Origin of the sequence: Exiguobacterium sp. MMG028 (assembly GCF_027947425.1) — a bacterium.
GTDB lineage: Bacteria > Bacillota > Bacilli > Exiguobacteriales > Exiguobacteriaceae > Exiguobacterium > Exiguobacterium aestuarii_A.
This window is the reverse complement of record NZ_JAQJIN010000002.1, coordinates 345,754-402,714: the sequence shown is the minus strand read 5'-3', so window position 1 is coordinate 402,714 and position 56,961 is coordinate 345,754. Positions and strand designations below refer to the sequence as shown.

General features: G+C 49.3%; 60 protein-coding genes (2 of these 60 cut by a window edge). 38 read left to right on the top strand and 22 right to left on the bottom strand.

The features are described from left to right. The 6 genes from atpD to PJK55_RS09170 all read left to right on the top strand — a co-directional run. On the top strand, positions 1-1,377 hold the 3' portion of the coding sequence (atpD, locus tag PJK55_RS09195) for a F0F1 ATP synthase subunit beta (protein ID WP_074035892.1). The gene continues 42 nt to the left of window position 1, outside the view; 1,377 of the gene's 1,419 nt are visible here — the last part of the coding sequence; its start codon lies beyond the left edge, outside the window; its stop codon occupies positions 1,375-1,377. A gap of 28 nt (positions 1,378-1,405) precedes the next feature. Then, positions 1,406-1,816 carry a F0F1 ATP synthase subunit epsilon gene (locus PJK55_RS09190; RefSeq protein WP_012727354.1) on the top strand — a complete coding sequence of 137 codons (411 nt, stop codon included), beginning with the start codon at positions 1,406-1,408 and terminating at the stop codon, positions 1,814-1,816. Positions 1,817-1,965: 149 nt separating this feature from the next. Then, the gene (locus PJK55_RS09185; RefSeq protein WP_271305569.1) at positions 1,966-3,156 is read left to right on the top strand and encodes an EAL and HDOD domain-containing protein; all 1,191 of its coding nucleotides are present in this window, start codon (positions 1,966-1,968) and stop codon (positions 3,154-3,156) included. A 200-nt stretch (positions 3,157-3,356) separates the two neighbouring features. Continuing rightward, positions 3,357-3,575: a DUF1146 family protein gene (locus tag PJK55_RS09180; protein WP_271305568.1), complete on the top strand. Its 219-nt coding sequence runs from the start codon at positions 3,357-3,359 to the stop codon at positions 3,573-3,575. A 242-nt stretch (positions 3,576-3,817) separates the two neighbouring features. Beyond that, positions 3,818-5,119, top strand: coding sequence for a UDP-N-acetylglucosamine 1-carboxyvinyltransferase (murA, locus tag PJK55_RS09175; protein WP_271305567.1), 1,302 nt, complete (start codon positions 3,818-3,820; stop codon positions 5,117-5,119). 81 nt (positions 5,120-5,200) lie between these two features. Next, on the top strand, positions 5,201-6,187 hold the full coding sequence (locus tag PJK55_RS09170) for a rod shape-determining protein (RefSeq protein ID WP_074035900.1): 987 nt from the start codon (positions 5,201-5,203) through the stop codon (positions 6,185-6,187). 68 nt (positions 6,188-6,255) lie between these two features. Here PJK55_RS09170 and PJK55_RS09165 read toward each other — a convergent pair whose 3' ends face one another. Further along, positions 6,256-6,762, bottom strand: a complete 507-nt coding sequence (locus PJK55_RS09165) for a hypothetical protein (RefSeq protein WP_271305566.1) — start codon at positions 6,760-6,762, stop codon at positions 6,256-6,258. 187 nt (positions 6,763-6,949) lie between these two features. On the opposite strand from PJK55_RS09165, the gene PJK55_RS09160 reads away from it, so the two are divergent. After that, complete coding sequence (locus PJK55_RS09160) at positions 6,950-7,711, top strand: SDR family oxidoreductase (protein ID WP_271305565.1); 762 nt, start codon at positions 6,950-6,952, stop codon at positions 7,709-7,711. A gap of 40 nt (positions 7,712-7,751) precedes the next feature. Here the strand turns inward: PJK55_RS09160 and PJK55_RS09155 are convergent, their stop codons facing one another. Continuing rightward, on the bottom strand, positions 7,752-8,531 hold the full coding sequence (locus tag PJK55_RS09155) for a response regulator (RefSeq protein ID WP_271305564.1): 780 nt from the start codon (positions 8,529-8,531) through the stop codon (positions 7,752-7,754). Beyond that, complete coding sequence (locus PJK55_RS09150) at positions 8,512-10,293, bottom strand: sensor histidine kinase (RefSeq protein ID WP_271305563.1); 1,782 nt, start codon at positions 10,291-10,293, stop codon at positions 8,512-8,514. The genes PJK55_RS09155 and PJK55_RS09150 overlap by 20 nt, the downstream gene beginning before the upstream one ends. 187 nt (positions 10,294-10,480) lie before the next feature. Here PJK55_RS09150 and PJK55_RS09145 point away from each other — a divergent pair, with 187 nt between their 5' ends. The 4 genes from PJK55_RS09145 to PJK55_RS09130 all read left to right on the top strand — a co-directional run bounded on the left by PJK55_RS09145 (position 10,481) and on the right by PJK55_RS09130 (position 15,264). Further along, complete coding sequence (locus PJK55_RS09145; RefSeq protein ID WP_271305562.1) at positions 10,481-12,436, top strand: HAMP domain-containing sensor histidine kinase; 1,956 nt, start codon at positions 10,481-10,483, stop codon at positions 12,434-12,436. A gap of 98 nt (positions 12,437-12,534) precedes the next feature. Further along, complete coding sequence (locus PJK55_RS09140; RefSeq protein ID WP_214792958.1) at positions 12,535-13,308, top strand: flagellar hook-basal body protein; 774 nt, start codon at positions 12,535-12,537, stop codon at positions 13,306-13,308. An 11-nt stretch (positions 13,309-13,319) separates the two neighbouring features. After that, complete coding sequence (locus tag PJK55_RS09135; RefSeq protein ID WP_271305561.1) at positions 13,320-14,102, top strand: flagellar hook-basal body protein; 783 nt, start codon at positions 13,320-13,322, stop codon at positions 14,100-14,102. A 64-nt stretch (positions 14,103-14,166) separates the two neighbouring features. Continuing rightward, a complete protein-coding gene (locus tag PJK55_RS09130) occupies positions 14,167-15,264 on the top strand; it encodes a glycerate kinase family protein (RefSeq protein ID WP_271305560.1) in 1,098 nt (365 codons plus the stop codon). A gap of 26 nt (positions 15,265-15,290) precedes the next feature. Here the strand turns inward: PJK55_RS09130 and mscL are convergent, their stop codons facing one another. Beyond that, positions 15,291-15,668, bottom strand: coding sequence for a large conductance mechanosensitive channel protein MscL (gene mscL / locus PJK55_RS09125; protein ID WP_214784772.1), 378 nt, complete (start codon positions 15,666-15,668; stop codon positions 15,291-15,293). Between the two features lie 194 nt (positions 15,669-15,862). On the opposite strand from mscL, the gene PJK55_RS09120 reads away from it, so the two are divergent. The 6 genes from PJK55_RS09120 to PJK55_RS09095 all read left to right on the top strand — a co-directional run bounded on the left by PJK55_RS09120 (position 15,863) and on the right by PJK55_RS09095 (position 20,307). Further along, a complete protein-coding gene (locus tag PJK55_RS09120; protein WP_214784769.1) occupies positions 15,863-16,123 on the top strand; it encodes a DNA-directed RNA polymerase subunit beta in 261 nt (86 codons plus the stop codon). Positions 16,124-16,136: 13 nt separating this feature from the next. Beyond that, entirely contained in the window at positions 16,137-16,559 is a 423-nt protein-coding gene (fabZ, locus tag PJK55_RS09115; RefSeq protein WP_271305559.1) for a 3-hydroxyacyl-ACP dehydratase FabZ, read from the top strand. Between the two features lie 11 nt (positions 16,560-16,570). Continuing rightward, complete coding sequence (locus tag PJK55_RS09110; protein ID WP_271305558.1) at positions 16,571-17,026, top strand: hypothetical protein; 456 nt, start codon at positions 16,571-16,573, stop codon at positions 17,024-17,026. Between the two features lie 95 nt (positions 17,027-17,121). Further along, positions 17,122-18,858, top strand: coding sequence for a methyl-accepting chemotaxis protein (locus tag PJK55_RS09105; protein ID WP_271305557.1), 1,737 nt, complete (start codon positions 17,122-17,124; stop codon positions 18,856-18,858). Positions 18,859-18,921: 63 nt separating this feature from the next. Then, the gene (locus PJK55_RS09100) at positions 18,922-19,971 is read left to right on the top strand and encodes a C45 family autoproteolytic acyltransferase/hydolase (RefSeq protein ID WP_214792976.1); all 1,050 of its coding nucleotides are present in this window, start codon (positions 18,922-18,924) and stop codon (positions 19,969-19,971) included. 57 nt (positions 19,972-20,028) lie between these two features. Further along, the gene (locus tag PJK55_RS09095) at positions 20,029-20,307 is read left to right on the top strand and encodes a hypothetical protein (protein WP_012727334.1); all 279 of its coding nucleotides are present in this window, start codon (positions 20,029-20,031) and stop codon (positions 20,305-20,307) included. A gap of 4 nt (positions 20,308-20,311) precedes the next feature. Here PJK55_RS09095 and PJK55_RS09090 read toward each other — a convergent pair whose 3' ends face one another. Further along, the gene (locus PJK55_RS09090; protein WP_271305556.1) at positions 20,312-20,938 is read right to left on the bottom strand and encodes a class I SAM-dependent methyltransferase; all 627 of its coding nucleotides are present in this window, start codon (positions 20,936-20,938) and stop codon (positions 20,312-20,314) included. 64 nt (positions 20,939-21,002) lie between these two features. On the opposite strand from PJK55_RS09090, the gene PJK55_RS09085 reads away from it, so the two are divergent. The 7 genes from PJK55_RS09085 to PJK55_RS09055 all read left to right on the top strand — a co-directional run bounded on the left by PJK55_RS09085 (position 21,003) and on the right by PJK55_RS09055 (position 28,070). After that, entirely contained in the window at positions 21,003-22,484 is a 1,482-nt protein-coding gene (locus PJK55_RS09085) for a cryptochrome/photolyase family protein (RefSeq protein ID WP_271305555.1), read from the top strand. Between the two features lie 201 nt (positions 22,485-22,685). Further along, a complete protein-coding gene (locus tag PJK55_RS09080; protein ID WP_442899501.1) occupies positions 22,686-23,273 on the top strand; it encodes a glycerol-3-phosphate responsive antiterminator in 588 nt (195 codons plus the stop codon). Beyond that, the gene (locus PJK55_RS09075; protein ID WP_271305553.1) at positions 23,270-24,361 is read left to right on the top strand and encodes an ABC transporter ATP-binding protein; all 1,092 of its coding nucleotides are present in this window, start codon (positions 23,270-23,272) and stop codon (positions 24,359-24,361) included. Before PJK55_RS09080 ends, PJK55_RS09075 begins: the two co-directional genes overlap by 4 nt. Then, the gene (locus tag PJK55_RS09070) at positions 24,358-25,263 is read left to right on the top strand and encodes a carbohydrate ABC transporter permease (RefSeq protein ID WP_074035942.1); all 906 of its coding nucleotides are present in this window, start codon (positions 24,358-24,360) and stop codon (positions 25,261-25,263) included. Before PJK55_RS09075 ends, PJK55_RS09070 begins: the two co-directional genes overlap by 4 nt. Next, positions 25,260-26,069 carry a carbohydrate ABC transporter permease gene (locus PJK55_RS09065; protein ID WP_271305552.1) on the top strand — a complete coding sequence of 270 codons (810 nt, stop codon included), beginning with the start codon at positions 25,260-25,262 and terminating at the stop codon, positions 26,067-26,069. The genes PJK55_RS09070 and PJK55_RS09065 overlap by 4 nt, the downstream gene beginning before the upstream one ends. A gap of 17 nt (positions 26,070-26,086) precedes the next feature. Continuing rightward, positions 26,087-27,394 (top strand): ABC transporter substrate-binding protein, encoded by a 1,308-nt coding sequence (locus tag PJK55_RS09060; RefSeq protein ID WP_271305551.1) that lies wholly within the window; start codon positions 26,087-26,089, stop codon positions 27,392-27,394. Between the two features lies 1 nt (position 27,395). Beyond that, on the top strand, positions 27,396-28,070 hold the full coding sequence (locus PJK55_RS09055) for a glycerophosphodiester phosphodiesterase (protein WP_271305550.1): 675 nt from the start codon (positions 27,396-27,398) through the stop codon (positions 28,068-28,070). A gap of 41 nt (positions 28,071-28,111) precedes the next feature. Here the strand turns inward: PJK55_RS09055 and PJK55_RS09050 are convergent, their stop codons facing one another. From PJK55_RS09050 to PJK55_RS09035, 4 genes are all read right to left on the bottom strand, one after another. Beyond that, on the bottom strand, positions 28,112-29,197 hold the full coding sequence (locus PJK55_RS09050; RefSeq protein ID WP_271305549.1) for a GGDEF domain-containing protein: 1,086 nt from the start codon (positions 29,195-29,197) through the stop codon (positions 28,112-28,114). A 90-nt stretch (positions 29,198-29,287) separates the two neighbouring features. Further along, entirely contained in the window at positions 29,288-29,431 is a 144-nt protein-coding gene (locus PJK55_RS09045) for a hypothetical protein (RefSeq protein WP_026825140.1), read from the bottom strand. Positions 29,432-29,519: 88 nt separating this feature from the next. Beyond that, positions 29,520-30,662: a sensor histidine kinase gene (locus PJK55_RS09040; protein WP_271305548.1), complete on the bottom strand. Its 1,143-nt coding sequence runs from the start codon at positions 30,660-30,662 to the stop codon at positions 29,520-29,522. Between the two features lie 168 nt (positions 30,663-30,830). Continuing rightward, the gene (locus PJK55_RS09035; RefSeq protein WP_271305547.1) at positions 30,831-32,360 is read right to left on the bottom strand and encodes a multicopper oxidase family protein; all 1,530 of its coding nucleotides are present in this window, start codon (positions 32,358-32,360) and stop codon (positions 30,831-30,833) included. A 130-nt stretch (positions 32,361-32,490) separates the two neighbouring features. On the opposite strand from PJK55_RS09035, the gene PJK55_RS09030 reads away from it, so the two are divergent. Then, positions 32,491-34,503: a heavy metal translocating P-type ATPase gene (locus PJK55_RS09030; RefSeq protein WP_271305546.1), complete on the top strand. Its 2,013-nt coding sequence runs from the start codon at positions 32,491-32,493 to the stop codon at positions 34,501-34,503. 58 nt (positions 34,504-34,561) lie between these two features. Further along, positions 34,562-35,506 carry a F510_1955 family glycosylhydrolase gene (locus tag PJK55_RS09025; protein WP_271305545.1) on the top strand — a complete coding sequence of 315 codons (945 nt, stop codon included), beginning with the start codon at positions 34,562-34,564 and terminating at the stop codon, positions 35,504-35,506. Between the two features lie 18 nt (positions 35,507-35,524). Here PJK55_RS09025 and PJK55_RS09020 read toward each other — a convergent pair whose 3' ends face one another. From PJK55_RS09020 to PJK55_RS09010, 3 genes are read right to left on the bottom strand one after another with little or no spacing between them, the layout of a single operon-like run. After that, a complete protein-coding gene (locus PJK55_RS09020; RefSeq protein WP_271305544.1) occupies positions 35,525-36,934 on the bottom strand; it encodes a sensor histidine kinase in 1,410 nt (469 codons plus the stop codon). Beyond that, a complete protein-coding gene (locus PJK55_RS09015) occupies positions 36,931-37,605 on the bottom strand; it encodes a response regulator transcription factor (RefSeq protein ID WP_026825147.1) in 675 nt (224 codons plus the stop codon). Before PJK55_RS09015 ends, PJK55_RS09020 begins: the two co-directional genes overlap by 4 nt. Positions 37,606-37,635: 30 nt before the next feature. Further along, on the bottom strand, positions 37,636-37,974 hold the full coding sequence (locus PJK55_RS09010) for a hypothetical protein (protein WP_271305543.1): 339 nt from the start codon (positions 37,972-37,974) through the stop codon (positions 37,636-37,638). Between the two features lie 168 nt (positions 37,975-38,142). Between PJK55_RS09010 and PJK55_RS09005 the strand changes: the two genes are divergently transcribed. Together PJK55_RS09005 and PJK55_RS09000 are read left to right on the top strand one after the other, a co-directional pair. Continuing rightward, positions 38,143-38,619, top strand: a complete 477-nt coding sequence (locus PJK55_RS09005) for a DUF305 domain-containing protein (protein WP_271305542.1) — start codon at positions 38,143-38,145, stop codon at positions 38,617-38,619. Between the two features lie 192 nt (positions 38,620-38,811). Next, a complete protein-coding gene (locus tag PJK55_RS09000; protein WP_271305541.1) occupies positions 38,812-39,528 on the top strand; it encodes a peptidoglycan DD-metalloendopeptidase family protein in 717 nt (238 codons plus the stop codon). A 43-nt stretch (positions 39,529-39,571) separates the two neighbouring features. Here PJK55_RS09000 and PJK55_RS08995 read toward each other — a convergent pair whose 3' ends face one another. Beyond that, positions 39,572-39,733, bottom strand: coding sequence for a hypothetical protein (locus PJK55_RS08995; protein WP_271305540.1), 162 nt, complete (start codon positions 39,731-39,733; stop codon positions 39,572-39,574). 87 nt (positions 39,734-39,820) lie between these two features. Then, entirely contained in the window at positions 39,821-40,738 is a 918-nt protein-coding gene (locus PJK55_RS08990) for a TerC family protein (protein ID WP_271305539.1), read from the bottom strand. 129 nt (positions 40,739-40,867) lie between these two features. Here PJK55_RS08990 and PJK55_RS08985 point away from each other — a divergent pair, with 129 nt between their 5' ends. Continuing rightward, positions 40,868-41,725, top strand: a complete 858-nt coding sequence (locus tag PJK55_RS08985; RefSeq protein ID WP_271305538.1) for an SDR family oxidoreductase — start codon at positions 40,868-40,870, stop codon at positions 41,723-41,725. Between the two features lie 38 nt (positions 41,726-41,763). Here the strand turns inward: PJK55_RS08985 and PJK55_RS08980 are convergent, their stop codons facing one another. The 6 genes from PJK55_RS08980 to PJK55_RS08955 all read right to left on the bottom strand — a co-directional run bounded on the left by PJK55_RS08980 (position 41,764) and on the right by PJK55_RS08955 (position 46,484). Beyond that, positions 41,764-43,296 (bottom strand): methyl-accepting chemotaxis protein, encoded by a 1,533-nt coding sequence (locus PJK55_RS08980; protein ID WP_271305537.1) that lies wholly within the window; start codon positions 43,294-43,296, stop codon positions 41,764-41,766. Between the two features lie 125 nt (positions 43,297-43,421). Beyond that, positions 43,422-44,147, bottom strand: a complete 726-nt coding sequence (locus tag PJK55_RS08975) for a polysaccharide deacetylase family protein (RefSeq protein ID WP_271305536.1) — start codon at positions 44,145-44,147, stop codon at positions 43,422-43,424. 108 nt (positions 44,148-44,255) lie between these two features. After that, positions 44,256-44,897, bottom strand: coding sequence for a TVP38/TMEM64 family protein (locus PJK55_RS08970; protein ID WP_214744494.1), 642 nt, complete (start codon positions 44,895-44,897; stop codon positions 44,256-44,258). A 78-nt stretch (positions 44,898-44,975) separates the two neighbouring features. Further along, complete coding sequence (locus PJK55_RS08965) at positions 44,976-45,407, bottom strand: DUF1801 domain-containing protein (protein ID WP_271305535.1); 432 nt, start codon at positions 45,405-45,407, stop codon at positions 44,976-44,978. After that, positions 45,404-45,760 carry a DUF2200 domain-containing protein gene (locus PJK55_RS08960; protein WP_271305534.1) on the bottom strand — a complete coding sequence of 119 codons (357 nt, stop codon included), beginning with the start codon at positions 45,758-45,760 and terminating at the stop codon, positions 45,404-45,406. Before PJK55_RS08960 ends, PJK55_RS08965 begins: the two co-directional genes overlap by 4 nt. A gap of 58 nt (positions 45,761-45,818) precedes the next feature. Beyond that, a complete protein-coding gene (locus PJK55_RS08955) occupies positions 45,819-46,484 on the bottom strand; it encodes a haloacid dehalogenase type II (RefSeq protein ID WP_271305533.1) in 666 nt (221 codons plus the stop codon). Positions 46,485-46,554: 70 nt separating this feature from the next. Here PJK55_RS08955 and PJK55_RS08950 point away from each other — a divergent pair, with 70 nt between their 5' ends. The 6 genes from PJK55_RS08950 (at position 46,555) to PJK55_RS08925 (ending at position 51,798) form a co-directional block, all read left to right on the top strand. Beyond that, positions 46,555-47,148: an FMN-binding negative transcriptional regulator gene (locus PJK55_RS08950; protein ID WP_271305532.1), complete on the top strand. Its 594-nt coding sequence runs from the start codon at positions 46,555-46,557 to the stop codon at positions 47,146-47,148. A gap of 143 nt (positions 47,149-47,291) precedes the next feature. After that, entirely contained in the window at positions 47,292-48,335 is a 1,044-nt protein-coding gene (locus PJK55_RS08945) for an iron-siderophore ABC transporter substrate-binding protein (RefSeq protein ID WP_271305531.1), read from the top strand. Between the two features lie 20 nt (positions 48,336-48,355). After that, positions 48,356-49,357 (top strand): FecCD family ABC transporter permease, encoded by a 1,002-nt coding sequence (locus PJK55_RS08940; RefSeq protein ID WP_371743019.1) that lies wholly within the window; start codon positions 48,356-48,358, stop codon positions 49,355-49,357. After that, the gene (locus PJK55_RS08935) at positions 49,354-50,385 is read left to right on the top strand and encodes a FecCD family ABC transporter permease (protein WP_271305529.1); all 1,032 of its coding nucleotides are present in this window, start codon (positions 49,354-49,356) and stop codon (positions 50,383-50,385) included. The genes PJK55_RS08940 and PJK55_RS08935 overlap by 4 nt, the downstream gene beginning before the upstream one ends. Then, the gene (locus PJK55_RS08930) at positions 50,386-51,222 is read left to right on the top strand and encodes an ABC transporter ATP-binding protein (protein ID WP_271305528.1); all 837 of its coding nucleotides are present in this window, start codon (positions 50,386-50,388) and stop codon (positions 51,220-51,222) included. 177 nt (positions 51,223-51,399) lie between these two features. Next, complete coding sequence (locus PJK55_RS08925) at positions 51,400-51,798, top strand: cytidine deaminase (protein ID WP_026825163.1); 399 nt, start codon at positions 51,400-51,402, stop codon at positions 51,796-51,798. Positions 51,799-51,830: 32 nt separating this feature from the next. Here PJK55_RS08925 and PJK55_RS08920 read toward each other — a convergent pair whose 3' ends face one another. Beyond that, complete coding sequence (locus tag PJK55_RS08920) at positions 51,831-52,775, bottom strand: M23 family metallopeptidase (protein WP_271305527.1); 945 nt, start codon at positions 52,773-52,775, stop codon at positions 51,831-51,833. A 111-nt stretch (positions 52,776-52,886) separates the two neighbouring features. Here PJK55_RS08920 and PJK55_RS08915 point away from each other — a divergent pair, with 111 nt between their 5' ends. Then, positions 52,887-53,105, top strand: a complete 219-nt coding sequence (locus PJK55_RS08915) for a type II toxin-antitoxin system Phd/YefM family antitoxin (protein WP_271305526.1) — start codon at positions 52,887-52,889, stop codon at positions 53,103-53,105. A gap of 61 nt (positions 53,106-53,166) precedes the next feature. On the opposite strand, the gene PJK55_RS08910 is transcribed toward PJK55_RS08915, so the two are convergent. Further along, positions 53,167-53,904: a GntR family transcriptional regulator gene (locus PJK55_RS08910; RefSeq protein WP_214779670.1), complete on the bottom strand. Its 738-nt coding sequence runs from the start codon at positions 53,902-53,904 to the stop codon at positions 53,167-53,169. A 143-nt stretch (positions 53,905-54,047) separates the two neighbouring features. Between PJK55_RS08910 and PJK55_RS08905 the strand changes: the two genes are divergently transcribed. After that, positions 54,048-55,400, top strand: coding sequence for a 6-phospho-alpha-glucosidase (locus tag PJK55_RS08905; protein WP_271305525.1), 1,353 nt, complete (start codon positions 54,048-54,050; stop codon positions 55,398-55,400). 71 nt (positions 55,401-55,471) lie between these two features. Beyond that, on the top strand, positions 55,472-56,961 hold the 5' portion of the coding sequence (locus PJK55_RS08900; RefSeq protein ID WP_271305524.1) for a PTS transporter subunit EIIC. 64 nt of this gene lie beyond the right edge of the window; the window shows 1,490 of its 1,554 coding nt (coding positions 1-1,490); the start codon lies at positions 55,472-55,474; the stop codon falls past the right edge of the window.

The following is a 56,961-nucleotide window of genomic DNA, read 5'->3' as shown; positions in this document are numbered from 1 at the left end:
GGCCCAGTTATCGACGTTAAGTTCGACAACCACTTACCGAACATCTACAACGCTCTCAAAGTCACTCACGTGGCAGCGACAGCAGACGATGTTAGTGTCGACTTGACGCTCGAAGTAGCTGTTCACCTTGGTGACGACACGGTCCGTACGATTGCGATGGACTCAACTGACGGCGTTCGCCGCGGTATGGAAGTACTTGACTTAGGATCACCGATTTCGGTACCAGTTGGAGAAATGACACTTGGACGTGTCTTCAACGTTCTCGGTAACCCGATCGATGATAAAGAAGTGGCAGCTGACGTGCTTCGTGCACCGATTCACCGTCAAGCGCCAACATTTGACGAATTGTCAACGAAAGTTGAAATCCTTGAAACAGGGATCAAAGTCGTCGACCTTCTCGCACCATACATTAAAGGTGGTAAAATCGGCCTCTTCGGTGGTGCCGGTGTAGGGAAGACCGTCCTCATCCAGGAACTCATCAACAACATCGCGCAAGAGCACAGCGGGATTTCTGTATTCGCAGGAGTCGGTGAGCGTACGCGTGAAGGAAATGACTTGTTCCACGAGATGACGGACTCAGGCGTTATCAAGCAAACAGCGATGGTCTTCGGTCAGATGAACGAACCACCTGGTGCACGTCTCCGTGTTGCCTTGACTGGTTTGACAATGGCAGAATACTTCCGTGACGAGCAAGGACAAGACGTTCTTCTCTTCGTTGATAACATCTTCCGTTTCACACAAGCAGGTTCTGAGGTATCGGCCCTTCTCGGACGTATGCCATCGGCGGTAGGTTACCAGCCGACACTTGCTACTGAAATGGGTATGCTTCAAGAGCGGATCACATCGACTGCAAAAGGATCGGTAACTTCGATTCAAGCGGTTTATGTACCAGCCGATGACTATACGGACCCGGCTCCAGCAACAACGTTCGCTCACCTTGATGCAACAACCAACCTCGAGCGTCGTCTTTCGGAGATGGGGATTTACCCAGCCGTTGACCCACTCGCATCGACTTCACGTGCCCTCTCTCCTGAAATCGTAGGGAAAGAGCACTATGAAGTCGCGCGTAACGTTCAACAGACGCTTCAGCGTTATAAAGAACTTCAAGACATCATCGCAATCCTCGGGATGGACGAGTTGTCTGAAGACGACAAACTCACGGTTCACCGTGCACGTCGTATTCAGTTCTTCTTATCACAAAACTTCCACGTGGCTGAGCAGTTCACGGGCCAAAAAGGTTCGTACGTACCAGTCAAAGAGACAGTACGCGGCTTCAAAGAGATCCTCGAAGGTAAACACGACGATCTTCCTGAAGATGCATTCCGTCTCGTTGGTCCAATCGAAGACGTCATCGAAAAAGCGAAGACGTTGGTCTAAGACCTACGCGGAAGGGGGAAACTAGACGATGAATACTGTTCACGTCAACGTCGTCACCCCGGATGGTGCAGCCTTTGAAGGGGACGCACGAATGGTCATCGCCAAATCGGTCACTGGTGAGCTCGGTATCTTACCGAAGCACATCCCGATGGTGACACCACTCGACGTCTCAGTCCTCAAACTGCGCCACGAAGATGGTGGACGCACGCTGATCGCAATCAGCGGCGGTTTCATGGAAGTTCGTCCCGATACGGTGACGATCTTAGCTGAAACAGCCGAAATGGCGGATAAGATCGACTATGACCGCGCTTCTGCGGCGAAGGTTCGGGCCGAGCGTCGTCTTCAAGACACGAAGCTCTCAGAACTCGAATTCCGTCGTGCGGAACTTGCGCTCAAAAAAGCGATCAACCGCTTGAGCATTCGCGATATGAAAGAATAACAACGACTCTCACACGAAAGTGTGGGAGTTTTTTTGTGTTTCGAAGGTCAGATAGGTCTTTCGTATGAACCTAAATCATGGAAATAGTAAAAAATATAGAGAAGATGACCGATAATAAAAGAGGGAATGATCGTAAAGGAGAGTAGGGAATGAAAGTTTACGTTGCGCGACAACCGATTTTTGACCAACAATTACGCGTTTGCGGCTACGAACTGTTGTATCGCCGCAGCGAAAATAACATTTTCGAGAATGTCGATGATTCGTTAGCAACGGCTGACGTGATTCATAACGCCTATCTCGTCTTTAATTTTCGAGAATTAACAGAAGGGACGAGGGCTTTCATCAACTTTCCACAGACGTTGATTGAAGGAGAGGTGCCATCATTATTACCTCGTCAATCTCTCGTCGTTGAAGTACTCGAGCACGTCGAACCGACCGAGAAAGTGTTGCAGTCTCTTCGATCGCTCAGACGCCAAGGGTATACGATTGCACTTGATGACTTCGTGTTTGAAGAGAAGTATCGACCTTTTATCGGTTTGGCTGACATCATCAAGATTGATTACCAAGCTACGCCGGTAGAACAACAACAGAAGCTGATCGACGCGCTCGGTCACCGCGTTGAGTTTTTGGCAGAAAAAATTGAGACGCCGGCCGAGTACGAGATTGCGAAACGATTAGGATATAAGATGTTCCAAGGTTATTTCTTTAGTCGACCAATCGTCATACACGGGGCAGAAGTCCATCCTCTCCGTCATACGCTCATTGAGGTATTGAAAGAACTGGATCGCCCCGAACCTAGTTTCCGTCGCATTTCAGCACAAATCGAACGGAGTGTCGACTTATCGTATAAAATGCTTCGTTCCGTCAATACGGTGTATCAAAAAGGTCGTCGCACGATTCAGTCAATCGAACAAGCCGTCGCCCGAATCGGGTTAGATGAATTGAAACGCTGGTCGTATCTCATGTTACTTCGCGAGATGCAGACGTCTGAATCAAAGGAATTGATTAAACAGAGCGTCATTCGAGGGAAGATGATGGAGTTGATTGCGGAGGATACAAATAGTGGCGTCAATTCATTTGATGCCTTTATTACGGGAATCTTTTCATCGCTCGATGTCATTCTTGATGAGGCGATGCAGACATTGATTGCAGAGCTGCCTGTAGCCCCTGCCGTGAAAGCGGCACTGCTCGGAGAACCGAACGGGTTGCGGGTGTTACTTGAGGATGTCATCGCTTATGAGCAGTTGACAATCCCTATCCATAACACAGATTCCGATTGGACTCAATACTACCTTGAAGCGATTCGGTGGTCCCGTAACCTTGACGAATCGAGTGAATAATGTTTGAAATATGTGAGGGGCGTCAATTACTGTAGTAAGACCTTACTGCGGATGACGTCCCTTTTGGTGTGTTTGTGGAGAAAGTGAGTTGATCGAATGGGTTAAACCGCTCGAATCTTAAGACACTGTGTCTTTTTTTCTCTAACATGACATGATATGATTAAAAATGGTACGAATTTTAGAAAAGAGGGGAATCGTCGATGATCAACACCGTATTTTCGCTAGCGGTTTACGTCATAGCGATTTACGTCGCTTGGTGGGCACTCTTACCCGTCAAATGGGACAAATTGCTCAATCAAGTGAGGAGCCCGCAAGCAGCCGTCTTGCGTGTTCTCGTAGCTGTCGTCTTCGGTTCGCTGATTGCTCAGTTCTTTTTGGAGTATATCCGACTAGCGCAAGAGCTCGCACCTATACAGTAGCCACAGAATATTTAACAAACTGTAATCCTGCTGTAACGACTCCTATATGTTTATCATGTAGGATAAATTCGTCTGACATGATGTTTTTTCATTCGGTCTGAACTTATTTATTACGATTTTATTTGCGAATGAAGAATCGATCACGTTTTACAAACCATTCTAATAATCGACATCATCACATCCGAAATCGGATATCGACGCACTATATAAAAAAACAATGAAGTTGGAGGACAAAGAGAGATATGAAGGATTTGATTGTAGTCCGTGGAGGACGTAAACTGTCAGGTACTGTGCGCGTTGAGGGAGCAAAGAACGCTGTACTCAAAACATTGGTTGCCACTCTGTTAGCTAGCGAAGGAAAGTCAATCTTACAAAACGTACCACGTCTTGCGGACGTGTACACGATTAATAAAGTACTTCGTCACCTCGGTGCAGAGGTGTCGTTCAATGAAGAGAAGAATGAAGTAACTGTCGATGCGTCGGGCGACATCAAAGATGAAGCACCACTCGAATACGTTCGGAAGATGCGTGCTTCAATCCTCGTCATGGGACCTCTTTTGGCTCGTCTCGGTCACGCGCGTGTCGCGATGCCGGGCGGATGCTCAATTGGATCACGTCCAATCGACCTCCACTTAAAAGGATTCGAAGCGATGGGTGCGAAGACAGTCATCGGAAACGGATTCGTGGAAGCTTCTGTAGACGGTCGTCTCCAAGGCGCGAAAATCTACTTGGACTTCCCATCTGTTGGTGCGACGGAGAACATCATGATGGCAGCTGTGCTTGCAGAAGGCACAACAATCATCGAGAACGTCGCGAAAGAGCCTGAAATCGTAGACCTTGCGAACTTCTTGAACGGAATGGGCGCACACGTACGTGGTGCAGGTACAGAGACGATTCGCATCGAAGGTGTAGAAACACTCCGCGGCGCAGAACACTCAATCATTCCTGACCGCATCGAAGCGGGGACATTCCTCGTCGCGGGTGCGATCACAGGAAGTGACATTGAAGTCATCGGTGCAGAACGTGAACACCTTCGTCCACTTATTTCAAAAATGGAAGAGATGGGTGTACACTTCGAAGATACAGCGGAAGGCATGCGCGTCTCAGCGCCGGATGAATTGAAGCCGGTCGATGTGAAGACGATGCCACATCCTGGATTCCCGACAGATATGCAATCACAAATGATGGCTCTCGTCTTGAAAGCAGGCGGCACATCAGTGATTACAGAAACAGTATTTGAGAATCGCTTCATGCACGTGGAAGAATTCCGTCGCATGAATGCGGACATTAAAATTGAAGGACGTTCAGCAATCGTCAAAGGTGGCGTTCACCTTCAAGGAGCGGAGGTCGTCGCAACGGACCTTCGTGCTGGAGCAGCACTTATTCTAGCGGGTCTCATCGCAGAAGAAGAGACACGCGTTGGTGATTTATATCATATCGACCGTGGATATGTAGACTTCCACAAGAAACTTCAAGCACTCGGTGCCGACATCGAGCGCATCCAAGGAACTGTCGAAGTTGCGAGTGAAATGGTTCAGAACTAAGTAACGAGCACGAATTCGAGAGCGAGGAGAGACTCTTCTCGCTCTTTTCAATGAAGAAATGAACGGAGGAACCTATACATCATGTTTTCAAAAGATATCGGGATTGATTTAGGGACAGCAAACGTTGTCATTCACGTAAAAGGGAAAGGAATCGTCTTAGACGAACCTTCAGTCGTTGCGATGAAACGCTCTACAGGGAAAGTGCTAGCAGTCGGTTCAGAAGCGTATGAGATGGTTGGTCGTACACCTGGTGATATCGTGGCGATCCGTCCTCTTCGTGATGGAGTCATCGCCGATTTCGCCACCACAGAAGAAATGCTCCGTCACTTCATCGAGAAAATTCAAGTCCGTGGCTTCTTCGGAGGCATTCGCATGTTGATTTGTACACCTGCGAACGTGACGCCAGTCGAAGCAAAAGCAATTCGTGAGGCTGCTGAAAAAGCCGGGGCGAAAGAAGTCTTCCTCGCCGTAGAACCAAAAGCAGCAGCTGTTGGTTCGGGCATGGACATCTGGAAGCCAGTCGGTCACATGATCATCGATATCGGTGGGGGGACGACAGATGTCGCCATCCTCTCGATGGGCGATATCGTCTGCGGTGAAACAATCAAGATTGCAGGGGACCGTTTCGACACGGACATTCTCCGTGCGATCAAAGAGAAGCATAAACTCATCATCGGGGAACGGACAGCCGAGCAAATCAAGAAAGAAATTGCGACGGTATTCCCAGGCGGACGTAACGAATCGATGGACATTCGCGGGCGTGACATGGTACGTGGATTGCCACGTACAGTGACAATCACGTCGGAAGAACTTCGTGAAGCGATGGCCGAGTCAGCGAACGAGATCGTCGAAGCGACGAAGCGTGTCCTTGAACAGACACCACCGGAGCTCGCAGCTGACATCATCGACCGTGGGATCATCATGACAGGTGGGGGGTCACTCCTTCACGGTCTCGACCAACTCGTCGCAGAGCGTGTCATGCTCCCAGTCATGATGGCTGAAGAGCCGACGCTCAGTGTCGCGCACGGTACAGGGATCATGCTCGAAAACTTAGATCGATTGAAATAAACGAACAGGCGACCGTGCGCGGTCGCCTGTTTTTGTGTGGGTTAGATTGAGACTTATGAGTTTCAACCTCAGTATTCATTCGATACAGGAAGGGGTAAATCTGTTTCAAGTTGATGTTGTAGACGGTTGGTAAGTTCGATTGGATAATACATAATGCCGATAGAAATACGTAACGGGAATAAGGTGTGTAAATCGCTAGGGTAATAGGAACCGTCGCGTGGTAACGTATGATCGACTATTCGTGAGCCCCCTGTGGATTGGTCGATGCGTAAGACGATTGGGACAGACATCCCTGTCCCTCGTTCGAGTTGTTGATGATTTGGGTAATACTCTTGAAGAAGCGCCCATACATACACTTCCTGTCGAGTCGTACTCGTCCCGAGAATATGATAACTCGCGTAAACGTCCCCACCGAAATTAGGGGACATGACTTCAGACGTCAAGTAACGCTCTAATTCGTTTTGATCTACGTCGACGGATTGGGTAAGGGTGACAAACGATTCATCTGACCAAGCGGCATAGAAGACAGCAGTGATGGTCAGTGTACAGAATGTCGTCATGATTAACTTTTTCATATAAGCGCCTCCAAATACCGATGTGATGAATCATATACATTCATCATATCTGAAGGGACTACAAATATATAGGTTATATATGGGTGAAAATGTATATAATGAAATCATTAAGTAATGAGAGGGGAATCATGATGGCACCGATTCACTAAATGACTGAACAACATAAAAAATCGAATCGGAGGACATGATGAACAAACCACTTACACTCATTACCGGAGTCAGTCGCAATCAAGGCATTGGGGCTGCCATCGCACGAAAACTCGCACATGAGGGGCACGACCTCTATTTGACGCACTGGAGTCCGTTTGACGCGACCGACGGGGTCGGGGAAGAGAGAGGCTTTATCAATCGATTCGTTCAGGAGTTGACCGAACAGGGTGCCCGTGTGGAGCATGAGGCGTATGACTTAGCCTCGGGTGATGAAGTTGCACTACTTGATCGGATTGAAGCCAAACTTGGCATACCAAGCAGACTGATTCATAACGCGACCTATGAGCGACATGTCAACGCCGAGAACTTTACGACCGACGTATTGAGGCAGCATTATATGGTGAACAACGAAGGAGCACTCGGACTCACTTTTGCGTTTGTCGAACGTTATCAGCAAGCGGGATATCAAGACGGTCGCATTTTGTTTTTAGTATCGGGTGGGGCTGATGCGAATAACCTAGCGTATATTGCGACAAAAGGGGCATTGATTGCGATCACGCCTGCACTCGCAAACGGAGTAGGGAAGTACGGGATTTCCGTGAATGCACTCGATCCAGGCCCGACAGACACGGGGTGGATTGATGATGAGCTTCGTCAGCACCTGCTCCCATTGTTCCCATATAATCGAGTGGGAACACCTGAAGATACGGCGCGTTTCGTGGCTTTCTTGATGGGAAGAGACGGGGTATGGGTGAATGGGCAACATCTTCATGTGGATGGTGGATTCACGGGGCGTTAATATACAAAAGCATCTCGCTTTTTGCGCGAGATGCTTTTTCTTAGTGCCATTTATAGTCTTTATCGACAAACAATCGATTCTTCAGTTCTGTCTTAGAAATAGAAGGTCGTGTCGAATCTAAATACTCATAGTAATCACACATACAGGACTCACCGAGTTCGATGGAGTAACCATTATTGATTGTCTTCACCGTAATATCTAGTTCGTGCTCTGCTAGCGTCTTCTTCAAGCGATAGATGGCGTTGTACACATTGTGTAGGGCACGTTGTGGTTCATCGATGTCCGGATAGAGTGTTTCCGCGAGCACCCATTTGTTGATGACCTGTTTGCGATGATAGACCAGGTAGGCGAATAACTCCTCGGTTTTTTGAGTGGGCCATTTCACAAGATTTCCATCCTGCGTTCGAACCGAAAAACGATCAAGGAATTGAATACGACAAGATTGATGCGGATTTTTTTGTTGGATTGCCTCATAGCGCTGAACGATACGTGGAATGACGCTGTGAATCATTTGCTCCGTGATCGGTTTCAACAAGTAATGCGTCGCATGCAGATTAAACGCTTCGACGGCATATTGTTGATGTGCGGTCGTAAAGACGACTTGCGTCCGTTCGGGCAAATAGGTCGCGAGTTCGAGGCCAGTCATTTCAGGCATCTCGATATCTAAGAAGACGAGGTCGACCGGATGTTCTTGAATAAACGTGAGAGCTTGAGTCGGACTTTGGAATGAACCGACCCATTCAAGAGATGGCTCTTCTTTCACAATTCGCTCCATCATCCCTAAAATATGATGTTCATCTTCAATTAAAATCGTACGCATTTACGTGATTCGTCCTTTCTTGTTTGGGTAATCGTAAGTGAATGGCAGTACCTCTATTTAGAGTAGAGGTTAAATCAAATGTTGCACCAGGAAGATGTTCAATTCGGCGTTTTATATTACAGATTCCGATACCGGATGATTCGTTCGACTGATCAGTGTCAAATCCGCTCCCTGTATCACGAACACGAATATCAATCGCCCCATCCTGTTCTTGGATGGAAAGCGTGATCCGCTTTTGTCCTGGATGCCGATAAAGCCCATGACGAACTGCATTTTCAACGAGTGGCTGAATCAGCAGTGGTGGAATCGAGCAGTTTAAAAGGGAGTCATCGATTTCTTTCACGACCTCAAATGAATCCCGGAACCGAGTCTGTTCGATGGCGAGATAGGAGTCAATCATATCGACTTCTTGTCGAATGGAAATATCATGATCCGTTCGACCATTTTCGAAAATAAAACGGACGTACGTACTTAAATGACTAAGCAGACGAGCGGCGTCGGGCGGTGACGTATAGCATAGCGCAATCACGTTCCCGAACGTATTGTAGAGGAAGTGTGGTTTGATTTGAGCGTTAAAGAATGACATCTCATGTTGTGAGGCCAAAGCTTCGACTTGTTGCTTTTTCTTTTTGTCCGTAGACAAGTGAATCGGCAACAATAAAAACATTAACAAGAAGTAAATGATGGTGAACGTGTTGGCATAGAGTTGTTGGTTGGGCGACACGATGAATGTCGACATCATGATGCCGATATATCCGACAAGCTGGGCGAGTGTGAATGTCAACAATTCGAGTGTATTCATGGTCTTGTACTTCTCAAGAAGCCAACCGATGTTCAAGCCGACCCAAAAGAACGTAATGAACAAGACGATCATCCATACGAAGTATTCGAACACACTGTAAATGGAGTGTGGCAGGATGATGGCTAGAGTGGTCAATATATAAAGCGGATATCTCGCAAGCGTTAAAAACCGATCGAACGAGACACGCTCCAAACATCTCGCGAATTCGATCAACATGATAATGCTTAACAGTGCCAAACTTAACGTCAACTTGTCACTTCCCGTGATCCACATCCCGTCCCGAGACATAAGAGAAAGGCTTGTCAACAAGAAGAACGCTGTCCCATAGCCATACAGTCGTTCATTTCGATGGAACAAGTAGACGATGGCATAGAACATGGCAATCAGCAGAGAAATGAGCAACATGAAAAATTCGTAGCCCGAGTAAGCATTTTGAGCCGTCATAATCTGGTGTAACGGGCCGACCAATATACTTTCTTCGATAGGCACTGAATTCCCTGCTTGTTGTGTCTGTTGAACCGTCAATCGAAATTCTTTCATTTCATCGTCAAGTAATAGAAGTGATGGTTGTTCACCTGAACGATTATTTCCGATACGTGTTGTGTCAACAGATGCTCCATCAATCAAAATCGTAGAGGAGGATAGTGATGAAGGAATGAGTAACGCATACGTTCCTTTTGGAAGCGAGAGGTCGATTTCATATGTGGATTCCTTGTATGGTGTCGTAAATGGGATGGTTCGATAGGAACGTCGATCGACTTCCGAGACGATTCCGGATTCGTAACGCCACGATCCATCGAGGCGCAGAATCTCTTCGTCAACCGAAGAAGAAAGAAGCGAGGCTTCACCTTGTTTTACGGTGACGGTTGGATTGATTGACTGATGTCGAATCAATAAAGTGAGGCTGACGCCAATCAACATCACAAGGATGAAGATAAACGTCATTCGATTACGAGTCATGCGCACATTCCCTTCATTTTTTGTGAGTTTCTTGTGAGGACACTACGTTATTCTTCCTAATAGGTGAATGGATTTTTTGCAGTGACTCTCCGTCTCATCATCGTACCCGAACTTTTTTTGTTTGAACAGAAAAAGTCATTCACCGTACGAAATGAGGCATTCCAGGAGTAAAGGAAGAAGGCATTCCATGAAACGTTGGATTGAACAACGCATTAGTCGACAAGTGATGACCATTTTTTATATATTGATTGCCTTAGTGACGCTTACATCGGTTGGGACCTATTTTTATACGCAACAATCGATTCAACAAACGACCGTTCAATTGGAGCGAATCAGTGAGCAACGTGCACGGGCGACAGATTTATTTGAAACGTGGCAATCGATGCAGTATGAGTTACGCGGTCACGTCCTCCTTGGGGAAAACGCCCTGTTAGAGGAAGTACGTAAGGCTCAAACGAATATCGATGAACAAACGACCTGGTTTGAAACACAGGCCAGTAATGAGGAAGAAATGCAGTTCGCGGAAGATGCGCGACTCCTTTTTTCCATTTATACGACACGCGTCATGCCCGCGCTTGAACAATATGTGATTGCGAAGCAGGCAGGGGAAGTGGATGAAGAGTTCCTACAGATGCGTACGGTCGGGCAATTCATGCCGAAAAATGAGACGTCTACTCAGACGCGATTTAAGCTCAACTCAAGTAACGCTGCGGACATGAGTGCAAGTATCGTCGATATGGAGTCGGTCTTTACCGACTATCGGGCAGATCTCGACTTTCAAGAAAGTGAATTACGCGATGCACTCTCGAAACAGTTGGTGCAAGCCCAATGGATGTGGCTCTTGATTTTACTCGGTGCACTCTTCTTGTTGTTCGTTGGCTTACAACCGTATATTTTACGACTGACGAATCAGTTGCAGACGCTCATGACGAACAGTGAGCGACTCGCGACGAATCCGAGCGCGACTCTCATCCCCATCAAGCCGCTACAAAATGAGGTCGGTCAATTGTCTAAGGCATTTAATGAGATGGCGACATCGCTTCGGACGCAACAAGATCAAGTCGACCTAGAGCGTGAAAAGACCGCCCGAATCTTACACACGATGCGCGACTCAATCGTCTACACGGAACTCAAGACGAATGAACGATTCGGAAACAGCGCGCTCTTTGATTTATATGAACATCCGATCCCGACAACTGAACGAGGGAGTTTATATCCGATTACGATGTATTACCCGATGTTCATGAATCAGATTGATGACAAAGAAGGACTGAACCGTTTCACGAAGCGGGCGAAAGAAGAAGGGATGTTCGATGAGACGTTCACGTACACGATGCAAGACGGTCAGAAGACGATTCGGATGTATGCCGAACCGATCGACCTGCAGAATGAACGTGTGGGTGTCATCTTCGTCTCGCGAGATATTACCCAGGAAACAGAGATCAATCGAGTGAAGACGGAACTCGTCGCAACCGTATCGCATGAGTTGCGGACACCGCTCACATCGATTCTCGGCTTTTCCGAGCTCTTGAAGAGTCGTCAATTAGATGAGACGAAACGAGAGCGCTACTTGGAGATGATTGCGAGTGAGACGAAACGTCTTGAGCGTCTCGTAAGCGATCTGTTAGACGTTCAAAAAATGGAGGCGGGTATGGGAACGCCTGAGTTTAAAGTCGAGAGTCTAAATGACTTACTATCTGACTTACTCGAGATTCACGCAGGATCGACGGAGAACCATCTTTTCCACTTCGACTGTGATGAAACGCTCTTTGTGGCAGGAGACCCGGCTCAGTTACGACAGGTGTTCTCGAACATCCTGAACAATGCCATCAAGTATTCCCCGGACGGTGGAAATGTGAGTGTCGATGTGACGTGTGAAGAAGACACGATTCAAATCGCCATCACGGATGAAGGTTTGGGGCTTTCCGAGGAAGACGCAAGTCGAATCTTCGATAAATTTTATCGGTCACAATCCGAAGCAAGTCGTCGCATTGGTGGCACCGGATTAGGATTATCCATCTGTAAAGAAATCGTCCAACTACACGGTGGCACGATTGACGTCCGCTCTCAAATCGGAGAAGGGACGACGATGATTGTTGAGTTGCCGATGGTCGATCATGTAAGCGAAGAACGTTCATCCTAAATCATAGGATGAACTTTTTTTGAAAAAACGGTGAATGCATCGCTCATTTGGTACGATATAAAGAGTGAATCATGTTACAGGACGAAAGGAAGACGACAATGCTACGCGGATTATATACAGCGGCAGGCGCGATGAATGCCCTTCAGCGCCAACAAGAAATTTTAAGCAATAACCTTGGCAATGTGAGAACACCGGGCTTCAAGGCGTCTGACGGCGTGGTCCGCTCGTTTCCAGAGATGTTGCTCGCGCAAGTGAGCAATCCCGATAATGGGAAGTCACGTGTGAACGGGGAAGTCGGCACCCTTTCAATGGGTGTCTACCTTCAAGAGACGATGCCACGCTTCTCAGCAGGGAGTATCACGGAATCAGGAAGTCCAACCGATCTTTATTTGAAGGCTCCTGCTGATTTTACGGGTGCACCGATGTTTGCGGTTGAACAGGCAGGCGAGACGTTATACTCGACGAATGGCCGCTTCTCGATTGATGAGGCGTTATTCCTTCGTTCAGCAGACGGTGGATACGTACTTTCCGATGAAGGGGAACGCATCCAGCTCCCATCGAGCGAATTTCAAGTAGGGAAAGACGGGGTCATCACGTCGCTCGGTCAAAACGTGGCGACACTCGGTGCCTATCAGATTGATGATTTGACGACACTTGAACAAGTCGGAAATGATTGGCGCGTGACAGGCGACGCGCCTGCACCGGCACAAGTTGACGTGTTACAGGGCTTCATCGAGGAAGCAAACGTCAACCTCGACCAGACGATGGCCGATCTCATGATGACGTATCGTCAATTTGAAGCGAACCAAAAAGTCGTCCAAGCGTATGATAAAAGTGCCGAGCGAGCCATCGAAATCGCTCGCGTTCGTTAAGGAGGAACACCATGCAGTCCATTTATAATTCGGTCAACTCCCTGTCTCAACTTCAGCGTCAACTGGATGTGACAGGTCATAACATCGCGAACGTCGATACAGTTGGCTTCAAACGCCAACAAGGGCACTTCGCGTCACTCTTATCGCAAGCGTATGATAACCAACCACGTCCAGAATTCGAAGTCGGTCGGGATACGCCGAACGGCATTCGCATCGGGGTAGGCGGCCACGTCGCTGATATCACCCAACAATTCAATATCGGGCAGGTACGCATGACAGATCGTGGTCTCGATGTTTTCTTGAAGGCGAGCCGTCAATTTTTCGTCGTGGACACGCCGAACGGTGTCGGTGTGACACGTAGCGGAAACATGCAGCTGTCTGTCGGTGATCAGACGACACTCGTCGATGTGAACGGAAACCCACTTCTTGGAGATGACGGTAATGCAATCACGATGCCGAACGAGGCGACGAATCATCGGATTCGTCAGGATGGTGTGGTCGTGGCGAGCGTGAACGGTGTCGAACAGGAATTTGGACGACTCGATATCGTAGAAGTCCGGAATACGTCTGAACTGCGCCCACTCGGTGATAACGTGTTCGCAGCCGACCTCGAGACCGAAGTCGATCGTCCGTTAGGGAATTTGTTGATGGAAGGGACACTCGAGTCGTCAAACGTGGATTTGACGAAAGAGATGACCGACATGACCATCACACAACGTGCCTACCAAATGAACTCGCGCGCCCTTTCGATGAGTGATCAAATGATGGGACTTGTCACGGCATTACGTCCGTAAAATATGACCGCTTCTCCGTGAGAGAGGCGGTTTTTATATAAGTATGGGGAGGGAGATCAACGAGATGCGAATCGTGGTCGCCATGGATTCATTCAAAGGTTCATTGTCGAGTATGGAAGCGAATCAAGCTGTTCATCGTGCCTTGCCGGGGCATGACGTCATCGCTATTCCAATTTCAGATGGAGGAGAAGGATTTCTTGATGCGTGGCTCGCAACGCATGAGGATGCGGTCGTGGTGGAAGAGGTCGTTACGTGCTTGGATGGGACGAAGCGTCCCGCACGATTTGGTTTTGAACCATTAACGAAACACGCCGTGATTGAAGTGGCGGAAACGACAGGGTTAACGCTCCTCACCCACGTCGACCCATGGCGCTATAGTTCAGTCGGCGTCGGTCATCAAATTGTTCATGCGCTAGACCGGGGAGCGGGCGTTATCACCATCGGGCTTGGCGGGAGCGGGACGATTGATGGTGGGAAAGGGATGCTTGAGGCGCTAGGTGTTCGTTTTCTAGATGCGAATGGTGCAGATTTATCCTCGATTCCGCATCAACTTGCAGACGTCGCTTCCATCGATTGGTCAGGACTCGACCCGAGAGTAAAAGACGTTGAGTGGCGAATGGCTTCTGATGTACATAATCCGTTGACGGGAAAACGAGGTGCTGCGCACGTGTTCGGTCCCCAGAAAGGGTTGGCGGCGGACGACGTGGTTCGCTACGATCAGTTACTCGACGACTATGCGAGTCACTTCGATCAGGATATGAAGTCACTCGACGGAGCTGGTGCGGCAGGTGGCATCGGATTCGCGCTTCTTCAACTTGGGGCGACCTATATGAGTGGCATCGAAGAAGTCGTCCGTTGGTCAAGGTTCGAAGAGCATGTGAAAAGTGCAGATTGGCTCATCACGGGAGAGGGAAAGTTTGATGCGCAAAGTTTAGAGGGAAAAGCGCCTTACGGGTTGGCGCGTCTTGCCCACACGTATGGGGTTCCGACACTCGTGTTCGCCGGGCAATCTGACTTAACCGCTCATGAGGAATCTGGGATTGTCGCCGTCTTTCCCATCGTGTCCCGCATCATGACACTAGAAGAAGCGATATGGGAAGCCGCCCCGTTACTGACGAATGCTGTCCAAAGGGTTCGCCATGTCCTCGAAAAAACGCTTTGACGATTCGTCAAAGCGTTTTTTGCTTGTTACGGACGTTCCTTCAATAGGTCACGAATCTCAGTCAACAATTGTTCTTCTTTTGTAGGAGTTGGCGCAACAGCCTCTTCGACTTCCTTCTCACGTTGTAGACGATTGATGATCTTGACGATCAGGAAGAGGGCAAAAGCAATCAAGATAAATGATACAATTTGTTGAATAAAGTTCCCGTATAAGACGTCCACTCCGAGTACGCTCGCTTTTAAGTTAGAAAAATCAATTCCTCCGATAATGATTCCGAGAAGCGGCATAAAGATATCGTTGACGAGCGAGTTGACGATGGCCGTGAACGCCGCACCGAGTACGACAGCGATGGCAAGATCGATGACATTCCCGCGCATTGCGAATTTTTTAAACTCTTTTAACATAAACAAACCTCCTGACATGGAATAGCATAAGCGTAGCATATTTATGATGAAAGGAAAAAATCGTTCAGCTTCTGTCAGGGAAGGATGCTTGTTCGACATTTGTGCATAGGGTACACTAAAAAGGTAGCAATTTACGCATTTTAATACCAGGTACTAATATGATATAATCATTTTAGCTGAAAGGATGGTTGGACGTGGCGAACGATGAACAAACGAGTTCGGAAGAACAAAAAGGTTCACCAGAACAAGAGACGAAGCAGAAGCAGCGATCACGATTGTCGAATCATCGTCGATTCCCGATCTTACTGCGTGTACTCGTCGTTTTAGTGTTGGCAATCGCGATGCTCGCCCTTGGAGCAATCATTGGATATAGCGTCATTGGCGGAGGCGACTGGAAAGATGTGTTTGACATCGAGACGTGGCGCCATATCACCGATTTTTGGCTAACCTCTTAAAGGCGGTGGATGGATGTATACAATTGAGCAAATTAAAGAAGTAATCCCACACAGATACCCGTTTCTGTTAATTGATCGAATTATCGAAGTCGAAGAAAAGAAGCGTGCTGTCGGATTAAAAAATGTCACGGCGAACGAAGAGTTCTTTAACGGGCATTTCCCAGACTATAACGTCATGCCAGGCGTCTTGATTGTCGAGGCACTCGCACAAGTCGGTGCTTTCGCAATATTGAAAGACGAATCGAATCGAGGCAAGCTTGCCTTTTTCGCAGGGATTGACAACTGTCGTTTCAAACGTCAAGTCGTCCCGGGTGATCAGCTTCGCCTTGAAGTAGAAATCATGAAAATTCGTGGACCAATCGGTAAAGGACGTGCCGTGGCCACAGTCGATGGAGAAGTTGCTTGTGAAGCAGAACTCACTTTCGCCTTGAAGTAAGGAGAAATGGGATGCGTGCTTTAGTAATTGTTTTACTAGTTGGCTTAATGACGATTGTGGGCTGTCAGCAACTACAGACGGAAGAGTCGAACGAAGAGAACATTGTCTATGAACAGAACGTGGATGAGGCGATGATTGAAAAGCGGGCGGGACAATCCGATGCGATTGCCGTTTCGCTCGAACGGACGAACAATACAACGATGCTCTTCACGATTCGCATGCTAGAAAATCGCCGCCTCGACCCGACGACGGTCATGAGTTATGAGGTCGATGGAGAACGGATTGCGATTCCGTTCGGCGAACTGATTGCAGAGCGGGAAGAAGACATTCGAACGTATGAATATCAGACTGACGTCGACCCCGATCTTTTCGTAGCGGATACACTTCCACTCTTCCATCTCGTGGAGGAAGGCGATACAGAAGTGACGATTCCACTCGAAGTCATCGATTCGACAAACATTGAATAGAAACAGACGATTTTGTCGAAAATCGTCTGTTTTTTTGTGGAGATTGATGAATTTTGTCCGATACAAAGAGTAAGGATAGAATGGAGGAAATCGAGATGGAACAGAAATCACAGTCGTTACAAACACGCATCTTAGCAGCGATGTTAGCCTTCGTCACATTGCTCATCGTCTTGTTCGGGGTCGTGCAATATGTTAGTACGAAGCATTCCGTACTCAGCACATTGCATGCGACGATGATTGAAGATGGAGAACGGATTAGCGAGACATTAGATGCGGATGCATATGCGTCATTCATGAAAAATCCGTCAAAAAATGAGCAGTATGAACAGTTGCGAGAATATCTCGATACATATCGTCAACAAATCGGGGCCATGTATGTGTATACGATTGCCACCGAGGGCGAAGAAGTCCAAATCATCATCGATGGATTGAGTCAAGCGGATGCAGCAGACATCGGTACACCTACTACGGCGATGACGGTTGAAGGAGCGATGAATGCATTCAATGGTGACACGGTCACAACGGACGTCATTGATGATCCAGAATACGGAAAGTATGTGACAGTGCTCGTCCCAATCAAACGTGGTAGCGAGGTCATCGGGGTCCTCGGAATTGATAAGGCAGCTACAGAAGTCGCGGCAATTACGGGTGATGTGTTAGCCGAGAGTTTGCCACCAATCCTTATTGGTCTTCTCGTCTTACTTGTCGTCGCAGCCGTCATCATCTGGCAGTACCTTGGCTGGAAGTTACGTCCTCTTCAAGCGTTAGAACGTGTCGCGACCTCGATTGCCGAAGGCGATTTGGCGACGGCATCGAAAAATGTAGAGAAGATTCAATTGAAATCGAATGATGAAATCAAGCGTCTGACGGTATCAATGGATAAGATGACCCATATGTTGAAAGACCTCATCTCTGGGATCCAAACGTCGGCGCAGACGGTCAAGGACGAGAGTGGAAACGTCTCGAGCATCTCGGAAGAAGTGAATGATGCGTCTCGTCAAATCGCTTATACGATGGAAGAGATTGCGAGCGGTGTTGAAAATCAAAGTGTATTGACGATGCGCTTATATGGACATATGAACGAATTCTCGACGCTCGTCGAGCAAACCACGTCAGACGGAGACCAAGTGAGCGAACAGGCAGAAGTCGTCAGTCGGGTGACGATGGATGGGCTTCGCTACATGGAGAGTGCCGTCGACCAGATGACACATATCCATGAACAGGTGAAGTCGTCACAAGGACAAGTCCGTGATTTCGAGCAACAGGCGGACGAGGTGACGGAGCTCGTCACGATGATTCGCCAAATCTCACAACAGACGAACCTGCTCGCATTGAACGCAGCGATCGAGGCGGCTCGTGCGGGTGAACACGGGAAAGGGTTTGCGGTCGTCGCTTCGGAGATTCGGAAGCTATCTGACAGTGTCGCCGAGTCTGTCAGTGAGATCTCAGAGATTGTCGGAAGCGTCAAACAAAATTCGATCGCCCTCGGCCAGACGTTCACAGAAAGTATGACGGCGGCAGAGGAAGGGAAGAAAACGCTCGAGTCGACGAAGCACGCCTTCACGGAAATTGAACGAAGTGTCCGCCATATGCAACAGCTGACGGGCTCGATGCGTAGTCAGCTCGATCGGGTGAAGACGAACCAAGACCATATCCAGCACGGCTTGTCAGAGATTGCTTCCATCTCAGAAGAGAGCACGGCCGGGAACGAGGAAGTGGCCGCTTCGACGGAGCAGATGTCGGCGACAAGTGAGACGATGAACCGTCTCGTCAAAGATTTGTCGACGACAGCGGAATCGATGCAACAGATGAGTCGCCAGTTCAAGTTGTAAGCAGTCTCACTTCAGACAGACCTCTCCTGTGTCCGCTATAATGGGCGCAAGGGAGGTTTTTTCATGCAACAATTCTCTAGTGAACTGACACAATTTCGTGGAAGTCATTACGACTTCGGTCGATTTCAAGGAAAATATATAAAACGCAGTCAACTGCTCGAAAACCGGACGGACCAATGGAAACTACGTGTGCCCCGTTTCGAGATTGACGCGACGGAGGCAAAGGCTGCTTTTGATGCAGTGGCTCCGAAGATTTGGGAAGAGTTGATTGGGCTTCAAGACGAGCTCAAACTGTCTCTCAATGATACGTTGCTCCATTTCGGACATTTCCGCGTCAATAATCCAATCAGTGGGTGTTCGATTCTGACAGGGGACAACTTCCTCGTCCGAAACTATGACTATCATCCGATGACGTACGACGGGCGCTACAATGTCTTTCAACCCGACGATGGTTACGCTGTCATCGGACCGGTCTCTCGTGTCACGGGCCGCATGGACGGGATGAATGAAAAAGGTCTTGCGATGGGGTACAACTTTATTAACCGACGTCGACCGGGAGACGGATTCGTCTGCCAGATGATCGGACGCATCATTCTCGAGACGTGCGCGACCGTGGAAGAAGCAGTCGACTTATTAAAAGAGATTCCGCATCGTGGTTCCTTCACGTACGTTGTCCATGACAAGTCGTCGAAGACACGCGTGATTGAGGCGACACCTCGGGATATTCAAGTGCGGGAATCCAATATATGTACGAACCATTTCGAGTTACTACAACACGAGAATCGCTACCACCTGGACGATTCCACGCGTCGCATGATGGAAATCAAAGTGGTACAACATTTGATTCAAGACGCGGAGAGTGCGTTCCGCCTCATGAACGACACTGACAAGGGAGTTTTCTCGGAACTGTACAAGAGCTGGGCAGGTACGATTCATACAGCAGCCTATTTCCCAGAAACGCTCGAGACGTGGTTTGCTCTCGGCGGAGACCGGGACCCGGTCATCTTCGATTTTCAAAAATGGCTCGACGGAGAAGACTTCGACCTTCATGCGCTTGACGGGGAACTCGCGACCGATATCGAGTTTGCGAATACGGTCCAACTTTGGCGCTGACGTTTGTCAGTGCTTTTTTTGTAGAAACGGGAATACACATAACAGGAGGGATGAAAGATGAAACGATTTGGTATCATACTCATTATGCTGACGCTTGTGACGCTACTCGGTGGATGTGTGCCCGGCGACGGGACGTACACGACGGACCCGGCAGGTTTTTTCTGGGGAATCTGGCACGGGTGGATTGCACCGATCTCACTCATTTTAGGGTTGTTCAATGACACGTATCGGGTGTATGAAGTGAACAATACCGGCTGGTTTTACGATTTAGGGTTTTACATCGCCGTGATTAGTGGATTCGGTGGATTGACGTTAACACGGAAGAGTCGGGGATAAGTGATTACCCCGACTTTCTACCGATTACTGCGACCGTACGATAGTCACGCGAGTCGGGACCGCGACGTATCGATACACCCTGAAATCCGAGATTCGTCGCTTTAGGGATGAACTCCTCATGAATCATCTTGGCAATCCCGTCCCATTGCACATCGCCTTTTCCATCACAGTACGTGATGATGAATGTACCGTTCGGTTTCAAGACGCGTTCGATTTCAGACAGGATGGTCGTGACATCTTCCCAAAAATAAAGCGTGTGAATGCTGAACACGTGATCGATGGATGCGTCGGTCATCGCTAACTGATGAAAATCTCCTTCCATCAAGCGAGCTCGTCTCCTTTGAATGGAGACAGCATTACGTTTCTTGGCCGAAGCGATGAGTGTCTTCGAGCGATCGAGACCGATCACGTTCACATCCTCCCGCTTTTGAAGAATCGTCGATAACGCATCACCGGCTCCACACCCGAGTTCGAGTACGGTGGCGTTTGCATGCATATGTAACTGTTCGATCGTCCACTCGACTTCGATACGGTGTTGGCGCACCATCTTTTCCCCGATATATTTTCCGACGGGACCACGTGGGTTTTCGTACTGACTGTCCACCCAGTTTTTGAACACTTGTGGGAGCATACTGTCACCTCATTTCAAGAGTAGCTCGATTGTAGCATATCGATGAAACAAAGGAGTCAACAACATGCGTTCATTTTGGATACTTGGCAACCAACTCTCACACGAACTCGAGATGTTGAAGCATATAAAAGAAGATGACGTCATCGTCATGATTGAGGCGACGTCTCGCGCGACGTGGCGTCCGTACCATAAGCAAAAACTCGTCCTCATTTTCTCGGCGATGCGTCACTTTGCGGAAGAGTTGCGCGACAAAGGGTACACCGTCGATTACCATGAAGCGGATTCGTTTCAGGAGGCATGGGACAATCACCTAAAACAGTACGAGCCGGACGAGATTCATGTCACCGCCGTCACGGACGAACCGATGACTAAAAAGCTCAAGCAATTCGGTAAGAAACATAAGATTATCGAACATACGGATGTCCCGCTCTTCTATTTATCGAAAGAAGAAGCGACCGATACGCTCGGAAACGAACCGTGGCGGATGGATCGTTTTTATCGTCAGATGCGCAAACGGTTCGATGTTTTAATTGAAGAAGGGAAGCCGCGTGGCGGGAAGTGGTCGTTTGACGCGGAAAATCGAAAGCCGCCGAAAGAAGGACTGTCGTTTCCGTCCGCTATCCATTTCCGCCCCGACGTGATCACAAAAGACGTCATCGAAAAAGTCGAGTCGACATTCTCGGATCATCCGGGCGAGGTGACCCCGTTTCACTGGCCGGTCACACACATTGAGGCGAGACGGGCACTGAATCGATTCGTGAACGAGCGGCTCGAGACGTTCGGTCCGTATCAGGATGCGATGATGACGGATGAACCAGAGATGTCACACAGCCTGTTGTCGGCTGCCATCAACATCGGTCTGTTGACGCCACATGAAGTCGTCGAGGCTGCTTGTCAGGCCGACGCCCCTTTGTCATCGGTCGAAGGATTCGTCCGCCAAATCCTCGGTTGGCGGGAGTATATGCGCGCCGTCTACCTCGCCGTCATGCCAGGCTATGAAGAGGTGAACACGTTCAAGCATGAACGCGACTTACCGTCCTTCTTTTGGGACGCAAAGACGGACTTGAACTGTCTGCATCAAAGTCTAAAACCGGTCGTGGCATATGCCCACAACCATCACATCCAGAGGCTGATGGTGCTCGGAAACTACGCGACGTTGTTTGAAATCTCACCGAAGCAGACGAGCGACTGGTTCAATGAGATGTATATCGATGCCTATGACTGGGTCGTCTTACCGAACGTGCTCGGGATGGCACTCCATGCGGACGGCGGGAAACTCGCCACGAAGCCATATGTCGCCTCTGGGAAGTATATCGACCGGATGAGTGATTACTGTGGAGATTGCCCATATAATCCGAAACATACGACCGAAGAGGATGCTTGTCCGTTCAACGCCCTCTACTGGCGCTTCATCGATCGGCACGAGGAGCGTTTCTCAAAAAACCAGCGGATGAAGATGATGGTCCGCAATTGGCAAGGGCGAGACGATGATGTCAAAGCAGATATATTAGAGAAAGCCGAACAGACATTGGCCGATTCCCCGTGAATCGGTTTTTTTACGTTTCCTTCATGAAACTTAGCGATTCCTTCATCGTAGCTTTACAATCATCCGCTACGATAAGAGCTGTGAGACCCCCTCACTCCAAGTGAATAGTAACCGGTAGAACCTTTGAGAGACCAACAGAAGCCCGTACGTCTAAGACGTGTCGTTTCTGTTGGTCCTTTTTTTTAAGAAAGGATGATCCAAGTGAATGAAGCGATTGCACGAATGGGACAGGAACAGATGATTGCCTCAATCAAGAGTCCGAAACAAATCGAAGCGTTTTTAAAGACGGATGTGACAACGACTTTCCTCATGATGGGAACGCTCAGCACACTCGACCGCTATGTAACGCATTTAAAGCGAGAGAACCGAACAGTCTTCCTCCATGCCGAGCGAATCAATGGCATCAGCCTCGACCGGGATGGCATCGATTATCTCGCCAAACGCGTCGGCGCCGACGGGATTGTCACAACGAAAGCATCGGTGCTCCAGCATGCGAAGCGGGCAGGGATGTTGACAGTTCAGCGACTGTTTCTCGTCGATTCGGACGCGGTCACGAGCGGGCTCAAACTCGCTGAAGCGCAGCAACCGGACGCGATCGAACTCATGCCCGGTCTGATTCCGAGTGTCGTCGAGAAGATTTCCCAGGAAGTCTCTTTCCCGATTGTGACGGGTGGCATGATTCGTCAACCAATCGATGTGCATCGCGCCCTTGATCATGGGGCATTCGCGGTTTCGACCGGGGACGAACGACTTTGGCAGGTCCAAAGTCAGAAGGAGGAATTGGTATGAAAACGATCCAACTACAACAACTGACAAAATCATTCGGGGAGACGGAAGTCATTCGGGGTATCGACGTGACGATCGAAGCAGGAGAATTCTTTGCGCTCGTCGGACCATCCGGCTGCGGCAAGAGTACGATGCTTCGCATGATTGCAGGGCTCGAATCCATCACCGGTGGAACGCTTCGCATCGACGGAGTAGCAGCAAACGGGATGAAACCGAGCGAACGTCACTTGTCGATGGTCTTCCAAAACTACGCCCTTTATCCGCATATGACGGTCGAGAAAAATATCACGTTCGGGCTACATACGAAAGGGCTGACGAAACTAGAGCAACGAGAGCGTTGCCTCCAGGCGGCCGAGACGCTCGGGCTCACTGATTATTTGAAGAGGAAGCCGCGTGAACTCTCAGGTGGTCAGAGACAACGGGTCGCGTTGGCGCGAGCCATCGTGACGGAGGCGCCGATTTGCCTGATGGATGAGCCACTCTCGAGCTTGGACGCGAAACTGCGTGCGAAGATGCGCTCGGAGATTCGCCAGTTGCAGCGAAAACTTGGACTGACGATGATTTACGTCACTCACGACCAAGTCGAGGCGATGACGATGGCGGACCGGATCATGCTTCTCAATGAAGGGGAAGTGCAACAAGTCGGGAAACCGCTCGACCTGTATAACAAACCGGCGAACACGTTCGTCGCCTCGTTCATCGGGTCACCCCCGATGAACCTAGTCGAAGTCACCCGACAAGAGAGAGGGTGGATGGCAGCGGACGGCCGCCTGTTCCATCCGAACGCATTGACAGAAGTGTCAGAAGCGACGCTCGGCGTACGTCCAGAACAGATCAAACCGGCAGACGAAGATGTGACATTTTATGCGGAGCTGAAAAACATCGAAGTACTCGGAACCGAGACGATCCTTGCGTTCGATGTCGGTGGCAATGAATGGCTAGCGAAATGGCCAGGACAATGGCCACTCACCGTCGGAGAAAAAGTGGCGTGTTACGTGGAACCGAAACAGATGTCGCTCTTTGACGCGACCGGGCAGCGCATCGAGCCACGACAGCCGAAGCTGTTTGAGGCGTTGGAGGTGTTCCAATGACGGTCGCCTTACCGAGAGAAAAAGTCCGCACGAGACTGTCGGACGCGGCGAGTGGGCTGTTGTACTTGTCCCCGTCCATCATCTTGTTTGGTGTCTTTCTCGTCTATCCGCTCCTCCGGACGATGTACTTGAGCTTCTTTCGGACGGACACGCAAGGGACGCCACTCGAATTTGTCGGCGTCGGTCACTACAGCAACTTGTTCACGAGCGCGGCGTTTTGGCAAAGCATTCAAGCGACGGTCGGATTCGTCCTCTTGACGGTCCCACTGACGATTCTCATCGCACTCGGGCTCGCGCTACTTGCCAATGAGAAATTGAAGGGCATCGGCATCTTTCGAACAGCCTTCTCGGCGACGATGGGAATGAGTGTCGCCGCCTCGTCGGTCATTTGGATGTTCATGTACAACCCGTCAATCGGCATTTTCAACCGGTTCCTCGAGGCAATCGGTGCCAGCGGCGTACAGTGGCTCCTCGATCCGCAATATGCGCTTCTTTCCGTGTCACTCGCGACCGTCTGGATGAATATCGGCTTCACGTTTTTGATTCTCCTCGGCGGTCTGCAGAACATCGACCGGACGCTATACGAGAGTGCGGATATTGCCGGAACGAGCTATTGGACACAGTTACGCGCAATCACGATCCCGATGTTGTCCCCGACGCTCTTCTTCGTCGGCATCATCTCGCTCATCAACGCCTTCCAGACGTTCGGACAGATTGACTTGTTGACGAAAGGCGGACCGACGAATGCGACGAACGTCATCGTCTATGCCATCTATAAAGATGCGTTCATCAACTACAACGTCGGGAGTGCCAGTGCACAAGCCGTGCTCTTATTTATCGCCGTCCTTCTATTGACATGGCTCCAATTCAAACTTGTCGAAAGGAAGGTGCATTACCAATGAGACTACGGAATATAGGCGTATATGTCTTACTCGTCTTGAGCGCCATCGTCATGCTGTTCCCGATCGCCTATGCGTTCTCAATCAGTCTGATGGACGGGAAGGAAGTACTTCAGGGGCATCTGCTCCCACGCGACCCGTCATTTGAAAACTATATCGCCGCGTTCGAACGAATCCCGATGATGACCTACTTGGTGAACAGTCTGGTTGTCGCGCTCCTCGTGATGATGGGGCAGGTCGTCTTGTCGAGTCTTGCGGCATTCGCATTCGTCTTCATCGACTTTAAAGGAAAAGGGCTCATCTTCATGCTCTTCCTCGCGACGATGATGGTCCCATGGGAAGCAACGATGGTGCCGAACTTTTTAACGATCCAGTCACTCGGATGGCTTAACACCGTCTGGGGTCTATCGGTGCCGTTCTTCGCACTCGCATTCGGAACGTTTCTACTCCGGCAACAGTTCAAGACGATTCCATATGAGATGTATGAGGCGTCTCAAATCGCTGGGATCAGTCGGTTCCGCTTCTTCTGGAACGTTGTCTTGCCCGTATCGAAGACACCGCTCGTCACATTGTCGGTATATAGCTTTTTGACAACTTGGAATATGTACTTATGGCCGCTTCTCGTTACGAACACGGAACAGGCGCGGACGGTCCAAATCGGAATCAAACAGATGCAGTCGAACGAGGTCGCCTCGGATTGGGGCGTTGTCATGGCAGCGGTCGTCTTAATCATCATTCCGACACTTTTATTGTTATTCGCAGGACAAAAACATCTACAAGAAGGATTGACGCAAGGCGCAATCAAATAATAGGGGGACATGACAAAATGAAAAAGTTTGGATTATTCGCAGGGTTGGCAAGTTCAGTGTTATTACTCGGGGCATGTGGCAGTGAAGAAGCGGCGCCGGTCGCGGCGACAACGGAAGACGGGAAGACAGAAGTCGTCTTTTGGCACGCCATGAGCGGGGACTTGGAGACAGCGCTCAATACGCAGGTCGACGCATTCAACGCGTCGCAAGACGACTATGAAGTGAAACCAATCTTCCAAGGAACGTATGAGGAAGCACTCACGAAGTTCAATGCCGTCGCCGGTTCGGAAGACGCGCCGGCCATCATGCAGACGTTCGAAGTCGGGACGAAATACATGATTGATTCGAACAAGATCACACCCGTGCAAGAGTTCATCGACAAAGAGGGCTTTGACACGAGCGTGTGGGAAGAGAACATCTTGAGCTATTACCAAGTGGACGGCAAGCAATACTCGATGCCGTTCAACTCTTCAACACCTGTCCTTATCTATAATAAGGATGCATTTAAAGAGGCAGGACTTGACCCGGAGAAGGCGCCGCGCACGTATGACGAGTTGAAAGCGGCAGCGAAGAAGTTGACGACGGACGATCAGACCGGCTTCACGATGCTCAACTATGGTTGGTTCTTCGAACAGCTTGTCGCCGCGCAAGGTGGACTTTACGTCGATAACGAAAACGGGCGCAGTGGAGATCCGACGAAAGCCGTGTTCGATGGGGAAGAAGGGCAGAATGCGTTCAACTTAATCAAAGAGATGTACGATGAGAAGACGTTCCTAAACGTCGGTCAAAACTGGGACGATATGCGTGCAGCGTTCCAATCGGGTAAAGTCGCCATGTATCTCGACTCGTCAGCCGGTATCCGTACCGTAGCGGACAGCGCAGACTTTGAGATCGGTGCCTCTTACTTACCAGTACCGAACGAAGCTGACCGTCAAGGCGTCGTCATCGGTGGCGCATCACTCTGGATGGGTGACGGCATCGCCGAAGAAACGAAAGAAGGTGCATGGGAGTTCATGAAGTACGTGTCCTCAACGGAAGCACAAGCCCAGTGGCATGTCGACACAGGTTACTTTGCTATCAATCCTGACGCTTACAACGAGCCCGTTGTCGAAGAGATGTGGGCGAAATATCCACAGCTCAAAGTGACGGTCGATCAACTGAGTGAGACGAAAGCGTCACCGGCGACACAAGGCGCACTCATCTCGACGTTCCCACAATCGCGTCAGAGCGTCGTCAATGCGATGGAGAGTTTGTATCAAGGCGTATCGGTTGAAGACGCATTGAAGCGTGCGGCCGAAGAGACGACTTCCACCTTGGGGCAGTGAGATGTTGATTTACGCACATCGTGGGTATAGCGCCAATTACCCGGAAAATACGTTGTCGGCGTTCGAGGCGGCCCTCCCATATGTGGACGGGATTGAGCTCGACGTGCAACTGTCGAAAGACGGTCGGCTTATCGTCATCCATGACGAGACGGTCGATCGGACGACAGATGGGACGGGGTGGGTGAAAGACATGACACTTCAGGAGCTACGTCAATTGAAGATTGACGGGTATGAACGAATCCCGACGTTAGAAGAAGTGCTCGGCTTGATCGAACGGAGTGACATCACGCTGAACATCGAATTGAAGACAGATCAATACGCGTATCCGGGAATCGAACGACTCGCCTGGCTCGCCGTCGACGAGTTTCACATGACGGGGCGCGTCGTCTTCTCCTCGTTCAATCGGGAGACGCTCGTCCGGATGCGGGATGTGGCACCGCACGCACGCCTTGCCGTGTTGACGCTAACAGGAGAGTCGGACACCGTCTCGTTCGCTGAAACGATTCGAGCCGAGGCGATTCACGCACAGACCGAGTTTATCGGCTCAAAAGCATGGGAAGAGATGCGACGGACGCCGCTCGAGACACGTCTTTACACGATCAACGACGTGAAAGATCTTCCTTTGATACCGGTGGCAGCCATCATGACGGATGAAGTTGAACGGTTCGCAAAGTAAACAGACAAAAACCCCGCTTCCAATGAAGGAGCGGGGTTCGTTCATGTCATGATCGGTTCTGGTGATGCAACCGTCGAGACGACGACTTGGTTGCGCCCTTCATTTTTTGCTTGATAGAGCGCCGAGTCTGCGAGGTCGACCATCCGTTTGATAGGAAGCGAGGTACCGTGGGCGACCCCGACGGACGTCGTGATTTGAATCGGTGGAAAGTCGTTCAAGTAGAACGTTTCAGCGGCAATCCGTTCCCGAATCCGGTTGGCCACTTTATCCACTTTCTCTGGCGTCAAATCGTACATCAGGATGACAAACTCTTCGCCGCCAATCCGAGCGACCGTGTCGTGTGCGCGAGTCTCCACCTTTAAGATATCAGCGAACTGTTGCAAGACGAGGTCACCGTTTCCGTGACCGTATGTATCGTTCACGTGCTTGAAATGATCGATATCGAGCGCAAGGATGTTGTACGTGCGGTCGTCCTCACCGAGTGAGGCGGTGTAGCGGTCCCAGACGCGACGATTGAACAGACCTGTCAGATGATCTCGTTCAGCAGAGCGTTTATATTCGAGCGCACGTCGAGTCGTCTTCTCTAAGTCGATCGTGAGTATACTCGACAGCAGACCGACGAGCATCCCGACCATCCAAATGGTCAAGACGAGGGACACGTATGCTGTATTCCATCCCATGTTGATGTAGACGGCAATCGAGATGACGAATAGCGCCCATACGTTTAAGAAGATACTTTGCATGAAAAGTCGTTCGCGAAGGAGACGATGAATCCATAGCATCCCGATACTGACGATGAACGTCGCGATAAAGGCGATGAACGCTTGTTCCGTCATCCCGAACAGGAAGCGCGTGCTCGCAATGACGAGTGTCGCAATAAACAATGGCATCCGAGCGCCGTAAAATGCGAGTAAGACGAGCGGTAGATGGCGTAAATCCACACGCACCGTATCGTTGGCCTCGACGGCGTTGTACATTAAAAAGAGACCGAGCGCCCCGGCCAATAATCCAATCACGAAACTGCGAAGACGTTGCGAATTGAATAGTGAAGAGTGATAAATCTTCGAGATGATATAAAATCCGGTGAACGCAACACAGGCGTTCAGTAACAAGACAGTGAGCGTCATTTCTTCACGACCTTTGCGATAGTCTATACATTAACCGTAGCAGTCTTCAAAATAATGTCAATCAGAGATGTGCAAAAATTCACTTCGTCTTCACGCTTTTTTCTTCGTGCCTCGAAACGCAAAGAACATAGCGATGCCGATACCAATCCCGAGCCACCAGTTATCGAGGGTGAGACCAAACACGACGGCGAACACGACGGCGACCGGGATGGATAAGTATCCACGTTGTTTCATCTTGAGTTCCTCCTCTCTTCATCACTTCTCTATTCCCGAAATTGAATCGCTTTACATCACGAAATGAAAAAACGTCCGACTAAACGAATCAGTCGGACGTGATTTGTAAAGATGTTCGTGGCAAGGGACATGTGTGTCGGGTATGAAGCTCGATGGTGAAGGTCGTTCCCTCGCCGTAAACGGAATCCGCATGGATGACCCAACCATGGGCTTCAACGATTCGTTTGCAGATTCGTAGACCGAGTCCTGTACCTTTAATCGATTGATGGGCAATCGAGTCGACGCGATAGTACTCATCAAACACATACGGAAGCGCATCTTCCGGAATGCCGATGCCGGTATCAGATACAGACAATACCACCGTACCGTCACATTCCTCGACTTGTGTATGAACCGTCCCACCGTCTGGAGAATATTTGATGGCATTGCCGATCAAGTTATGGAGCAATTGCCGCAATTTTTCTGCATCTGCTTGAATCCATACGTCATTCGCCTCAAACGTCACCGTATGAAGCGGCGAAGTCGATTGATAACTCTCCATAACTTCCTCTAACAGAGGACGAAACGCAAACGTTGATACATTCAATTGTTCGGCCGAATAGTTTTCTTTTTGGTAGTCCAAAAAATTATCGACGAGTCGCTCGAGCCGCTCCGACTCTTGTTTCACTTGTTCCAACATGTGATACGACTTCTCGGAACCTTCATGACGCGCCATCAACAATTCGGTATAGCCATGAATTGCGGTCAACGGGGTACGGAAGTCATGGGACAACTCAGCGAGAAATGCATCTTTTCGTTCTTCAAAGCGAACGGCTTCCGTCTGATCACGCCACATGATGAAGACGCCCCGCGGTGTCCGGGTGAAATTGAAAATCAGGTGTAGCGTTCGGTCATCGAATTGAATTCGACGTGACGTCATGCTTGGCCATTTCTCTGTCTCGCACTCAAGCAATTCTTGGATCAAATAGGTGACTTGCGCCATGTCGGCACCATGCTCTTCGAACGTCGTATAGAGAAATCGAGTCAATGCTTCCATCGAGGTGAACGATTGGGTCGTCATCGAAGGGCACCAGTGATGAAGGAGATCATTCGTATAGAGACGGTGTTTCGAGAAATCGATATAACACATCGCATCCTGCACTTCTTCTACAATCGAAGCGATGGAGAACGTATGGCGTTCCTGTTTTTGACGAGCGGAGCGTTTTTGCCTTACCCTTCGAAATCGGTGCATCCAATTACCTCCTCGCAAACATTTGTACATTCATTCACAACAAGTATACGACATCGGAGCAAGAATCCCTATACAGCCAATAGTCCTAACAGAAACGGACTGGAATTGGGACGAATTATACGAATCACAACAAAAAAACTCCCCGCGTAGTAAGCGGAGAGATTCGATTCATTTAGTGACTTTCAGTTGCCCCATCATTCCATTTTCTTCGTGTTCGAGGATGTGGCAATGATACATGAACGTGCCGGTTTCGGTGAAGGTAAGTTCAATTTTTACCCGTTCATCAGGAGAAACAGCGACCGTGTCTTTCCAACCTTTCTCATGTTCGGCTGGTGGATTGCCGTCCCGACTGATGATTCGGAACTGGACGCCATGAATGTGGAAAGGATGCGTCATCCCACCCATCATGTCAGGTTTGTTCTCGATTTCCCATATCTCTGTATCCCCTTGTTTCACTTTTATGTCGATTCGGTCTGGATCATACGTATCGCCGTTGATGGACACCATATTCCCCATTCCAAACAGCGTGAGCCGGCGATCTGCTTTCTCATCTGTCGAACGCTCCATTGTTTTGGTCGTTGGAATATCGATGGACGTTTTGTCGAGTTCACCGACACGAAACGTGGTGAACGTCACCCCGTCCGCTTCTAAGGCCACGTCATCTTCTACTTGTGAAAAATCAATCAACACCTCGGCCCGTTCTCCTGGTGTCAATGAGATGGTCTTCATCTCGACCGGACGTTCTAGCGGACCGCCGTCTCCTGCGATTTGCGTCATAACCTCCCCGTTCGATAGCGTGAAGTCAAAATCACGTGCGTTTGAACCGTTGACGAGCCGAACACGGAGCGTCTCGGTCTGAACATCAAACGTAGTGTTGATGGCTCCGTTCGCAAGAATCGTATCGCCCGTCGTCCCGTCGACATTCATATGGGCATCGTAGTCAAGTTCACCATCTTTTGTGAAGAGTCGATCCTGTACGATAAGCGGGATGTCGTCGACACCGTAGTCATTCGGGAGACCAGTCTGAGCATCGTCGGTCACATAAAGAAGACCGGCGAGCCCTTTGTAAACTTGTTCAGCTGTCAATCCCATCGGATGGGGGTGGAACCATAGCGTACTCGGCTCTTGGTCGATATCGAGTCGAACTTGAGCACGGTCACCCGCTGCTACAGCTTGATGCGGCCCTCCGTCCATGTCGGCAGGAATAACAAGACCGTGCCAGTGGAACGTCGTCGGTTCATCCAATCGGTTGATTGTATCAATCACGACCGTCTTTCCTTTCGGCAGCTCGAGCATCGGTCCGAGTAAGTTCCCGTTATATCCGAGCGTCTCCGTTTTCTTCCCGTCTTGGAAAAATTGAGACACGCCTTCAGTCGCTTCCACCGTGTAATAGACAGTGTCCTCCGTGACTCGATCTGGTTGTAAGGCTTTCGGAATCGGGAGCGGGTGTTCCGGTTCGTCAGATGCCTCGAGTGCTTGCGTCGTTCCGTGTCCCATCGGTCCGCCATTTCCTGTCATTCCATCTTTGCCCATCATGTGGTCACCCATCTGCCCGGTTGACGAATCATTGCCCATCATATGATCTTGATCCATATTGTTATTATGGTTCCACGTCCCGTTGAAGAGGACGACTAACAGGACGAGGATGACCCCAATCAAAATCCCCGTCAATAGGAACCATATTCCTTTCGATTTCATCTTATAACACTCCTTCACTGTTCAGTCCTCACTTTGTTGTACCACCTAATTGTGAAAGAAACATGAAAGTCCAAATCCGTTTATCAGCATACCGCATAGGGGTATACAATTCGTGTAAAGGAGTGGATAAATGATGGAACATGAACACGATCAACATCATGAACATCATGAGGAGAGTCACGATTCTCATCATGGCGGACATGGACATGAACATATGATTGAAGACTTTAAACGGCGCTTTTTTGTTTCGCTCGGTCTAATGATTCCGATTTTGTTGTTGTCGGATATGATTCAAGAATGGCTTCGATTTGAACTTGATTTTCCATTTGAAAAAACAATCTTATTTGTCTTAGCAACGATTGTGTATGTATACGGAGGATGGCCATTCTTAAAAGGGAGTGTGGAGGAGCTGCGGGATCGTAGCCCGGGTATGATGATGCTCATTGGCTTGGCGATCAGCGTCGCTTACTTTTATAGCGCAGCTGTCGTCTTTGGATACGGAAGTGGGCATGACTTCTTTTGGGAACTCGCTTCACTGATTGTGATCATGCTACTCGGTCACTGGATTGAAATGCGTTCGGTCATGGGGGCGTCAAATGCGTTGGAGCAACTCGTCCAACTGTTACCGAACGAGGCGCATCGCATCAACGGGGAAGAGACGGAAGATGTCCCAATCTCTGAGCTGAAGGAAGGAGATCGGATTCTCGTCAAACCAGGGGAACAGGTCCCGGTAGACGGGAAGATTATCAAAGGACAGACGACAATCGATGAGTCGATGTTGACCGGTGAATCGGTCCCCGTCGAAAAGTCAGAAGGTGAGGACGTCATCGCAGGTTCCATCAACCAAGAAGGTAGTTTGACGATTGAAACAATCGGTACGGGAGAAACTACGTATTTGTCAAAAGTCATCGAGTTGGTGAGCGAAGCACAAAAATCGAAGTCACGTGCTCAAAACCTAGCGAATCGTGCAGCAAAATACTTGTTTTACATCGCGATTGCTGCTGGAGTCATCACGTTCACCATCTGGTTCATGCTCGGCTACTCGGTCGGGACGGCGGTCGAACGGATGGTAACGGTCATGGTCATCTCATGTCCCCATGCACTCGGACTGGCGACACCGCTCGTCGTTGCCGTCTCGACAGCGCTATCGGCGAAACAAGGCCTTCTCATCCGGAATCGGACCCAATTTGAAGAAGCACGTCGCCTCGATGCCGTCATCTTTGATAAGACCGGTACGTTGACGGAAGGGAACTTCGGCGTCACGGACGTACAGGCGAGCTCATCTTTCACAGAAGAAGATGTATTGCGATTAGCGGGTGCCGTCGAACGGGAGTCGCAACATCCGCTCGCTCAAGGAGTTTTGAGAGAAGTCGAGAAACGGGAGTTGAAATTGTCGGCTGTCGACAACTTTGGGTCGATGACAGGTGTCGGGTTAGAAGGGACGGTCGACGATGCGCATATACAAGTCGTCAGTCCACGTCATATCCGTGATCAACATATTCAAATCGATGAAGAGACGTTCGCACGACTTTCGGAAGAAGGGAAGACCGTCGTCTTTGTTTTGAAGGACGGAGAATGGGTCGGAATGGTTGCGATGGCCGATCTAGTACGGGAAGAGGCGAAGGAGACCGTCGAGGCCCTTCGTGAAAAAGGCATCCGCTCCATCATGTTGACGGGTGACAACGAGAAGGTCGCGCATTGGGTCGCGGGTCAGCTCGGTATCGATGACGTGTATGCCGAAGTATTACCAGACGACAAGGCGAACCAAGTGAAAGACGTCCAAAAAGATGGAAGCAAAGTAGCGATGGTCGGAGATGGGATCAATGATGCCCCGGCCTTAGCGCAAGCGGATGTCGGCATCGCGATCGGGAGCGGGACAGACGTTGCTGTCGAGACGGCAGACATCGTCCTCGTCCGCAGTAATCCGAAAGATGTCCTATCGATTTTGGAACTTTCACAAAACACGTATCGGAAAATGATTCAAAACTTGTGGTGGGCCGCTGGGTACAACATCGTCGCCATCCCACTCGCTGCGGGCGTGTTGGCGCCAATTGGCATCATCCTATCACCAGCCATCGGTGCGGTCTTGATGAGCTTGAGTACGGTCATTGTCGCTATCAACGCCCGACTTTTGAAGATTTAACAAGTTTTTCATCTTTAGCACATATGCTAGATGGGATGCTAATGATGGAGGGATCGAGATGAAACGAACGTTAATGTTATCACTATTACTGACTCCCCTGCTCTTGTCGGCGTGTGGAGCAGAAGAGTCGCCATCGGATACAAACCAATCAGAAAACGAAACGACAGCGACACAAGACGCATGGCAACGGGTAGGAGCGGATGAAACGGTCTCCCACATCCACGGGGCTGGATTTTGGCAAGATGACGAACGTCCTGTCATCGCGACGCATGCCGGATTGATGGAATATCGAGAAGACGGTTGGTATACGCTTCCGACAAATCGCCATGACTACATGGGATTTGAAGTCGTCGAAGATGGATTTTATGCGAGTGGTCACCCCGATCGTCGGACAGATTTCAAAAACCCACTTGGGGTCATGCATGGAAAAAATCATGGGGCGGTACTCGAAAGTCGGTCGCTTGAAGGCGAGGCAGATTTTCACTATATGAGCGCCGGTTATGCCACGGGTACACTCTACGTTTATTTGGAAGAAGCGACCTCGGAGCTAGAGCCGGGATTTTATCGTTCCATCGATGGTGGGAGCTCATTTGAACCGATGCAGGTACAAGGAATAGAGGAGACGCAAGTGGCAGGAATCGTCGCCGATGCGACGGATGCGGAGCGCGTCTTCTTGTACGGCCCGTCAGGCATCCTCGTTTCGAATGACTCTGGAGATTCGTTCGAGCCACTCATCGAGTCGGAACAAGTTGTCACGGTCGGTGCGGACGATGGGCAGTTGGCCTACATTCGACAGACAGATGGTTCATTCGAAGGGGTTCTTTTCAACTTAGACAATGAATCGACAGAGACGTTCAATCTTCCAGAGCTTCAAGCGGACGCTGTGCCAATCGAATTGGCCATCAAAGAGGAGCGCATGTTGCTTGTCACATCGGATAACAGTGTATATGAGTTTACAGACGGGGAATGGGAGATGCGCCTCGACAAAGGTGAGCTCAACTGATCAAAAGACGCCTTTCCATTAAAGGATAGGCGTCTTTTTGTCGAGTGGAAGCGTGACTGTGAAAGAGGTGCCCGATGCGTCAGAGGTGACTGTCAATTCTCCGCCGTGACGGTTGACGATTTGGTCGGCGATGGCGAGTCCGAGTCCACTGCCACCGGTCTGTCGGGACCGTGATTTTTCCACACGATACAGGCGGTCAAAAATGTGCGGTAAATCTTCTTCAGGAATGCCTTTCCCATTGTCTGTAATGGTCAGGATCAGGTGAGTGTCCGTGACGTTTGAACGCAGGGAGACATGAGAGGCCTCACTATGCTCAATCGCATTATGGGCGATGGAGCGGAAGACTTGGAGCATCCGGTGCCGATCTAGTGTAAGAGCGATGTCTTGTTGTCCCGCGTTCGGTGCAGCATCGAAGCGAATCGTTGTCATCCGGAACATCGTATCGAGCATTCGACGTAAGTCCGCACAAAACGTCGTGACGGTCACTTCTTCTCGGTGCAACAAGAACGTGTTTTCATCGAGCTGTGCCAATTGAAACGCATTTTCGACGAGTTCCGTGAGCGACCGGCTTTCATCTAAAATCGTTTGAATCGACTGTTTGCGTAATGATTCGGGTGTGCTTTCTTTCGAAGCGATTTCGGCGTAACCCCTCAAGTACGTGAGAGGGGTCTTGATTTCATGCGATAGGTCGGATAAAAACTGGCGACGTTCCCGCCGTAGTCTTGATAGTTCCACTGACATCGATTCGATGGCACGCGCTAATTCACCGATTTCGTCGACACGATTCGTCGGTAACTGTAAATCGTCTGGGTTTGTCAATACGTTCTCCGTTGCTTGTTTCAATGATTGGATCGGTTTTGAAATCAGTCGGCTCAAGAGGATGAACGTCAAAACGGTCGTCACGAGTGCAATCGCCGTGATATATAGGAATCGCCACTGGAGCCGATGGCTAATTCCATGAATGATTTCGGTCGGTAAAAACATATAGACGTATCCATAACGGGTGTCGGTATCATCTGTGATTGGTGTACGAACGCTCAAATACGGTTCGTGTTCCCAGTCGTCCTCGAGGATAGTCGTGTCGTTGAAGGGACCAGTGCGTTTTTTCGCATCGACGGTGTCGACTAAAACTTGAGGAAAAGAGCGTGAAGTTTGTAGCGCCTCATGAGTCGGATCGGTAATGGCGACTTTCGTGTCGGTCTCACTCTCCATGGTGGCCACGTGACTGATTGTTTCTTCCGAAAAGTTCATGGCCAAAACGCTCGCATGGCTCTCGGCCCGAGATTCGAGTCGATTGATTTCTTCTACAACGCGTTCGCCGAGAAGCGTATGATAGAGGAGAAGGAACAACACACCTTCAATCAATAGGGTGGATAGGAGAAAGACGAGGCTGATGCGAAACGGTAGACTGTTACGACTCCGCTTCATCCGGAACGCTCCTCTGTCCATCGATAACCACGTCCCCATACCGTTTTTAAATAATCATCAATCGGAAATCCTGCATCCCCTAACTTTTCTCGAATCATACGAATATGCGCATCAACGGTGCGTGGGTCGGATTCTGCAGAATAGGGCCAGACGAGGTCAAACAAATCTAGGCGATTGAAGAGGCGATTCGGGTGCTGAAGGAACAGTTTCAAGATGGCCGTCGCTTTTGGTGTGAGGACAATCTCTTGTTCTTCATACAAAACGCGTCCGCTCTCTTCATCGTAACGTAGTGGTCCGTATTGGATGTTGACGACACGGGTTCGGCGCAAGACAGCGCGAATACGGGCGAGGAGCACATTCCCATCGAACGGTTTGGTGACGTAATCATCCGCTCCGGCATCTAATCCTTGGATCGTTGTTTCATTGTCTGAACGTGCCGTCAACAAGACGACAGGTAATGCCGGGTCCATCGTCTTTAACTGACGACAAAGTGAGATCCCATCTACTTCTGGCATCATAATATCTAAAAGGACAAGATCCGGTCGCTCTTCGATTTTGTCGAGTGCGGAACGAGCATCGCTCGCCTCTATGCAAGAGTACCCATCACCCTCAAGAAACAGACGAATCAAATGTCTCATCTTTTCTTCGTCGTCTACAATGAGAATCTTCACCTTGTACTCCTCCTTTCTATGTTCCTATTATTATCGTTCCGCGTGCTTCGCGTGATTTCCTTCCGTGGCGAAAAGAGTCTGGAGTTGTTCGCGTGCGCGTGCGACGTCTCGACAGTAAATGACAGGCACTCTCGCGTCAATCGGGCGATCCGTGACAATGGCGACTGCCCCGTTCCGGATGGCCGCCTTCACTAAATCAACACCCCGTTCATTAATCGGACGCTCGCATACATATAAAAAAGTTTTTTTTATTTTTTCTGGTGTCGTTCCGATGCCGTGAATCGCCATCTCTTCAGGACGGTCGAGATACGACCAAGATAAGACAGAATCCAGTGTTGCCAATACATCATGTAACGTCAGCTCTTGCATTGTCGTTCCCCTTCCTTGCGTCAACTCAATTTCACTAGTGTACCCGACGTTTGTGAAAAAGAAGTGAAAAGCTATGAGAATACGCCGTAACTAAAAAGTAGGTAGGTTTGAGTGTAGAGCAACTAGGTAAAAGATTTTCTACATGCATAACAAGAAAGGGTGAATGAGATGAAATCGTACGGTAAATTTGGAATTATGATCGCGGTCTCTACATTTATTATGTATTGGCTCATGTATTTAAACGTGTTTCAGTTCAATCATATCTTCTATAGTCAGACGAGGTTGTATATGGCACTCATCATGGGATCGGTCATGGCATTCGTCATGCTTCTCTTCATGTGGGGGATGTATAAGAATAAAACCCTCAACTTTATCATCCTAGGGGTCAGCGCCCTTGTCTTCAGTGCCTCGCTCTGGCTCGTACGTAGTCAGACGACGGTCGATGACGTCAGTTGGATGAAGGCGATGATTCCTCACCACTCGATCGCGATCTTGACGAGTGAGCGCGCTGAAATCGAAGATCCGCGCGTCAAAGAACTGTCGGAAGAAATCATCAAGGCGCAGCGTCGTGAAATCGAAGAGATGAAGCAATTGATTAAAGATTTAGAAGAGGAAGAAGAGAACGCAGAAGAGAATCAAGAGTAAGAGATATACACAGCCGAGCGGCTGTGTATTTTTTGCCTTAAGGAAAAATAAGGGAAGTAAGTTATATTTTGTTTTCCTTTATTTGAAATATAAATGACATATTTGTCGGTTCATTTTGGTGGTAAAATTTTTTCATCAAGATAATATAAAAAATAAAAATTTAAATACATAATTGAAAGGATTTACCATAATATGAAACGAAAGATGCTCTCCCTCCTCTGTGCTGCGTTGCTCATTGTCGGAATCTTCACCCCAGCCGGTACGCCTGCTGAAGCGGCGACCACCTATTATGTCAAAGTCACGACCAACAGTTTAAACGTCCGTTCGGGCCCAGGCACGACGTATGCAATCGTCGGCAGTGCCAAGTTAGGACAATCGTTCAAATACCTTGGCGTGAGCGGGGGATGGACGAAAATCAACTTTAATGGCACAGCCCGTTACGTATCAAGTACATATGTGAAGAAGTATAGTGTGACGACACTCTCAACGACGTCGACAGCGAAGATGGTCATCCCGACAAAAGGGACGTTGACGCAAAAATATGGTCCGGCGAGCGGGCAATACGGCTACACGTTCCATAACGGTATCGACTTGGCGGCACCGAGAGGGACATCGGTCGTGGCAGCCGCGTCTGGACAAGTCATCGTCTCCCGAAATTACGGGGCGTATGGGAACCACATCATGATGACCCATCAGTTGAACGGACAAACATACATCACGGTGTACGCGCACCTCGACCGCCTCAATGTCGTGAAAGGACAGACGGTCGCAAAAGGTGCGACAATCGGAGCCGTCGGGAATACCGGCAACTCGTTCGGAAACCACCTCCATTTCGAAGTACACCGGAACAGCTACGTGTATAGCAGTTCATCCCCAGCAAACAGCATCAATCCGTATACGATGTTTTAACGCAACAGCACGCGCCCCATATTTGGGAGCGCGTGCTTTTTGGTTAGTGGATGGTCGTTCGCTTGTTTCGTCCGATTTGGTTGGCGACGATCAGGCTCGCGCCAAGGACGACACCGAACACCAATCCGAATAAGTTATTAAAGAGTAACATGAGGATGATCCCGAAGACGAGACCGATACTCATGAGGCCAATCCGATCAATCATAGTGAATCCCCTTTTCTATAGTTGTGCACCTCAATGATTACCCGCTTTTCAAAGAAAGAACACCGACGAAATGGACCGATTGATTCATTATACGTGTTTGGACGAACGAGGTTTCGTTTTGTAGAAACTATAGAGGACGCTGATCAAGATGACGAGAACAATCGTCCCGAGTGACATCCAAATCGGCATCTTGTATACATCGCCTAAAATCATTTTCGCCCCGATAAAGACGAGCATGAAACTGAGGCCGTGTTTCAAGTAATAGAAGCGGTCAATCAAGTTGGCGAGGACGAAGTAGAGACTACGGAGTCCGAGAATCGCCATGATGTTCGCATAGAAGATGATATACGGGTCACGCGAATACGCAAAGCTCGCGGCGACCGAATCGACGGCGAAGACGATATCCGACAATTCGATAAAGATGAGCGCGATGAAGAGCGGTGTGAAGAACAACTTCCCGTTGATCCGTTTCGTGAACTTCCCAGATGAAATATCTTGCGTGATCGGAAGACGTTGCTCGAGCCAACGAATCGTCTTGTTCTCTTCAAGTGACTCGTCTTTTCCGATATTCTTGTACATCATCCAACCTGTATAGACGAGGAATGCCCCGAACACGTAATACACCCAACCGAAGTTTTCTAACAGCGATACCCCAGCGACGATGAAGACGGCGCGGAAGAAAATGGCTCCGAGAATCCCCCAGAACAACACTTTGTGCTGATACTTGAGCGGGATGGCGAAATAAGCGAAGACAAGGGAGAAGACGAAGACGTTATCGATGGCGAGTGCCTTCTCGATGAAGTATACGCTCGCATATTCCGTTGCCGCCGTACTACCTTGCGTATAGAACAACCATCCCCCGAATACGATGGCAACCCCGATCCAGACGAACGTCCATGTCCATGCCTCGCGGAGCGAGACTTCGTGTGCCTTGCGGTGGAACACCCCGAGGTCAAGCGCAAGCATGAAGATGATGATGAGTAAAAACCCGATGAGTAGGGTCAATAACAATTCCTATTTTTTAAGTTCATATGAACTTAAAGTCAAATGTTATTTTTGTTGGCAGGTGCCGTTACGTTAATTGCATGAACAGAACGGGAATATGGTCTGAAGCATGAGAAAGGGGATGACCGCATGAAATATTTAGTCACCGGGGCAACCGGTAAATTAGGATCAAAAATTGTAGAGGAGTTACTCAAATCCATTGATGCGAGTGACCTCGCGGTTAGTGTACGAAATCCGGAGAAAGCAACATCGCTGAAAGAACGTGGGGTTGATGTACGCCACGGAGATTTTGATCAGCCGAACACACTCGATGAAGCGTTCAAAGGTGTCGAGCGTCTGTTGATCATCTCGGCAGATGGCGACAACGACACGCGGATTCGTCAACATACGAACGCGGTCGAGGCGGCAAAACGGGCTGGTGTCTCCTTCATCGCCTATACAAGTCTCGCCGATGCGACAGACAGTGAGAACTTGATGGCACCCCCACACGTCGTCACAGAAGAAGCAATCGTGGAATCGGGGATTCCGTATGCGTTCTTGCGGAACAACTGGTACTTAGAGAACGAATTGCCGAGCATGCAGGCAGTCGTTGACGGGGCACCGTGGATTACGGCGGCTCGGGACGGGAAGGTCGGCTGGGCGCTTCAACAAGACTATGCGGAAGCGGCGGCGAATGTCCTGTTGAAAGAACAGCAAGAGAGTGCGGTGTATGAATTGTCAGGACCGCTCCATACGCAAAAAGATTTAGTCGATGCACTCAGTGAAGTGTTAGGACGTGACGTCATGATGCAGGAGCTGAACCTTGAGGCATATGAAGAGACGATGCGCGGGGCAGGGATGCCTGATGACGTGGTCGCACTTCTCGCCGGCATCCAGCGAAGCATCCGTCAAGGAACGCTCGAGATTCACGAGAGCGACTTTGAACCGGTTCTCGGACGTCCGGTCACACCATTACAAGAAGGAATTCGTCAATTGCTCGACCGATAAACAACATGCCCCCGACCGGTTGGTCGGGGGCATTTGTGTTAGGCGCGGGATGCGTGATCTTCGAGTTGAGTCGTCACATCTTCAAGTGCGTTCGCCGTGACGGCGAGGCGGTCCGACATAGAACTGAGTTCTTTTTGGACAGCGACCTGTTCTTCCGTTGCGGCGGCCACGTGGTGAATCTGTTGTTGCAGTTCACTTGAAGCATGTTTCGTCGATTCGAGGCGTGTCTCGAGCGTCTCCATCTGCGTTGTCACGAGTTGTCGTGTCTCTTGAATCGAGGCAATTTGTGCATCGATTTCCGATACGTCTTCCGTAAGACGCCCGAAGACAGCCGTCACGTCGTTCGTGACCGTTTGGCAGTTTTCAGTCGCTTGTTTGAAGAGGTGAGCCGACTTCGAGACGACCGTCGTATCTTCCATCAATCCACCGAGGACGCGTGTCATTTCCGATGCGTATTCCCGAGACTGGACGGCAAGCTTCCCGACTTCAGAGGCGACGACGGCGAATCCACGACCAGCTTCTCCGGCACGGGCCGCTTCAATCGATGCGTTCAAGGCGAGCATATTCGTCTGTTCACTGATCGAACCGACTTGCTGCAAGATACCTTGGATTTCAGAGGAACGATTCGTCATCGTTGCGACAATCTGCTCGAGTTGCTCGGATTCCGTAATGATTTCATGTACTTTTTCTTCCATGAGACGCATATCCGTATTCCCGGAGAGGGCGTCTTTGGCGATGCGGGATGAGGCTGCTGCCGTTTGCGCCATCCGTTCCTGGATGAGTGCGGTCAGCGAACGGATGGATTGAATCTCATCCGCACCTTGTACCATGGAAGCTTGTTGAGACGAAGCGTGGGCGACGATCGGATCGACTGTGATGGCGATCTGTTCTCCCGATTCGAGCGACTGATTCGCAGCCGATTCGAGTTCTTCCGCATGACTATTCAAGGATTGAACGAGGGAACTGACGTCTTGAATCGCTTGTCGCAACAACTGTCGCGTCTCTTGTTCGTGCGCCTCGACACGTTCCGTCTCCTTGTTGCGGAAATGGATCTGGGCGACGAGTACGGCACTGAGCAAAATTAAGTATACCGCGTGGACGAGCAACAAGCTGAACGGATAATCACTCGTTCCGCAAATGAGCGCAGGGAATAAAAAATACCCTGCTAAATGCTGTACCGTAAAGATGGCGGCACTATACAAAATCAAGTCGATGCGGCGCATGAACGACAGGATGGCCAAGACGACAAAGATGGAGAAGTGATACTCAACAAGCCCTTGTCCGCCGGCGACCGTCGAGATGCTCGCAAAGGTGAGCGTCAGCATCATCCAATATGAGAACATCTTGCTTTCTCGCTTCAGGCTGACGAGCATCATCCCGAGGAAGACGAGTGGGAGTGCGAAGAGCACCCATGTCACATTCGAGTACACATAACCATCCGCACCGTTTCGTAAAATCGTATACGTATAGGCAAATTCCGTGAAACGGTGAAGCAAATGGACGACAACCGACGTCACCACAATCAATAACGTCGTCAACAACATCAACTGATTTCTTTTCATCAAACTCATGTTTCTTTCCTCACATTCTGGTGTTCATTAGTTGTAGCTCTATACATATCGGACGAAGTTCATAGAAGTTTATAGAAATTGCATGTTCGACACAAAAAAAGGAGCGCGGGCTCCTTTTAATCTGATCAATGTGATTTGCCATACCATTTATTGTAGAAATGATACGATTCCTTTGCCTGATCTGTTGTCAAAAATACAAACTTCTCACGTGTCAAATGTCTCAACATATAGGAGAGAGATTCTGGAGAAGTGGCGTGATCGTGCATTAAGACGATAGACGCCTGATAGTAAGAACGATGGGCCCGGACTTGTTTAATCGTTTGGTAGCGCATCGTCTTCTGGTCCTTTTTGTATTTCCAGTCGAGCGTATCAACGTTCCAGTCCCACATGTGGAAGCCGGCCTTCTCCATCGCCTGGCGATGTGCTTTTGTCATATGGGGCACACTTCCGTATGGGACGCGAATCGTCGTCGACTTCACACCGGTAATATCAAAAATCAACTGTTGAACCTGTTTCATCTCGTTGACCGCCGTTTTCGGTGAACGATAAAAGGACTTTTTGTCGTGGGTCATGCTATGTAGCCCGATGGTATGTCCTTCGTCAACAATCCGTTGAAGAATAGCTTCATTTCCTTTGATTTTCTTTCCAAGAATAAAGAATGTCGCCTTCACGTTGTAGCGTTTCAGGACGTCGAGCAATTTAGGTGTGTACTGATTCGGTCCATCATCGAACGTCAGATAGACCATCTCACCTTTGTTATAACGAGGGTGGAACTCGTTTGCGGAAGCCGGGACAGAGGAAATGACCAAGAGGAACACAGTGAATAGACAGATGATTGATTTTTTTAGCACGAATCGATTCTCCTTCAATTACAAAGTGGATATTATTCCCACATATAATTTACAGGATTAGGGTTTATGGATTCAAACGCCTTTTTGCGAGGAAGGAAAATCGGTTTCTCAATTTAAGCCAAGCCACTTCTTGACGGGCTCACGGAAGATGTATGTGATGACAATCAATCCGACGAAGACGAGTGCGGCGATGAAGATCGTCGTGACGCTACCTGATGCGAGGCTCGCCCCGAGGAAGCTGTAGGCGAACGTCCCTGGAATCATGCCGAGCACGGTCGCCGGGACGAACGCGCGGAAACGGACGCGCGAGATGCCTCCGGCGTAACTGAGCAAGTCGAAACTGACGAGCGGGATGAGTCGTAAGACGAACACGTATAAGAAACCGCGGCGCTCCATCTGGGTGAATAGCTTTTCCGACCACGGATAGCGATCGACGTTGACGACCGAACGTCCAAAGAAGCGTCCCATGACGTAACCGGTTGTCGCAGCAGCGGTCGCCCCGATGATGATATAGAGGACCCCTGGCCAGACGCCGAACGCGAGACCGGCTCCAAGTGACAGCACGGACGTCGGTAAAAATGCGACCGGACCGATGGCGTAAAGGAATATAAAGAATAGAGGACCCCAAAACCCAAACGACAAGACGATGTCCCGAATGTCAGACGGACGCAACTCATAGTGGAAATGGGTGATATAGAACAACGTGCCAAACACGAGTAAGAACAAAGTGATTTTCAGCCAGCGTGGCATGAGGCGTCCCTCCTTTTTTCTAAGCATACCGTATACTCGGTTCACAAAATAAAACGAATGTGCGAAAAAACCGAAGCGTTAGCCTCGGTTTCCTTCATAGCGCTGAATCCATTCATCGACAGTCATCTTCTCGACGAGTTCCCCGACCAAATCAAACGGGATCCGTTTCACGTTATTGAAGCGAATACAGCTTTTCCCCATATCGAGTTTCGTCGGGACGCGACTCGCATACTCCTGTTCGAACCAGTCGAGCAATTCAGGGTCGGCGTAAATCCCCATATGATAAAGTCCGACATGGCGCTTTTGCGCAATCACGCTGACAAAGGGAAGCGGTGTACCCGGAGTGACATGATAACCAGACGGATATCGCTCGAGCGGGACGACGTAATGGACGCCGTGTCCGTCCGTCGTCTTTTCAAAGCCTTCTGGTAAATGATCATCGATGACCTCGATTAAATGAATGAAGGAATCGAGCCGTGCCTCGTCCACAAGTGTCGTCACGTCCATCATAATTCGCCTCCCCGTAGAATCTTCTCCATTTTCTTCCCCTTCGCCAACTCATCGATGAGTTTATCCAAGTAGCGAATCTCGCGCATGAGCGGCTCCTCGACGTTCTCGACACGGACCCCACAGACGACGCCTTTGATGAGGGCGCGATCTTCATTCAGGCGAGGTGCTGAAGCGAAGAATGTGTCAAAATCAACTTGATCCTCAATTTGACGTTCGAGTCCGGTCTCATCATAACCCGTCAACCACTCAATGATCGTGTCGACCTCTTGTTTCGTCCGTCCTTTTCGTTCGGCTTTCGAAACGTAATGTGGATAGACGCTCGCAAAGCTCGTCGTGTAAATACGATGTGCCATCTTTCTCCCTCGTTTCGGTCCTATTTTCTCTATTTTCTCATATTTCGACCGAAGCAGGTTAGACCCATTCCAAAATCCCGTTCAAACCTTCATAAATCGTATCCGGTTCCACATCGAACGCTTCAAACGGCAAGTCGTTCCGATTGATCCAGGTCGCATGGAAGCCGAAGTTTTTCGCCCCGGCGATGTCCCATCCGTTCGACGATAAGAAGAGCACCTCGTCACGACGGAGACCGGACGTCTTGAACCAATGCATATAGGCGGCTGGCGTTGGTTTCGGTTGTTTGATTCCGTCGACGCTGACGACCTCATCGAAATAATCGGCAAGACCGGCGTTGTGAAGCAGTGCCTCAAGCATCTCGTCCGTCCCGTTCGAGAGGATGACGGTCTTCACGTCATGCAACTCTTTCAGGACTGATTCGACCTCCTCATATGGGGTCAGGTGCGCATACGATTCAATCAGTCGTTGTTCGATGTCCTTCGTTGATGTTGCGTCGTGGACGGCGAGCGCGTAACGGAGTGCGTCCCGGGTAACCGTATCGAAATCTTCGTAGCGCCCCATCATGTGGCGCCAAAAGAAATACTCGAGTTGTTTCGTCCGCCATACTTGGCTGATGGCTGCTCCTTTTTCAGGGAACTCTTGTTCACAGGCGTCCTTCACCGAATGGACGTCGAATAAAGTGCCGTATACGTCAAAGACGATGGCTTTGATAGTTGGTTTCATAAAAACATTCCTCCTTCTGTGTCGTTATACCCGTCTTGTTCAGAATATAATAGGAGAAAGGGGGTCCGACATGTATATTCCAAATCAATATTCCGTCAAAGAACGAGCTGAGATTCATGCATTTCGCCATGCCCATCCGTTCGGCACGATTGTGACGCATGACGGGGACAAACCGATTGCGACACACGTCCCGTTACGATTCGATGAGGCAAATGGACAACTGACGACACATATTGCGAAAGCGAATCCGCAGTGGCGAACGATTGAAGATCAGACCGTTCTCGTCATCTTTCAAGGACCAGACGCCTACGTCTCGGCGTCGTGGTACGGTCATGAAGACGTCTCGACATGGAACTATCAAGCCGTACACGTGTATGGACGTGCGACGATTCTCAATGAGAACGAATTGATTGAAGAACTCGCAGGATTGCTCCATGAGCACGAAGGGGAGCGTGAGCATGCGGTGCGTTGGGAAACATTATCGGAACCGGTGAAGCGACAGATGCAGGGCGTCGTCGGGTTTCGGATTGACATCACCGACATGCAGGCGACGTTCAAGTTGAGCCAAAACCGAAGCGACACAGACCATGAGCGAATCGTGTCCGAGCTTGAAAAACAAGATGAACCAATCGCAGACGTCATGCGACGGCATCGAAAGACCTAAGCAACCTGTCCTAAAACGGCAGGTTTTTTCATATTTCTTTGCCGAATAGCGGTTGACATGACTTAGGAGCAGGTCTATACTCATAAATGATAATGATTATCAGTATCGAGAAAATAGAGAAGTTTGAAAAGGAGAAAAATCACGTGAACAACACATTGAAGAAATGGTTACATATGTTCATTTTTGTATCGGCTTTTGCACTCATCTTAGCCGGTTGTGGTTCGGAAGAAGCTGAGAACGCTTCTACGAATGAAGGGACAGAAGAATCGGCAGAAGGTTACCCGATCACAATCGAGCACGCATTCGGTGAAACGGTCATCGAAGAAAAACCAGAACGTGTCGCAACGATTTCTTGGGGGAACCATGACGTCGCACTTGCCCTCGACGTCGTACCGGTCGGATTCTCGGCTGCGAACTACGGTGTCCAAGACGACAGCGGTATGCTTCCATGGACAGCAGAGAAGTTGAAAGCACTCGGAGAAGAGAATCCGAACATCTATCAAGATACAGACGGATTAGACTTTGAAGCAATCGCGGATTCAAACCCAGACGTCATCTTGGCGGCATACTCAGGCATCACGCAAGAAGATTACGACACGCTCAGCCAAATCGCACCGGTCGTGGCGTACCAAGAAACACCTTGGGTCACTTCATGGCAAGACATGGTTCGCTATGACTCACTCGCAATGGGACTCGGTGAAGAAGGCGAACAGTTAATCAAGGATACGGAGCAGTTGATCACCGACAAAGCGACAGCCGTTCCTGAGATTGCTGGAAAGAAAGCCGCATTCGTCTCGATGAGCGCGGAAGACCTTTCAAAATTCTATATCTATACAACGGGTGACCCACGTGGTGCCTTCATCGAAGAACTCGGGATGGAGTATCCACAAAACATCTTAGACGAAGCAGAAAAAACAGACAGCTTCTATCTCGAGCTCAGCAAAGAGAATGCTGATATCTTGAACGACGTCGACATCTTCGTCACTTACGGAAATGAAGATACGTTGAAGGCGCTTCAAGCGGACCCGCTCTACAGTAAAGTACCAGCCATCGAACGCGGATCGGTCGTCTTGATCGAAGATAACACGCCACTCGCAGCGGCAGGAACACCGACGCCACTCTCGATTGAATATACAATTGATGAGTACGTCTCACGCGTATCGGATGCGCTCGCGAAAGTAAAATGATGCAACATCAGGTGAAGCAGATGCATACCCCGAAGTACTTCCCGCTCTTGTTGATTGGGACGCTCGTACTGACGGTGCTATGTATTCTGGCATCCCTTGCCTTCGGCTCACGGACAGTCGGGTGGAATGAACTGCTGGACGGTTTATTCCGCCCGGCTGTTCAGTCGTATGAAGCGGACATCGTCCGGGAACGGGTCGTCCGGACAATCTTCAGTTTCATGTGCGGGGCAGCGCTCGGTGTGGCGGGGGCACTCATGCAGTCGGTGACGCGTAACCCGATCGCTGACCCGAGTATTCTCGGGGTCAACACGGGAGCGGCGCTCGCCGTCGTCATCGGAATCGCGTTTTTCAACATCTCGACAGCGAGTGCGTTCATCTGGTTCGCGCTCGTCGGGGCGTTGTTGACGGCCATCTTTGTCTTTGGCATCGGCTCGCTCGGTCGAGGTGGGGCGACCCCGCTCAAACTCGTCTTGGCGGGAGCAGCGACGAGCGCGGCATTATCGTCTCTCGTCATGGCGCTCATGATCCCGCGCTCGAACGTCATGGACCAGTTCCGCTTCTGGCAAGTCGGGAGCGTCGGGGCAGGAAACATCGATTCCATCTATACGTTTTTACCGTTCTTATTGATTGGTCTCGTGATCGCCGTCGTGACCGCCCCTTCCTTGAACGCACTCGCGCTCGGGGAAGAGATGGCGAAGAGTCTTGGCGTTCGAACGGGTACGTTGAAGCTGACCGCTTCGTTCGCAGGCGTCATTCTGTGTGGGGCGGCGACGGCACTCGCCGGACCGATCGGATTTATCGGGCTACTCGCCCCGCATTTGATTCGACTCGTGCTCGGTCCAGACCAGCGTTATCTCATGCCGATGTCTGCTCTAGCCGGTGCCATCATTCTGACCTTCTCGGACGTCATCGGACGTTTGCTCGGGAGTCCGGGAGAGCTTGAGGTCGGGATTGTGACGGCGTTCATCGGGGCGCCGATCTTGATTCTATTGACGATGAAAGTGAAAGTACGAGGATTATGATGCAACCAGCGATTGAACAAATCAGACAAGGACGCATGAAGCGCCGCCGTCGTTATGTTGGGATGACGCTTCTCTTGACCGTCATCGCGCTCACGCTGAGCGGCTTGATGCTTATGCTAGGTAATACGATTTATCCCGTTCAGGACGTCATCCGCGTCTTGCTCGGGGAAGACGTGCAAGGGGCGACGTTCGCCGTTGAGGTTCTTCGTTTACCACGCATGCTCGCCGGTGTCTTCGCCGGGGCGGCGTTTGGTGCCGCGGGAACGATTTTCCAGACGATGCTTCGTAACCCGCTCGCCAACCCGAACGTCATCGGCATCACGACCGGTTCGAGTGCGGCGGCCGTCTTCTGTATCGTCGTTCTCCAGTCGAGTGAAGCGGTCATCTCGATTGCGTCGATTATCGGAGGTCTCGTGACGGTGCTCGTCATCTATTTCCTCTCTAAAGGGGCAGCCTTCTCCATCGGTCGCCTCGTCTTGGTCGGGATTGGGATTCAGGCGATGCTCACAGCGGTCATCAATTACTTACTGCTCATCAGCCGACAAAATGATGTCGCGATGGCGATGCGGTGGTTGACAGGAAGCTTAAATGGGGCGAAGCTAGAAGAGTTGCCGCCTTTAATCATCACGGTACTCATCTGTTTACCGATTGTATTGTTACTCACCCGTCAGCTCGAGATGCTCGAGCTCGGTGAAATGGCGGCGACAGGGCTCGGGATCAATACGAACCAAACCCGATTACTTCTCATCGTTGCGGCGGTGTTTATGCTCGCTCTCGCGACAGCGACGACGGGACCAATTGCCTTCATCGCCTTTTTGGCGGGACCGATTGCCAAACGCCTCGTCGGGACGAGTCACGCCGGGATCTTGCCGGCAGCGCTTGTTGGTATCATCTTAGTACTCGCAGCCGACCTCGTCGGACAATTCGCCTTCACGGCACGCTATCCGGTCGGTGTCATCACCGGCATCATCGGCGCGCCTTATCTCTTATACTTGTTGATTCGGATGAACCAGAAAGGGGACTTCTAAATGGCATCCATTATGAAAGTGGAACATCTCACCTCAGGATACGAGGACAAGATGATTTTGAACGATATCAGTCTTGAAATTCCGAGCAACCAGATTAGCATCATCATCGGTGCGAACGGTTGCGGGAAGTCGACGCTACTGAAGACGATGGCACGGCTCATCAAACCGAGTGCCGGTCAAGTGACGCTTTATGATAAGCCGATCTCGAAGATGGCACCGAAAAAGCTGGCACGTGTCCTCGGGATGTTGCCACAGTCCCCGGTCGTACCGGAAGGAATCACGGTCGCTGATCTCGTCGGTCGCGGTCGTTATCCGCATCAATCGTTCTTAAAGGGATGGACGAAAGCTGACTATGAGGCTGTCGCCGAGGCGATGGAAATGATGAACATCACGGAGTTCGCGGATCGTCCAATCGATGAGTTGTCAGGCGGACAGCGCCAACGTGTCTGGATTGCGATGGCTCTTTCCCAACAGACGGACGTCCTCTTTTTGGATGAACCGACGACGTATCTCGATATCACGTATCAGGTCGAAATTCTCGACTTGTTGACGGATTTGAACCGAAAGTACGGCACGACGATTGTCATGGTGCTTCACGATATCAACTTGTCGGCGCGTTATGCGGACTATATCTTCGCACTCGACAAAGGGAAGTTGATTGCCGAAGGGAAGCCGTCGGATGTCATCACGTGTGATTTGATTCATCGGGTCTTCAATCTTCGCTGTTCGGTCATGTGTGACCCGGTATCCGGTTCACCGTCCGTCATTCCAATCGGTCGCCATCACGTGCAGCCAGAAACGGAAGAAGCGCCTGTCGCGCAGCTTGAGTTGGTATAAAGATGAATCTGAAGGGAGGAGGAGCGGAAGTTCCTTCTTTTTTATGTCTCTATGAAAGCGTTCTAAAAAAGTCGTTGACTTCTCTTTGGGGCGGGTGTATGCTATAAATCCTGCCCAAAAATGAGAGGCATGGGGACTGGCATCAGTTCATTCGATATTCGAGAGGAATGACTTAAGATGAACCAACAACAATTAGTCGAGCGCGCACGCCAATTGAAGGACAATGCGTATTCACCATATTCGAAGTTCCGCGTCGGTGCGGCACTTCTCATGAAGGACGGCACGGTCATCGACGGTGTCAACGTCGAGAACGTCTCGTTCGGAGCAACGAACTGTGCAGAGCGTACTGCGATTTTCACAGCAATCGCTCAAGGATACAAAAAAGGTGACTTCGAAGCAGTTGCCGTGTCTGGGGACACGGAAGACTTCTTGCCACCTTGCAGTATCTGTCGCCAAGTCATGGTCGAATTCGGTGACCCTGACTTCAAAGTACTTCTCACAAACGGCAACGCCGATGTGAAAGAAGTGACGCTTGGGGAACTCGTTCCGCTCGCGTTTACAGATTTGGATATGTGATCACGGACCTCTCAGATTTCTGAGGGGTTTTCTTATCCGAAAAAGCGAAAGAATAATCGCGGGATGGCCTGAATGATGTAAAAAAGCAGTTCTGAAAAATCGAGAGCTACGAGCCCATTTGACCAACTATCCTCTTCGCGGGAAGTGACCACTTTTCCACGCACAGGTCGCTTTCGGCCTTTCCATCGAATCGGGAGGGCGGTCGCGGTGTCCACATCTGGGTGATTCATGACACGCATATGCAAACGCGGTTCTAATGTGTTTCCAGAGCGTCCGCAGCGGGCAATCACCTTTTTGGTTTTCACTTGGTCTCCAACTTTGACGATAATCGAACCGCTCTCTAAGTGGGCGAGAAGACTGTATTCATCATGTTTATGTTGAATGAAGACGTGATTTCCGAGTGGATGATCAGGATTTGATTCATCTGGTAACCCATCGACGACCTGATAAACTGTACCATCGAGTGGTGACAGAACTTGTTCTCCGAACGCATACGAGCCATTCATCCCAACTTTTCTGCGATTGTAAGGTTGCTGATCTTTTGTTTTCAAAAAGTCATAGCCATCACGTTTCTTTCGAATCGGTTCATGAAGATACATCCCGACGTTCGTCCCTTCCGAGACAACAAACCACTGCTCTTTGAATGGAAGGTGGTATTTGTTTTTCGTGAAAGGATTGGTCTCTTTTGAAGAGGATGTGACCGTCATCTGAATGGATTCAATCTGATTTACGCGATTGAATTGAACGGACAATAACTTCTCTTTTCGGAAATCCGACCATAATACACACCGATTCCCATTCAACACCATCTCATTGAGCAGACGATAGCGCCGAATTCCATGATGAAACGAAGACGCTTCGTGATGAAACGTGTCCATGGAATAATGAGATTTGCACGAATCGGTCATTTGATGATAAATGTCATCGAACTGACCGTTTTTGAATAAGTGGATGAACTGTTTGTTCTCGTGATGCATGTGCATTCCGCCTTTGTGTATGAGTGGTCTTTTATACGAATCTAAAAACATAGATGTTTCGTCATTCATAAAAAATCATAATATAATAGGCGTAAATGAGGAGTGATGTGAATGTCTACGATTCCATACCAGAAAGCGCAAAAAAAGTTGAACCGCTTGCTTCATCAAGTATGTGAAAATGACGAGACGATTTTCATCTCGAAAGAAGGCGGGAAGAATGCTGTTATCATTTCTGAACGAGAATATAATAGCTTGTTAGAAACCATTTACCTGACGAGCAGTCCAAAAAATGCTGAGCGTCTATTTGAATCCCTAAAGCAGCTTGAATAGCATTAGTCTAATGTTGAAACATATGATTTTGTATTAACAAACACCCAGTGAATCGTTGAATTCACTGGGTGTTTGTCGTTTCATGTCTTCGACCGGCACGGATGATAAAGCGATACTCCTCACTCTTGAAATAGGTTTCGGTGAACTCAAAGCGACTGCCATCCATGAGAAACGAATAGAGTTCGACTTTGAGTATCGGTGTTCGATCGCTCACCTCGAGCATTTCAGCAATTTCTTTCGTCGGTAAGACGGGGATAAATTCCTGAACACTATCGGCAATCTTCAGGTTTTTGACATTTTCAATGTAATCGTACTTCGACCGTGTCATTACCTCATACGTTAAATCCGGAAATAGTTGGAGTGGAAGATACGTATCTTCGACAATGAGTGGTTCTCCGTTCGCAAAGCGTAAACGACGAATGTAGTAGACAAGAGCATCTTCATCGAGCTCGAGTATTTCCCTTATTTTTTCAGTCGGAGGTTGAACGGTGAAAGTAAGTACTTTACTCGTGACGTCCTTTCCTTCTCGCTTCATGTCTTCAGTAAAGCTTTTTAATTCGTACATATTATGTTCAATCTTTTCGGATTGTACATACGTGCCGCTCCCTTGTCGCTTCCAAAGCAAACCTTCTTCTTGAAGTAGTTTGACGGCTTGTCGAACCGTGACTCGACTCGCTTTGAATTCCTCGACGAGTTGTGCTTCTGTCGGAATCGCTTCACCGGGCGCCCAATCGCCGCTCTCGATAAATGTGCGCATCTCCTGAGCAATCCGCTGGTATAGCGGAGATTTGGCTTTCATGTAGATAACCTCCTGATTGTATACGTTCATTACTCATAGTATACAAAAATAAAACGTTTTCAAAAAGGTGTTGACGGTTTAAATAATATGTATTAAATTTGTATTGTAATCAATTAGGTATGTATTGAAAGGGGAACGCACACATGAAAACACCACAGCGTCTCGTAGTCGTCGGTGGAGGTAGTACGTACACAATCGGCATGATCATGAGTTTGATTGAGGAAAAAGCACACTTCCCACTTCGTTCCATCACGTTTTACGATACAGATGAATTACGTCAAGAACGTGTCGCGAAAGCGAGTGAAGTCATCTTGCGTGAGCATTATCCAGAACTCGAGTCGTTCGAATACACGACGGACAAAGAATATGCTTTTAAGGATAAGGATTTCTTCTTCGTCCAAATTCGGACAGGTGGTTTGGAGATGCGCGAAAAAGATGAGCAGATTCCGCTTCGACATGGCGTGGTGGGACAAGAAACGTGTGGACCGGGCGGAATGTCATACGGGATGCGCTCAATCGGAGATATGATTGAACTCGTCTCTGACATTCGCACCGGCTCACCGAATGGCTGGATCTTAAACTATACAAACCCTGCTGCGATTGTCGCCGAGGCGCTCAAACGTGCATACCCGGACGATCAAAAAATATTAAACATTTGCGACATGCCGGCAGCAATTATGGTGAGCTATGCGAAGATTCTTGGTAAAGAGATTTGGGATCTCGTTCCGGAATATTTCGGACTCAACCACTTTGGTTGGTTCACAGGTATCTTCGATAAAGAAGGAAATGAATTGACTGCAGATATCAAACGCGCCATTTTAGAAGACGGTTTCATCCCGGAAGATTCGGAGATTGCGAATGACCCATCTTGGATCAAGACGTTCAAACAAGTAGAGAAGATGCTGACGGATTTCCCAGAGTACTTACCGAATACGTACCTTCAATATTATTTATATCCATCTGACATGGCAGAAAAAGAAGATGTCACGAACACACGGGCGCGGCAAGTAATCAACGGACGTCAAGAGCGTGTCTTCTCGATGTGCGATCAGATTATTCAAGATGACTCGCTCGAAAATGTTCACCTTGAGGTCGATATTCACGGCTGCTATATGATTCGGGTCGCTGCTTCGCTAGCCTATAATAACGGTGATATTTTCATTGTCATGGTGAAAAATGATGGTATCATTTCGAACTTGCCAGACGATGCGATGGTTGAAGTGCCTGCGATGCTTACCAATCGTGGACCGAAACCATTCGCAGTCGGAAAGATTTCTCGTTTTTACAAAGGAATGATTGAAGGGCAGCTTGCTTACGAGCAACTTGTCGTCGACGCATACTTCGAAAACAGTTATGAGAAGGCACTTCAGGCGTTGACGCTAAATCGTACAGTCGTCGATGCACCAATAGCTCGTCGAATCTTAGATGATTTGATTGAGGAAAACAGAACGTACTGGCCGGAATTAAAATCGGGCGAGACAGTAGCAATACGGTAACTAGAGAGGGGAGGCAATCCCCTTTCTCATTGTCCAGATTGATAACGCTTACAAGATGAGGAGTGAATCGAATGAGTCAATGGTTTGGAGTTTTTCAAAAGTTTGGGAAGGCGCTCATGGTACCGGTCGCTTTATTACCGGCTGCCGGAATTTTGCTAGGACTAGGTGCGGCACTCACAGGTCCTTTAGCCGATAGCTGGACTTTTTTACAGAACGGAACAGTAGAAGCGATTAGTGCTGGGATGTTACAAATTGGTCTTAGTATTTTTGCGAACTTACCAATCATTTTTGCAATCGGGGTCGCAGTTGGTTTGTCAGGGGGATCAGGGATTGCCGCACTCGCAGCACTCGTCGGATATGTCATTATGAATACGACAATCTCAATCTCTCTCGGTATCACGGCAGAAATGGCTGCTGAGAGTGGGGAGTATGGCATGTTACTTGGTATTCCTTCCCTTGAAACCGGTGTACTCGGAGGGATTGCGGTTGGATTGCTCGCAGTATGGGTTTATAAAAAGTTCCATACGTTCAATCCGCCAGAAGTGTTGGGATTCTTTGCAGGTGATCGTTCTGTCGGGATTGTGATGGTTTTCTTCTCAATTTTACTTGGATTTGTCATGATGCTCATCTGGCCTCCAATCCAATCGGTACTTACTTCAATGGCAAACGTCATCGCGAGTGATGCGACCAATCCTGCATACGTAGGGTTATATGGGATGTTGGAGCGGTTATTGATTCCGACAGGATTACACCATATTTGGTATGCTCCGTTCCTCTGGACATCTCTCGGTGGAACAGCAACGGTCGGTGATGCGGTCGTGAACGGTGATCAGTATATTTTCCTTGCTCAAATCGCAGAAGGTGTCGAAGTGACGGCGGGACGTTTTATGTCAGGTAAGTTCCCAATCATTATGTTTGGTTTACTTGGGGCGGCGCTCGCGATGTATCGTCAAGCTGATCCGGACAAACGTCCTGTTGTTCGAGGCTTATTAATCGCAGCAGCCGGTACAGCTTTTCTAACAGGAATTACAGAACCGATTGAATTCACTTTCTTATTCGTGGCACCTATCCTTTATGTCATCCATAGTGTGTTGACGGGGATTTCCTTTGCGCTCATGTATGCGCTCGACACACATATCGGTTGGGCTGGAGGATCAGGGTTGATTGACTATATTTTAGTGAACGTCTTACCAGGAACACCACGCTGGTGGATGAATATCGTCGTCGGCATTGGTTTCTTCATCGTTTACTATAGTATCTTTACTTTCGCTATCAAGAAGTGGAATTTGGCAACACCAGGGCGTGGCGGACAAGAAGCGAAACTGTTTACGCGTAAAGACTACAATGATAAAAAGTCAGGTCAATCAGCGATTCAAACGACAGCACTTGCGATTGAAGAGGCACTTGGGGGACGAGAGAACATCCGTGATATCGATGCATGCTTCACACGCCTTCGTGTTGAAGTAAATGACGTTTCTCAAATCAATGAGGATGAACTAAAAGCACTCGGAGCAGCTGGAGTCGTCAAAGTGAAAAATAACATTCAAGCGATTTTTGGAGG

Bases quoted from the DNA above. Each gene is read 5' to 3' on its own strand.
- PJK55_RS09190 (WP_012727354.1), top strand. From the start codon at position 1,406: ATGAATACTGTTCACGTCAACGTCGTCACCCCGGATGGTGCAGCCTTT.
- PJK55_RS09185 (WP_271305569.1), top strand. From the start codon at position 1,966: ATGAAAGTTTACGTTGCGCGACAACCGATTTTTGACCAACAATTACGC.
- PJK55_RS09180 (WP_271305568.1), top strand. From the start codon at position 3,357: ATGATCAACACCGTATTTTCGCTAGCGGTTTACGTCATAGCGATTTAC.
- murA (WP_271305567.1), top strand. From the start codon at position 3,818: ATGAAGGATTTGATTGTAGTCCGTGGAGGACGTAAACTGTCAGGTACT.
- PJK55_RS09170 (WP_074035900.1), top strand. From the start codon at position 5,201: ATGTTTTCAAAAGATATCGGGATTGATTTAGGGACAGCAAACGTTGTC.
- PJK55_RS09165 (WP_271305566.1), bottom strand. From the start codon at position 6,762: ATGAAAAAGTTAATCATGACGACATTCTGTACACTGACCATCACTGCT.
- PJK55_RS09160 (WP_271305565.1), top strand. From the start codon at position 6,950: ATGAACAAACCACTTACACTCATTACCGGAGTCAGTCGCAATCAAGGC.
- PJK55_RS09155 (WP_271305564.1), bottom strand. From the start codon at position 8,531: ATGCGTACGATTTTAATTGAAGATGAACATCATATTTTAGGGATGATG.
- PJK55_RS09150 (WP_271305563.1), bottom strand. From the start codon at position 10,293: ATGACTCGTAATCGAATGACGTTTATCTTCATCCTTGTGATGTTGATT.
- PJK55_RS09145 (WP_271305562.1), top strand. From the start codon at position 10,481: ATGAAACGTTGGATTGAACAACGCATTAGTCGACAAGTGATGACCATT.
- PJK55_RS09140 (WP_214792958.1), top strand. From the start codon at position 12,535: ATGCTACGCGGATTATATACAGCGGCAGGCGCGATGAATGCCCTTCAG.
- PJK55_RS09135 (WP_271305561.1), top strand. From the start codon at position 13,320: ATGCAGTCCATTTATAATTCGGTCAACTCCCTGTCTCAACTTCAGCGT.
- PJK55_RS09130 (WP_271305560.1), top strand. From the start codon at position 14,167: ATGCGAATCGTGGTCGCCATGGATTCATTCAAAGGTTCATTGTCGAGT.
- mscL (WP_214784772.1), bottom strand. From the start codon at position 15,668: ATGTTAAAAGAGTTTAAAAAATTCGCAATGCGCGGGAATGTCATCGAT.
- fabZ (WP_271305559.1), top strand. From the start codon at position 16,137: ATGTATACAATTGAGCAAATTAAAGAAGTAATCCCACACAGATACCCG.
- PJK55_RS09110 (WP_271305558.1), top strand. From the start codon at position 16,571: ATGCGTGCTTTAGTAATTGTTTTACTAGTTGGCTTAATGACGATTGTG.
- PJK55_RS09105 (WP_271305557.1), top strand. From the start codon at position 17,122: ATGGAACAGAAATCACAGTCGTTACAAACACGCATCTTAGCAGCGATG.
- PJK55_RS09100 (WP_214792976.1), top strand. From the start codon at position 18,922: ATGCAACAATTCTCTAGTGAACTGACACAATTTCGTGGAAGTCATTAC.
- PJK55_RS09095 (WP_012727334.1), top strand. From the start codon at position 20,029: ATGAAACGATTTGGTATCATACTCATTATGCTGACGCTTGTGACGCTA.
- PJK55_RS09090 (WP_271305556.1), bottom strand. From the start codon at position 20,938: ATGCTCCCACAAGTGTTCAAAAACTGGGTGGACAGTCAGTACGAAAAC.
- PJK55_RS09085 (WP_271305555.1), top strand. From the start codon at position 21,003: ATGCGTTCATTTTGGATACTTGGCAACCAACTCTCACACGAACTCGAG.
- PJK55_RS09075 (WP_271305553.1), top strand. From the start codon at position 23,270: ATGAAAACGATCCAACTACAACAACTGACAAAATCATTCGGGGAGACG.
- PJK55_RS09070 (WP_074035942.1), top strand. From the start codon at position 24,358: ATGACGGTCGCCTTACCGAGAGAAAAAGTCCGCACGAGACTGTCGGAC.
- PJK55_RS09065 (WP_271305552.1), top strand. From the start codon at position 25,260: ATGAGACTACGGAATATAGGCGTATATGTCTTACTCGTCTTGAGCGCC.
- PJK55_RS09060 (WP_271305551.1), top strand. From the start codon at position 26,087: ATGAAAAAGTTTGGATTATTCGCAGGGTTGGCAAGTTCAGTGTTATTA.
- PJK55_RS09055 (WP_271305550.1), top strand. From the start codon at position 27,396: ATGTTGATTTACGCACATCGTGGGTATAGCGCCAATTACCCGGAAAAT.
- PJK55_RS09050 (WP_271305549.1), bottom strand. From the start codon at position 29,197: ATGACGCTCACTGTCTTGTTACTGAACGCCTGTGTTGCGTTCACCGGA.
- PJK55_RS09045 (WP_026825140.1), bottom strand. From the start codon at position 29,431: ATGAAACAACGTGGATACTTATCCATCCCGGTCGCCGTCGTGTTCGCC.
- PJK55_RS09040 (WP_271305548.1), bottom strand. From the start codon at position 30,662: ATGCACCGATTTCGAAGGGTAAGGCAAAAACGCTCCGCTCGTCAAAAA.
- PJK55_RS09035 (WP_271305547.1), bottom strand. From the start codon at position 32,360: ATGAAATCGAAAGGAATATGGTTCCTATTGACGGGGATTTTGATTGGG.
- PJK55_RS09030 (WP_271305546.1), top strand. From the start codon at position 32,491: ATGATGGAACATGAACACGATCAACATCATGAACATCATGAGGAGAGT.
- PJK55_RS09025 (WP_271305545.1), top strand. From the start codon at position 34,562: ATGAAACGAACGTTAATGTTATCACTATTACTGACTCCCCTGCTCTTG.
- PJK55_RS09020 (WP_271305544.1), bottom strand. From the start codon at position 36,934: ATGAAGCGGAGTCGTAACAGTCTACCGTTTCGCATCAGCCTCGTCTTT.
- PJK55_RS09010 (WP_271305543.1), bottom strand. From the start codon at position 37,974: ATGCAAGAGCTGACGTTACATGATGTATTGGCAACACTGGATTCTGTC.
- PJK55_RS09005 (WP_271305542.1), top strand. From the start codon at position 38,143: ATGAAATCGTACGGTAAATTTGGAATTATGATCGCGGTCTCTACATTT.
- PJK55_RS09000 (WP_271305541.1), top strand. From the start codon at position 38,812: ATGAAACGAAAGATGCTCTCCCTCCTCTGTGCTGCGTTGCTCATTGTC.
- PJK55_RS08995 (WP_271305540.1), bottom strand. From the start codon at position 39,733: ATGATTGATCGGATTGGCCTCATGAGTATCGGTCTCGTCTTCGGGATC.
- PJK55_RS08985 (WP_271305538.1), top strand. From the start codon at position 40,868: ATGAAATATTTAGTCACCGGGGCAACCGGTAAATTAGGATCAAAAATT.
- PJK55_RS08980 (WP_271305537.1), bottom strand. From the start codon at position 43,296: ATGAGTTTGATGAAAAGAAATCAGTTGATGTTGTTGACGACGTTATTG.
- PJK55_RS08970 (WP_214744494.1), bottom strand. From the start codon at position 44,897: ATGCCACGCTGGCTGAAAATCACTTTGTTCTTACTCGTGTTTGGCACG.
- PJK55_RS08965 (WP_271305535.1), bottom strand. From the start codon at position 45,407: ATGATGGACGTGACGACACTTGTGGACGAGGCACGGCTCGATTCCTTC.
- PJK55_RS08960 (WP_271305534.1), bottom strand. From the start codon at position 45,760: ATGGCACATCGTATTTACACGACGAGCTTTGCGAGCGTCTATCCACAT.
- PJK55_RS08955 (WP_271305533.1), bottom strand. From the start codon at position 46,484: ATGAAACCAACTATCAAAGCCATCGTCTTTGACGTATACGGCACTTTA.
- PJK55_RS08950 (WP_271305532.1), top strand. From the start codon at position 46,555: ATGTATATTCCAAATCAATATTCCGTCAAAGAACGAGCTGAGATTCAT.
- PJK55_RS08940 (WP_371743019.1), top strand. From the start codon at position 48,356: ATGCATACCCCGAAGTACTTCCCGCTCTTGTTGATTGGGACGCTCGTA.
- PJK55_RS08935 (WP_271305529.1), top strand. From the start codon at position 49,354: ATGATGCAACCAGCGATTGAACAAATCAGACAAGGACGCATGAAGCGC.
- PJK55_RS08930 (WP_271305528.1), top strand. From the start codon at position 50,386: ATGGCATCCATTATGAAAGTGGAACATCTCACCTCAGGATACGAGGAC.
- PJK55_RS08925 (WP_026825163.1), top strand. From the start codon at position 51,400: ATGAACCAACAACAATTAGTCGAGCGCGCACGCCAATTGAAGGACAAT.
- PJK55_RS08920 (WP_271305527.1), bottom strand. From the start codon at position 52,775: ATGCATCACGAGAACAAACAGTTCATCCACTTATTCAAAAACGGTCAG.
- PJK55_RS08915 (WP_271305526.1), top strand. From the start codon at position 52,887: ATGTCTACGATTCCATACCAGAAAGCGCAAAAAAAGTTGAACCGCTTG.
- PJK55_RS08910 (WP_214779670.1), bottom strand. From the start codon at position 53,904: ATGAAAGCCAAATCTCCGCTATACCAGCGGATTGCTCAGGAGATGCGC.
- PJK55_RS08905 (WP_271305525.1), top strand. From the start codon at position 54,048: ATGAAAACACCACAGCGTCTCGTAGTCGTCGGTGGAGGTAGTACGTAC.